Source organism: Massilistercora timonensis (genome assembly GCF_048354975.1).
Taxonomy (GTDB): Bacteria; Bacillota; Clostridia; order Lachnospirales; family Lachnospiraceae; genus Massilistercora; species Massilistercora timonensis.
In genome coordinates, this window is record NZ_DBGCJQ010000019.1 from 1 (window position 1) to 41,135 (window position 41,135).

At 51.8% G+C, this 41,135-nt stretch carries 45 protein-coding genes, 1 tRNA gene and 1 pseudogene; 36 read left to right on the forward strand and 11 right to left on the reverse strand.

The features are described from left to right. The 6 genes and pseudogenes from ACML7B_RS01320 to ACML7B_RS01345 all read left to right on the forward strand — a co-directional run. Positions 1 to 540 (forward strand): endonuclease III domain-containing protein (locus ACML7B_RS01320; protein WP_418539011.1); only part of this gene is annotated, 540 nt, incomplete at its 5' end. 19 nt (positions 541 to 559) lie between these two features. Then, the gene (locus tag ACML7B_RS01325; protein WP_418539012.1) at positions 560 to 1,147 is read left to right on the forward strand and encodes a TlpA disulfide reductase family protein; all 588 of its coding nucleotides are present in this window, start codon (positions 560 to 562) and stop codon (positions 1,145 to 1,147) included. After that, positions 1,144 to 1,290: a CD1871A family CXXC motif-containing protein gene (locus tag ACML7B_RS01330; protein WP_418539013.1), complete on the forward strand. Its 147-nt coding sequence runs from the start codon at positions 1,144 to 1,146 to the stop codon at positions 1,288 to 1,290. The genes ACML7B_RS01325 and ACML7B_RS01330 overlap by 4 nt, the downstream gene beginning before the upstream one ends. Then, entirely contained in the window at positions 1,283 to 2,155 is an 873-nt protein-coding gene (locus ACML7B_RS01335) for a 4Fe-4S binding protein (protein WP_418539014.1), read from the forward strand. Before ACML7B_RS01330 ends, ACML7B_RS01335 begins: the two co-directional genes overlap by 8 nt. A gap of 11 nt (positions 2,156 to 2,166) precedes the next feature. Beyond that, a pseudogene (locus ACML7B_RS01340) lies at positions 2,167 to 3,384 on the forward strand (endonuclease Q family protein); the annotation flags it as partial. 110 nt (positions 3,385 to 3,494) lie between these two features. Continuing rightward, on the forward strand, positions 3,495 to 5,933 hold the full coding sequence (locus tag ACML7B_RS01345) for an HAD-IC family P-type ATPase (RefSeq protein ID WP_418539015.1): 2,439 nt from the start codon (positions 3,495 to 3,497) through the stop codon (positions 5,931 to 5,933). Between the two features lie 29 nt (positions 5,934 to 5,962). Here the strand turns inward: ACML7B_RS01345 and yfcE are convergent, their stop codons facing one another. Then, entirely contained in the window at positions 5,963 to 6,496 is a 534-nt protein-coding gene (gene yfcE / locus ACML7B_RS01350) for a phosphodiesterase (protein ID WP_418539016.1), read from the reverse strand. 87 nt (positions 6,497 to 6,583) lie between these two features. Here yfcE and ACML7B_RS01355 point away from each other — a divergent pair, with 87 nt between their 5' ends. Both ACML7B_RS01355 and ACML7B_RS01360 read left to right on the forward strand, forming a co-directional pair. Next, positions 6,584 to 7,111, forward strand: coding sequence for an N-acetyltransferase family protein (locus ACML7B_RS01355; protein ID WP_418539017.1), 528 nt, complete (start codon positions 6,584 to 6,586; stop codon positions 7,109 to 7,111). Continuing rightward, positions 7,108 to 7,770 carry an HAD family hydrolase gene (locus tag ACML7B_RS01360; RefSeq protein WP_418539018.1) on the forward strand — a complete coding sequence of 221 codons (663 nt, stop codon included), beginning with the start codon at positions 7,108 to 7,110 and terminating at the stop codon, positions 7,768 to 7,770. Before ACML7B_RS01355 ends, ACML7B_RS01360 begins: the two co-directional genes overlap by 4 nt. A 92-nt stretch (positions 7,771 to 7,862) precedes the next feature. On the opposite strand, the gene ACML7B_RS01365 is transcribed toward ACML7B_RS01360, so the two are convergent. Next, complete coding sequence (locus ACML7B_RS01365; RefSeq protein WP_418539020.1) at positions 7,863 to 8,948, reverse strand: hypothetical protein; 1,086 nt, start codon at positions 8,946 to 8,948, stop codon at positions 7,863 to 7,865. A 15-nt stretch (positions 8,949 to 8,963) separates the two neighbouring features. Further along, positions 8,964 to 10,016 carry a 1-aminocyclopropane-1-carboxylate deaminase/D-cysteine desulfhydrase gene (locus ACML7B_RS01370; protein ID WP_418539021.1) on the reverse strand — a complete coding sequence of 351 codons (1,053 nt, stop codon included), beginning with the start codon at positions 10,014 to 10,016 and terminating at the stop codon, positions 8,964 to 8,966. 140 nt (positions 10,017 to 10,156) lie between these two features. Here ACML7B_RS01370 and ACML7B_RS01375 point away from each other — a divergent pair, with 140 nt between their 5' ends. Further along, the gene (locus tag ACML7B_RS01375) at positions 10,157 to 11,062 is read left to right on the forward strand and encodes a LysR family transcriptional regulator (RefSeq protein ID WP_418539022.1); all 906 of its coding nucleotides are present in this window, start codon (positions 10,157 to 10,159) and stop codon (positions 11,060 to 11,062) included. 157 nt (positions 11,063 to 11,219) lie between these two features. On the opposite strand, the gene rd is transcribed toward ACML7B_RS01375, so the two are convergent. Beyond that, positions 11,220 to 11,381 (reverse strand): rubredoxin, encoded by a 162-nt coding sequence (rd, locus tag ACML7B_RS01380; protein WP_106789765.1) that lies wholly within the window; start codon positions 11,379 to 11,381, stop codon positions 11,220 to 11,222. Positions 11,382 to 11,409: 28 nt separating this feature from the next. Continuing rightward, positions 11,410 to 12,270, reverse strand: coding sequence for a class I SAM-dependent methyltransferase (locus ACML7B_RS01385; RefSeq protein ID WP_418539023.1), 861 nt, complete (start codon positions 12,268 to 12,270; stop codon positions 11,410 to 11,412). Positions 12,271 to 12,482: 212 nt separating this feature from the next. Here ACML7B_RS01385 and ACML7B_RS01390 point away from each other — a divergent pair, with 212 nt between their 5' ends. The 10 genes from ACML7B_RS01390 to ACML7B_RS01435 all read left to right on the forward strand — a co-directional run bounded on the left by ACML7B_RS01390 (position 12,483) and on the right by ACML7B_RS01435 (position 22,150). Continuing rightward, positions 12,483 to 13,148: a PHP domain-containing protein gene (locus tag ACML7B_RS01390; protein ID WP_418539024.1), complete on the forward strand. Its 666-nt coding sequence runs from the start codon at positions 12,483 to 12,485 to the stop codon at positions 13,146 to 13,148. A gap of 44 nt (positions 13,149 to 13,192) precedes the next feature. Beyond that, on the forward strand, positions 13,193 to 13,798 hold the full coding sequence (gene yedF / locus ACML7B_RS01395; RefSeq protein WP_418539025.1) for a sulfurtransferase-like selenium metabolism protein YedF: 606 nt from the start codon (positions 13,193 to 13,195) through the stop codon (positions 13,796 to 13,798). A gap of 67 nt (positions 13,799 to 13,865) precedes the next feature. Continuing rightward, positions 13,866 to 14,906: a selenide, water dikinase SelD gene (gene selD / locus ACML7B_RS01400; protein ID WP_346707120.1), complete on the forward strand. Its 1,041-nt coding sequence runs from the start codon at positions 13,866 to 13,868 to the stop codon at positions 14,904 to 14,906. Positions 14,907 to 14,926: 20 nt separating this feature from the next. Continuing rightward, a complete protein-coding gene (gene selA, locus ACML7B_RS01405; RefSeq protein ID WP_418539026.1) occupies positions 14,927 to 16,354 on the forward strand; it encodes an L-seryl-tRNA(Sec) selenium transferase in 1,428 nt (475 codons plus the stop codon). A gap of 13 nt (positions 16,355 to 16,367) precedes the next feature. Then, positions 16,368 to 18,281 carry a selenocysteine-specific translation elongation factor gene (selB, locus tag ACML7B_RS01410; RefSeq protein ID WP_418539027.1) on the forward strand — a complete coding sequence of 638 codons (1,914 nt, stop codon included), beginning with the start codon at positions 16,368 to 16,370 and terminating at the stop codon, positions 18,279 to 18,281. Then, positions 18,281 to 19,198, forward strand: a complete 918-nt coding sequence (locus ACML7B_RS01415; protein WP_418539028.1) for a selenium metabolism-associated LysR family transcriptional regulator — start codon at positions 18,281 to 18,283, stop codon at positions 19,196 to 19,198. Before selB ends, ACML7B_RS01415 begins: the two co-directional genes overlap by 1 nt. 164 nt (positions 19,199 to 19,362) lie before the next feature. Then, the gene (locus ACML7B_RS01420) at positions 19,363 to 20,502 is read left to right on the forward strand and encodes an aminotransferase class V-fold PLP-dependent enzyme (RefSeq protein WP_418539029.1); all 1,140 of its coding nucleotides are present in this window, start codon (positions 19,363 to 19,365) and stop codon (positions 20,500 to 20,502) included. Between the two features lie 58 nt (positions 20,503 to 20,560). Further along, positions 20,561 to 21,658 carry a YedE family putative selenium transporter gene (yedE, locus tag ACML7B_RS01425; RefSeq protein ID WP_346707115.1) on the forward strand — a complete coding sequence of 366 codons (1,098 nt, stop codon included), beginning with the start codon at positions 20,561 to 20,563 and terminating at the stop codon, positions 21,656 to 21,658. Between the two features lie 49 nt (positions 21,659 to 21,707). Further along, the gene (locus ACML7B_RS01430) at positions 21,708 to 21,911 is read left to right on the forward strand and encodes a sulfurtransferase TusA family protein (protein WP_106789775.1); all 204 of its coding nucleotides are present in this window, start codon (positions 21,708 to 21,710) and stop codon (positions 21,909 to 21,911) included. Between the two features lie 2 nt (positions 21,912 to 21,913). Beyond that, entirely contained in the window at positions 21,914 to 22,150 is a 237-nt protein-coding gene (locus tag ACML7B_RS01435; protein WP_418539031.1) for a DUF3343 domain-containing protein, read from the forward strand. 70 nt (positions 22,151 to 22,220) lie between these two features. Here ACML7B_RS01435 and ACML7B_RS01440 read toward each other — a convergent pair whose 3' ends face one another. Further along, positions 22,221 to 22,808: a TetR/AcrR family transcriptional regulator gene (locus tag ACML7B_RS01440; protein WP_346707113.1), complete on the reverse strand. Its 588-nt coding sequence runs from the start codon at positions 22,806 to 22,808 to the stop codon at positions 22,221 to 22,223. Between the two features lie 115 nt (positions 22,809 to 22,923). Next, on the reverse strand, positions 22,924 to 23,958 hold the full coding sequence (locus tag ACML7B_RS01445) for a proline racemase family protein (protein ID WP_346707112.1): 1,035 nt from the start codon (positions 23,956 to 23,958) through the stop codon (positions 22,924 to 22,926). 288 nt (positions 23,959 to 24,246) lie between these two features. On the opposite strand from ACML7B_RS01445, the gene ACML7B_RS01450 reads away from it, so the two are divergent. From ACML7B_RS01450 to ACML7B_RS01485, 8 genes are all read left to right on the forward strand, one after another. Next, positions 24,247 to 24,344: transfer RNA gene (locus tag ACML7B_RS01450), tRNA-Sec, on the forward strand. A 125-nt stretch (positions 24,345 to 24,469) separates the two neighbouring features. Then, positions 24,470 to 25,870: a proline reductase-associated electron transfer protein PrdC gene (locus ACML7B_RS01455; protein ID WP_346707111.1), complete on the forward strand. Its 1,401-nt coding sequence runs from the start codon at positions 24,470 to 24,472 to the stop codon at positions 25,868 to 25,870. A 171-nt stretch (positions 25,871 to 26,041) separates the two neighbouring features. Next, a complete protein-coding gene (gene prdA, locus ACML7B_RS01460; RefSeq protein ID WP_418539033.1) occupies positions 26,042 to 27,898 on the forward strand; it encodes a D-proline reductase (dithiol) proprotein PrdA in 1,857 nt (618 codons plus the stop codon). Positions 27,899 to 27,913: 15 nt separating this feature from the next. Further along, positions 27,914 to 28,210: a CBO2463/CBO2479 domain-containing protein gene (locus ACML7B_RS01465; protein WP_106789780.1), complete on the forward strand. Its 297-nt coding sequence runs from the start codon at positions 27,914 to 27,916 to the stop codon at positions 28,208 to 28,210. A 2-nt stretch (positions 28,211 to 28,212) separates the two neighbouring features. Next, on the forward strand, positions 28,213 to 28,938 hold the full coding sequence (gene prdB, locus ACML7B_RS01470) for a D-proline reductase (dithiol) protein PrdB (protein WP_418539034.1): 726 nt from the start codon (positions 28,213 to 28,215) through the stop codon (positions 28,936 to 28,938). Positions 28,939 to 29,005: 67 nt separating this feature from the next. Continuing rightward, positions 29,006 to 29,773 carry a proline reductase cluster protein PrdD gene (gene prdD, locus ACML7B_RS01475; RefSeq protein WP_418539035.1) on the forward strand — a complete coding sequence of 256 codons (768 nt, stop codon included), beginning with the start codon at positions 29,006 to 29,008 and terminating at the stop codon, positions 29,771 to 29,773. A gap of 12 nt (positions 29,774 to 29,785) precedes the next feature. Further along, positions 29,786 to 30,262 carry a glycine/sarcosine/betaine reductase component B subunit gene (locus ACML7B_RS01480; RefSeq protein WP_106789783.1) on the forward strand — a complete coding sequence of 159 codons (477 nt, stop codon included), beginning with the start codon at positions 29,786 to 29,788 and terminating at the stop codon, positions 30,260 to 30,262. A 527-nt stretch (positions 30,263 to 30,789) separates the two neighbouring features. Next, a complete protein-coding gene (locus ACML7B_RS01485; protein WP_418539036.1) occupies positions 30,790 to 31,464 on the forward strand; it encodes a YcxB family protein in 675 nt (224 codons plus the stop codon). An 88-nt stretch (positions 31,465 to 31,552) separates the two neighbouring features. On the opposite strand, the gene ACML7B_RS01490 is transcribed toward ACML7B_RS01485, so the two are convergent. The 4 genes from ACML7B_RS01490 to ACML7B_RS01505 all read right to left on the reverse strand — a co-directional run bounded on the left by ACML7B_RS01490 (position 31,553) and on the right by ACML7B_RS01505 (position 36,070). Continuing rightward, positions 31,553 to 32,485: a permease gene (locus ACML7B_RS01490; protein WP_346707105.1), complete on the reverse strand. Its 933-nt coding sequence runs from the start codon at positions 32,483 to 32,485 to the stop codon at positions 31,553 to 31,555. Between the two features lie 239 nt (positions 32,486 to 32,724). Beyond that, the gene (locus tag ACML7B_RS01495) at positions 32,725 to 33,597 is read right to left on the reverse strand and encodes a permease (protein WP_418539037.1); all 873 of its coding nucleotides are present in this window, start codon (positions 33,595 to 33,597) and stop codon (positions 32,725 to 32,727) included. 59 nt (positions 33,598 to 33,656) lie between these two features. Further along, a complete protein-coding gene (locus tag ACML7B_RS01500) occupies positions 33,657 to 35,030 on the reverse strand; it encodes a sodium-dependent transporter (protein WP_106789786.1) in 1,374 nt (457 codons plus the stop codon). Positions 35,031 to 35,197: 167 nt separating this feature from the next. After that, complete coding sequence (locus ACML7B_RS01505; RefSeq protein WP_418539038.1) at positions 35,198 to 36,070, reverse strand: LysR family transcriptional regulator; 873 nt, start codon at positions 36,068 to 36,070, stop codon at positions 35,198 to 35,200. A gap of 379 nt (positions 36,071 to 36,449) precedes the next feature. Here ACML7B_RS01505 and rpsJ point away from each other — a divergent pair, with 379 nt between their 5' ends. From rpsJ to rplP, 9 genes are all read left to right on the forward strand, one after another. Continuing rightward, positions 36,450 to 36,767, forward strand: coding sequence for a 30S ribosomal protein S10 (rpsJ, locus tag ACML7B_RS01510; protein ID WP_087163498.1), 318 nt, complete (start codon positions 36,450 to 36,452; stop codon positions 36,765 to 36,767). A 75-nt stretch (positions 36,768 to 36,842) separates the two neighbouring features. Further along, the gene (rplC, locus tag ACML7B_RS01515; protein WP_106789789.1) at positions 36,843 to 37,523 is read left to right on the forward strand and encodes a 50S ribosomal protein L3; all 681 of its coding nucleotides are present in this window, start codon (positions 36,843 to 36,845) and stop codon (positions 37,521 to 37,523) included. A gap of 29 nt (positions 37,524 to 37,552) precedes the next feature. Then, positions 37,553 to 38,173: a 50S ribosomal protein L4 gene (gene rplD / locus ACML7B_RS01520; protein WP_106789790.1), complete on the forward strand. Its 621-nt coding sequence runs from the start codon at positions 37,553 to 37,555 to the stop codon at positions 38,171 to 38,173. Beyond that, positions 38,173 to 38,478 (forward strand): 50S ribosomal protein L23, encoded by a 306-nt coding sequence (gene rplW, locus ACML7B_RS01525; protein ID WP_418539039.1) that lies wholly within the window; start codon positions 38,173 to 38,175, stop codon positions 38,476 to 38,478. The genes rplD and rplW overlap by 1 nt, the downstream gene beginning before the upstream one ends. A gap of 57 nt (positions 38,479 to 38,535) precedes the next feature. Beyond that, positions 38,536 to 39,378 (forward strand): 50S ribosomal protein L2, encoded by an 843-nt coding sequence (gene rplB, locus ACML7B_RS01530; protein ID WP_106789792.1) that lies wholly within the window; start codon positions 38,536 to 38,538, stop codon positions 39,376 to 39,378. 24 nt (positions 39,379 to 39,402) lie between these two features. Next, entirely contained in the window at positions 39,403 to 39,684 is a 282-nt protein-coding gene (rpsS, locus tag ACML7B_RS01535; protein ID WP_022318972.1) for a 30S ribosomal protein S19, read from the forward strand. Positions 39,685 to 39,710: 26 nt separating this feature from the next. Beyond that, entirely contained in the window at positions 39,711 to 40,097 is a 387-nt protein-coding gene (gene rplV, locus ACML7B_RS01540; RefSeq protein ID WP_106789793.1) for a 50S ribosomal protein L22, read from the forward strand. Positions 40,098 to 40,108: 11 nt separating this feature from the next. Next, the gene (gene rpsC, locus ACML7B_RS01545; protein WP_106789794.1) at positions 40,109 to 40,765 is read left to right on the forward strand and encodes a 30S ribosomal protein S3; all 657 of its coding nucleotides are present in this window, start codon (positions 40,109 to 40,111) and stop codon (positions 40,763 to 40,765) included. Next, a partial coding sequence (gene rplP / locus ACML7B_RS01550; protein WP_418539040.1) for a 50S ribosomal protein L16 occupies positions 40,765 to 41,135 on the forward strand: 371 nt, incomplete at its 3' end. The genes rpsC and rplP, both read left to right, overlap by 1 nt.

Consider the following 41,135-nt stretch of genomic DNA (forward strand, 5'->3'; position numbering starts at 1 on the left):
GTCAGCGTGCGGCTGGCGGCTCAGTGCACCGACGCCAGGGTCAATGTAGTAGTGGAGGATCTCTATAAGAAGTATCCGGATGTGGACGCCCTGGCGGCGGCCAAGCCGGAGGAGATCGAGGAGATCGTAAGGCCCTGCGGCCTGGGTAAAAGCAAAGCAAGAGATATCAGCGCCTGTATGCGGATCCTGCGGGATGAATATGGCGGGAAGGTGCCCGATGATTTTGACGCCCTTCTGGAACTGCCGGGAGTAGGCAGAAAGAGCGCCAACCTGATCATGGGAGATGTGTTCGGGAAGCCGGCCATTGTGACAGACACCCACTGTATCCGCCTGAGCAACCGCATCGGCCTGGTGGACGGGATCAAGGATCCCAGGAAGGTGGAGATGGCTCTGTGGAAGATCATTCCCCCGGAGGAGGGAAGCGATCTCTGCCACCGGCTGGTATACCATGGCCGGGATGTGTGTACGGCCAGGACCAAACCCCATTGTGATCAATGCTGTCTTGCGGATATCTGTAAGAAGGCAGGGGTAGAGAAATAGGACAGATGGAGGATCGGGCATGAAGAAATGGAGTCTGGGCCTTGCCCTGGCATGTGTGCTGCTTCTTTTTGCCGGCGCCTGCGGGACCGGGCAGGATGAGACGGCAGGCGCCATCGGCGAAGGAAGCAGTCAGGGATCAGAAAGCGAAAGTGAAGGCAGCAGCCAGGAGAAGATCTTCGGAGAGTTTGAGACCGTCACCCTTACCGGGGAGCCGGTGACTCAGGAGATCTTTGGAGAGGCGAAGCTTACCATGGTGAATATCTGGGCTACTTACTGCACTCCCTGTATCCAGGAGATGCCGGAGCTGGCGGAGCTTGCCCGGGAATATGAAGACCGGGGCGTACAGATCGTAGGCCTTCTAAGCGACGTCAGTGAACCGGAAGACGCCACGGCAATGGAGATCGTGGAAGAGACCGGCGCGGATTATATGCATATCCTGCCATCCGCGGAACTGCAGATGAATCTTTTAAGCCGGATCAGCGCGGTGCCTACCACCGTTTTCCTGGATCAGGAGGGGAATATGACAGGAAGCGCCTATGCCGGGGCCAGGAGCAAGGAAGACTGGTCCGGGATCCTGGAAGAGATCCTGGGAGAGGTGGGAGCATGAAAGAGAAGAATATCCGCCTGCTGCGGGGAATACTCCTGGCAGCAGGCATTTTCTGTATAGGGATCGGGATTTTCCGCGGGGAGACGCAGGAAGTGCTGATCAAGGGGATCAATATCTGTCTGGAGTGTATTGGAATTGGATAAGAGGAAAAAAGGACTGCGGCAGTGGGTCCAGATAGGATTTACGGCTCTGACAAATGGATACTGGCTGGGATTTCTGACCGGAAGGATCTACCGGGGACCGGGGAAGGCCGCCTGCGTGCCGGGACTTAACTGTTATTCCTGTCCGGGGGCCCTTGGGTCCTGCCCCATCGGTGCGCTGCAGGCGGTGCTGGGAAGCCGGGATTATAAGGTTTCTTTCTATGTGACAGGATTTCTTCTTCTGGTGGGATCGGTGTTTGGGCGGTTTGTCTGCGGATGGCTCTGCCCCTTTGGACTGATCCAGGATCTTCTGTACCGGATTCCCTTCTTCCGGAAGCGGAAGAACCTTCCGGGGCATAAGGGGCTGGTGTGGCTGAAATACGGGATCCTGGTGCTTTTTGTGATCCTTCTGCCTTCGGTGGTGGTGGATCTTGTGGGACAGGGGAGCCCCTGGTTCTGTAAATACATCTGTCCCTCCGGGACACTGATGGCAGGGCTTCCTCTTCTTGCTTCCAACGAGTATCTGCGGGCTGCCGCAGGGGCCCTGTTCGCCTGGAAAGTGGGACTTCTGGTCCTGGTGATCCTGCTTGCCCTCTGGGTGTACCGCCCTTTCTGCAAGTATATCTGCCCTCTGGGAGCAGTCTACAGCCTGTTCAACCCGGTGGCGCTGTACCGTTATGAGATCCGGGAGGACAAGTGTACCAAATGCGGCAGGTGTGCATCTGCCTGTAAGATGGATATCAAGACCTGGCAGCAGCCCAACAGCAGAGAGTGTATCCGGTGCGGGGATTGCGTGGCCGCCTGCCCGGAAGGCGCCATCCTTCGCCGGCCTTTTGGCCGGGGGCGGCAGAACGAGGATAAGAAATAGGAGGGAGCAGCTTGTATATTGCGGATCTGCATATTCATTCCCGGTATTCCAGGGCTACCAGCAGGGACTGTACCCCGGAGTATCTGGACCTCTGGGCAAGGAGGAAGGGGATCGGCCTTATCGGGACCGGAGATTTCACCCATCCGGCCTGGAGAGAGGAACTGGAAGAAAAACTGGAGCCCACCGGGGACGGGTTCTACCGTCTGAAGGAGGAATACCGGATCCGGGATAGTAGTGTGGCCGGCGGGCAGGAGCCCCGGTTTGTAGTCACCGGGGAGATCAGTTCTATTTATAAGAAGAAGGAGAAGACGCGCAAGGTCCACAGCCTGATCCTGCTTCCCGGGCTGGAGGCGGCCAGGACTGTCTCCCGGAAGCTTGATACCATTGGCAACATCCATTCTGACGGGAGGCCCATCCTGGGGCTTGATTGCCGCGACCTGCTGGAGATCCTGCTGGAACTGTGCCCGGAGGCTGTCTATGTGCCGGCTCATATCTGGACGCCTCATTTCTCTATGTTCGGGGCGTTCTCCGGTTTTGACAGCGTGGAGGAGTGCTTTGAGGATCTGGCGGATCATATTCATGCGGTGGAGACCGGTCTTTCCTCGGATCCGCCTATGAACTGGAGGGTCTCTGCTTTGGACAAGTATCAGCTGATCTCCAATTCCGACGCCCATTCCCCGGCGAAGCTGGGGAGGGAGGCCAACCTTCTGGAGGGGGAATTCTCCTACGGGGGCCTGAAGCGGGCCGTGGAGACAGGAGAAGGGCTTTCCGGGACCATTGAGTTCTACCCGGAGGAGGGGAAATATCATTTCGACGGCCATCGGAAATGCGGGATATGCTTAAGTCCTTTGGAGGCGGAGGCGTACCAGGGGATCTGCCCGGTGTGCCACAAGAAGCTGACCATCGGCGTGGATCACCGGATTCGCCAGCTGGCCGACCGGCCGGAGGGGTATGTCCGGGAGAACGCCAAACCCTTTGAGAGCCTGATGCCCCTGCCGGAACTGGTTGGGGCGGCGGTGGGCCATGCTCCTTCCAGCAAGGGTGTTCAGAGAGAATACGCGCGTATGCTGGCGGAGCTGGGACCGGAATTCCAGATCTTAAGAGAGATTCCGGAGGAAGAGATCTGCCGGTGCGCAGGAGAGCGGATCGCAGAGGGCATCCGCCGGCTGAGAGCCGGAGAGGTGGAACGGATCCCCGGCTATGACGGAGAGTACGGGACCATCCGGGTTTTTTGATTTTTTCTAATAGAAGCTTAAGAAAGAATTTATAGAATCTGTCAGGATTTGGGAGTATAATGATTGGCATGTGAAGACAAAACATCCCCGAAGGAGGAACAGACATGGGGCGAGGCTTTGGAAGAGCAAAGGAGCAGGAACCAGAAAGTTATGAGATCGAGAGAAGACCGGTGGCCCGGTACCAGCCGGATCATCGGGAGGGGCTGACCAGGGCCCAGGCGGCGGAGCGTATGGCGGCCGGGTGGTCCAATATCCCGGTGGATCCGCCGGCCCAGACGGTGAAGGAGATCATCCATGAAAATGTATTTACCTACTTCAACCTGGTCTTTACCGTGCTGGCAGTGCTGCTGTGTCTGGTGGGCTCCTTCCGGAACCTGACGTTCATGCCGGTGATCATCATCAATACGCTTATTGGTATCGTCCAGGAGATCCGGGCGAAACATGTGCTGGAGAAGCTGAATATGCTGAATGCCCCTCATGCCCTGGTGGTGCGGGAAGGGCAGGTCACATCCGTTGACTCGGAAGATCTGGTGCTGGATGACATTGTGATCTTCAAGGCAGGTAACCAGATCTGCGCGGACGCCCAGGTGGTATTTGGCGAGGTGCGGGTCAACGAGTCTCTGCTCACCGGTGAATCCGACGAGATCGTGAAGAAGCCCGGCGACCATCTGATGTCGGGAAGCTTTGTGGTGGCCGGAGAATGCCGGGCCCGGCTGGAGCAGGTGGGCGCGGATTCCTATATCTCCAAGCTGACACTGGAGGCTAAGGCCATCCAGAAGGGAGAGAAGTCGGAGATGATCCGCTCCCTGGACAAGCTGGTGAAATTCGTGGGTATTGCGCTGATCCCCATCGGAAGCATCCTGTTTGCCCAGAGCTTTTTCTTTAACGACGAGACCTTCCGGGACAGTGTCACTTCCATGGTCGCGGCGGTGATCGGCATGATCCCGGAGGGGCTTTACCTGTTGGCCAGCGTGGCCCTGGCGGTAAGTTCCATCCGGCTTGCCCAGAAGAAGGTGCTGCTCCATGACATGAAGAGCATCGAGACTCTGGCCCGGGTCAATGTGCTGTGTGTGGATAAGACCGGGACCATTACGGAGAACACCATGAGTGTGAAGAAGCTGGTGCCCACGGAGCATTATGACGGGGAGGCCATGCCGGAACTGGCCCGGATGGTGGGAGACCTGGTGCGGCCCATGAGCAGCGACAACGCCACCATGGAAGCCATGAAAGAATTTTTCAAAGAGGGAACGGGGAAGGCACCGCAGAAGGTGATCCCCTTTACCTCAGTGACCAAATACAGCGGCGTGACTTTTGAGGATCAGGCTTATGTGCTGGGGGCGCCGGAGTTTGTGCTCCGGGAGGATTATCCGTCCTATGAGTCCCAGATCCTCAACTATGCCAGGAGAGGGTACCGGGTTCTGGTATTCGGTACCTGCGGGGAGATCACGGAGGGGCAGAAGCTCTCGGAGAAGGTGACGCCTCTTGCCTACATCCTTCTGGCGAATCCGGTGCGGAAAGAAGCGCCGGAGACCTTTGCTTATTTCGCGGAGCAGGGAGTGGAGGTAAAGGTGATCTCGGGAGACAATCCCATGACTGTATCAGAGGTGGCCAAGGAAGCAGGGATCGCCAATGCGGATGAGTATGTGGACGCCACCACCCTGCGGACGGAAGAAGACGTGTGGAACGCAGTCGCAAGATACACCGTATTTGGCCGGGTGACGCCAGCCCAGAAGCGCCAGTTTGTTCAGGCCCTGAAAGGACAGGGGAGAACGGTGGCCATGACCGGCGACGGCGTCAACGATGTGCTGGCCTTAAAGGACGCGGACTGCAGCGTGGCCATGGCCTCCGGAAGCGATGCGGCGGTACAGGCCTCTCAGGTGGTGCTCCTGGAGTCCAATTTTGCCTGCATGCCTTCGGTGGTACTGGAAGGAAGAAGAGTGGTCAACAACATCCAGCGTTCGGCCAGCCTGTTCCTGGTGAAGAACATTTTCTCCTTCCTGCTGTCCCTGTTCTCAGTGGTGTTTATGATCACCTATCCTTTGGAGCCTTCCCAGGTGTCGCTGATCAGTATGTTCACCATTGGCGTGCCGGCCTTCTTCCTGGCGCTCCAGCCCAACAAAGAGGTGATCCAGGGACATTTCCTGACCAACGTGTTTTTGAAGGCGCTGCCTGCCGGACTGACCGACGTGCTGGCGGTAGGGGCGCTGGTGGTGTTTGGCCGGACTTTTGGCGTGGCGTCCGAGGATATTTCCACGGCGGCCACCATGCTGCTGGCTATTGTAGGCTTCCTGATCCTGTTTAAGATCTGTCAGCCCATGAATGTGATCCGGGGCGGAGTCTGGGTGATCTCCATTGTGGGCCTGATCGGCTGCAGCATTTTCCTGCCGGATCTTTTTGCCATCACAGGAATGTCCACCGAGTGTATTATGTTGTTTGTGGTATTTTCCATTGCCACCGAGCCGGTGCTGCGCTATCTCACCATGCTGGTGGGCGGCCTGCGCAGCCTGTTCCAGAAGATTTTCCACAGAAAAAAGACGGCGTAAGCAAAGCTTACACCGTCCTGTGAGAAGGTTCAGATCGTAAGGATCCGGCCGGAGAGATCTTTCCACAGAAAGCCCTCCTGGTCGCAGATCATATACCCCCGGGCGGAGCCTTCCTTGGGAAGGGATACGGAGCCCGGGTTCATATAGTGAAAGGAGCCCATATCCTGGTTGGCGGGCACGTGGGTGTGTCCGTTCAGAAGGATATCCCCTTCTTTCAGAGGGGGAAGGTTCCCGGGATGGAAGACATGGCCGTGGGTGGCGAAGATGGTACGCCCGTTTACCTCCAGGAGGCAGTAGTCTGCCAGGATGGGAAATGGAAGGACCATCTGGTCTACTTCACAGTCACAGTTTCCCCGGACACAGAGGAGTTCCTGCTTCAGGGGAGCAAGAAGGGCGATCACCTCTTTGGGGGCATATTCTTCCGGCAGGTCATTGCGGGGACCGTGGTACAGAAGATCCCCAAGAAGGAGCAGACGGTCCGCGCCTTCCCGGTGGTAGGCCTCCAGCATCTGGCGGCAGTAGAGGGCGGAGCCGTGGATATCGGATGCGATCATCAGTTTCATGAGAAATACCTCGCTTTTCATAAGTATTTATGGATAAAGTCTGGTGTTATTTTATCACAGATCAGAGTCAATGCAAAGGAGAGAAGGATGGAGAAATCGTGGAAGATTGTCAGGGCCTCTTATGAAGACCTCCCGGAGATCATGGAGATCCTCAAGGGCGCCTGCGGCATGGTGAAAGACCCGGCCTGGTTCTATGTGGAGGATGTGGAAGAGGACGCAGAACTTCTGCGCCAGCATGTGGAAGAGAAAGGATTTATCCTGAAGGCGGAAGCAAAAGACGGGATCGCCGGGTTCCTGATGGTGCGCTTCCCGGGAGAGGAGCCGGATAATCTGGGGCTCCACCTGGGGCTGTCCAGAGAGGCGATGGAGCAGGTGGCCCACATGGAAACGGCGGCGGTGCGGCCAGAGTATTGCGGGCAGGGGATCCAGAAGAGTCTTATGCGCCAGGGAGAGGAACTGTTAAAAGGCACTTCCTTCCGTTATCTTATGGGAACTGCCCATCCGGACAATACTTACAGTGTGAATAACTTTCTGAAGCTGGAGTATGAGATCATTGATGAGGCGCGCAAGTACGGCGGGCTTCCCCGCTACGTGTTCTGTAAGGAGATAAGATGATCCGGGGAATTGTATTTGATATGGACGGCCTTCTCTTTGATTCTGAGCGGCTGGTGAAGAGAACCTGGAATGAAGTGGGAGAGATCCTGGGGCTTCCGGGCCTGGGGGAGCATATCCGTCATACGCTGGGGAAGAACCGGAGAGGGAGAAATGAATATTTTATCCGGGCTTTCGGGGAGGACTTCCCCTTTGAAGCCTTCGACCGGGAGAACAAGCGGATCTTTGCCGGGATTATGGAGCGGGAAGGGATGCCGGTGAAGCCGGGAGCCCGGGAGCTTCTTGCCTACGGAAGAAAGCAGGGATACAAGATCGGGATCGCCACCTCCTCCAGCCGGAATTACGCGGTGGAACACCTGAAGGGGACCGGGCTCTATGAGTATTTTGACGGCGGCGTCTTCGGGGACATGGTGACCCGGGGGAAGCCGGATCCGGAGATCTACCTGGCGGCCTGCGAAAGTCTTGGTCTGGAGCCGGGAGTGTGCATGGCGCTGGAAGATTCTCCTGCGGGGATCCGTTCCGCCAGCAGTGCGGGGATGGTCCCGGTGATGGTGCCGGACCTTGTAGAGCCCACAGAGGAGATCCGGGAGCTGGCGTACGCAGTGTGTAAAGATTTGTGGGAAGTGCGGGAAATCATAGGAACTATTAACGTTGTTTCCTGACAAAATGAAAAAAGAAAAGTGGAGACAAAGTTCAAATGCAGGAACTTTGTCTCCGCTTTTCTAAAACGTATAGGAGTTTTATGTCTTATATGTTACTTTTTCTCTATAGTTCTCTTTCTGTTTTTTATAACATAATAAGTAGAGCCCAACATTACAATAAGTCCTACGTATCCTAAAAGGGGGTATAATGTGTTGACCAATCTTTCAAAGGGAACCATACCAGACAACACGGCAACAATTCCTAGGATACATGCTAATACTTTTGAGTGTCTTGTTCCATATTCGGTAAACCTTGTAACGGTTCCAAATAAGAAAGATACCGCAGAGGATAATATACCGAGAAGCAGAATCACCGCAAAAAAGATTCCAAGTGGCCGGTATATTTGGACAGCCAGTTCCACAAGGGGAATAGAACTTTCATATATATTTTCGTAATTTTTCAAAAGTGTATAGTTGATAAATAAAATACACAGTCCTAAAGCAAGGCCGCCAGCCCAACCAGAATATTTTCGGACACTGGCATCTTCTTCTCTGTTTCCTATTCCTGCCAAGGTTGCCATATTTCCTGTTACGCAAAACGCGACATATAAAAAGAGAGAGATTATAATGTTAGGAGCAGATCGATACACATCCGCCGTTTCTAATATTCCGGCTACATTTCCGATTCCATCTGTACTTCTAAAAATCGCGATGAGCGAAACGACAAGAACACTAACAATAATAACCGGACCAATTATCCCATTAAAGAAGGAAATGATTTGAAAACCAAGTATTACAACCAGAACAGTAATTGCCGCGGTTAATATCCTTCCGACAATAGGATTCATTCCAAAATAATCTGCTAATGTTGTTCCTCCTCCAGAAACCATAAGTGCAAAACAACCAAACATGAAAAATGTGATTACCCAATCAATAATCTTTCCGAGCCATTTCCCGCAGGTTGCCTGAATAATGGGACTATGGGAATCAGTATGCATTCTGTGGCCTAATTCAATGCAAAGCCATCCTAACGCACCAAAAAAAATTGTGACTGGGATTACGGCCCAAAGGCTGCTTACTCCAAAATTGGTAAAAAATTGCATGATTTCCTGGCCGGATGCAAATCCCGCACCTACCACTGCGCTAAAATATACCCCCATGTTTATTATAATGCGGAGTGTTTTTCTGCTTTTTTTCATGATACACCCCTTTCATCAATAAATTCTACCCAGAATTTCTTTTTCAGCAAATAGTCCTGTTGCGCCTCCTGTATGAAGGAATACTACATTGCTGCCTTGTTTGATCTTTCCTGTACGTATATCGCTTAACAGTCCTGAAAATGCTTTTCCGGTATAAACAGGGTCGACTAAAAGGCCTTCATTTCTTGCTAAAAATTGGATTGCTTCTGTTCCTGCCGCGGTAGGAACTTCATAAGCTTCTCCATAAAATCCTTTATCGATGATAAAATCTTCCTTTTTAACCAGTGCCGTTGCTCCGATATATTCTAAAGCACCATTTGCCAGATTTTCGGAATGTGCCGCATAGTTTTCACCCATATCCAATGCAGCTATGGAATGAATTTCTATATCGGAACCGATAAGCATCTTGCCGGCGGTTAAACCAGCCATCGTACCGCCAGAAGCTGTTGCATGATATAAATAATCAAATTTAATATTTTCTTTTTCTGCCTGTTCACACAGTTCTACGAGTCCGTTAATATATGCGACGCACCCTTCTTTACTTGCTCCTCCCAACGGAATTTCCATGCATTTGTGATTTTGTTCATTTAATTTTTTTACATGTGCTTCACCAAGTAAGAAAGAACGTCTTTCTGCATCCATAAAAGTTTCATTGTCCTCCATACTGACAATATGTATTTCTGCTCCGTAAATTTTATCCAGTAACATATTCGCTTTTATATCGTTTTCGTCCGGTTCTACTACTGCTACCAGATATAAGATAGGTTTCAACCCACTGCTTAATGCTGTCCAGGTTGTCTGCATCGCATGATTCGATTGTGTAGCGCCGTAAGTTAAAACATATTCGCAGCCATCCTGAATTGCTTTTCCCATCAGAAATTCCAGTTTTCGAGTCTTATTTCCTCCAAATTGATTTTTCCCTGTAAGGTCATCTCGTTTTAGATATAAATTTACGCCCAATATTTCTGACAATTTTTGGAGTTTATGCAGTGGAGTGGGGAAAAACCCTAAATTTACACGTGGAACAGACTGTATCATTTGCTTTGCTTCATGAATTGTAACTGCCATTTTCATTTCCTCCATTTCGTCTTTATAGCACCGGTGCATTCCTTGTTTATACTCATCTTAGCAACAAACATTAACCTTGTAAAATGATTAAAAAAGCTATAAAATATTCCTGGATGGAATATTTGAAAGAGGAGATTCTTATGCTTTCACATGATGACATAACACTCATATTATCTGTTGCCGAACAACGTAACATTTCTCATGCTGCCAAAGCGTTGTATATGGGGCAGTCCAGCCTGAGTAAACGAATACAGGATATAGAAAATTATCTGGGATATAAAGTATTTGTGCGAAATCGTGGACAAAAGTATCTAAAGCTTACTAAAAAGGGGACAGAATTATTGCCGATTATTTCTCAAATTAGTCAGCTTAACGCAGATGCCCGGAATCTTCGGTATTCTTCTGAAAAGAAAAGATTAAATATTGCTTCCTCAGATGGCCCGTATCTTTTTGTTATAGAAGATGTGGTTAAAGATTTATATACTCTTTCTCCGCAGTGGTTGTTCAAATTAAAAGTTATGTCATATGACGAATGTATTAATGCTATTTCAAAGAATGTAGTTGATGTCGCTTTTATTGGGGAGCATATATATAAAAAAGAAATAGATATCATTCCTCTTTATCAGGAAAAAATGCTGTTTGTTTCTATGAATACGGATTTCCTTCATGAAAACGTAGTTTGTGTTGATTCTTTGGATATTAATAAAGGAATTTACTCGCCTTATTCATCTGAATTTTCATCTTGGTTTTACGCAACATTTAATGAAAAATGTCCTATTCAGTGCGATTTGATTTCGACATTGCAAAAATACATATCTGAATTAGATTCTTGGTCCATTGTCCCTGTTTCTATTGCGAGATATTTAGCCTTAAATCTTCCTGTTATCATACGGCCTTTGGATGTTGATGCTCCGCCAAGAGTGGTTTATTATGCGGTTAAACGTGGAAATGCATCTGAAATTATCAGTGAACTTTTGCATCTAATACGGGGAAAATTGGCAGATAAAGAAGAAATTTATTTGTATTCAGAAGAAATTGCACATTAATAATATGGACAAGAAGTGCAGATTGGAAACAGATAAACAAAAGAGAGAGACCGCCCAATAAAATCCAAGGCATTTTGCCTCCTCGATTTATGGGGGTCTCTCTTAAGCATCAGAAAATAACAGCGATATTTGCCAAAATCCTCTGATTCATCATATCTTATTCCTCTGGCGCGAACATATCCTTTCCTACGCCGCAGATGGGGCATACCCAGTCTTCCGGGATGTCCTCGAAAGCGGTTCCGGGAGCGATCCCGTTATCCGGATCGCCGATTTCCGGATCATAAACATATCCACATGGTTCGCATACGTATTTCTTCATTGTCAGTTACCTCCTTGTTGAAATGTGGTTAATCAGCTTCCCATCTGCCGGAAGCGCCGCAGGGAAGCATAAGGCCGGAGTCTCGGACAGGAAGGCCGATCTCCTGGGAATCCACATGCCCCCGGAAGCTTTTAAGCTCCGTTCCCAGCATGTAGGTCAGCACCGCCGGAGCCAGGCCGGTGGTGTAAGAGTTGATCAGGAAAAACAGGGGTTGATCGGACAGAAGCTGAACGCACAGTTTCACCAGAGGGTGAATGGCGTCCTCGATCTTCCAGATCTCGCCCTTGGGTCCCCGCCCGTAGGAGGGAGGGTCCATGATGATGGCGTCATAGTGATTGCCCCGCCGGATCTCCCGCTCTACGAATTTGACACAGTCATCCACCAGCCAGCGGATGGGCCGGTCAGAGAGACCGGAGGAAGCGGCGTTCTCCTTTGCCCAGGTCACCATTCCCCTGGAGGCGTCCACATGGGTGACGCTGGCGCCTGCCGCCGCGGCTGCCAGGGTGGCGCCGCCGGTGTAGGCGAACAGGTTCAGCACTTTGACTGGCCTGCCTGCCTTGCGGATCTTATCGGAACACCAGTCCCAGTTTACCGCCTGCTCCGGGAAAAGCCCGGTGTGCTTGAAGCTGAAGGGCTTCAGATTAAAGGTGAGTTCCCGGTAATGGATCTGCCACTGCTGGGGCAGATGGAAGAATTCCCACTCGCCGCCGCCTTTTTTACTGCGGTGGTAGTGGCCGTCCATATGCTTCCAGCCGGGGTCCTTCCTGGGGGTGTCCCAGATCACCTGAGGATCGGGACGGACCAGGAGATACTTTCCCCATCGCTCCAGTTTCTCTCCTCTGCTGCAGTCCAGCACTTCATAGTCTTTCCAGTTGTCCGCAATCCACATTGATCCTGACCTCTTTCTTTTGTCTTTTCCTGTTCCTGCATTATAGCATGCCGGCGGCGAAAAGGGAAGACTATAGATGAACGCTTATAGAAGTTATCTATATATAGTCTTACTTATAAAAAAACTCTATTTGAAGGAAAAGGGCAGTATTTATATAATGAAAGGAGGATAACCGAAGTGTAGGCAGATGAAGGAGAGAAAGGAGATCCGCCATGTTCATCGATATGCATATGCATGAAATGACTTATTCCATGGACAGCTTCCTTAAGCTGGATCAGATCGTGTCCATTGCCAGGGAAAAGGGCCTGGGAGCAGTCTGCATCACCGATCATGACAGCATGGGCCTGCGGGACTATGCGGCGGAGTATTCCCGGAAAGTGGATTTTCCCATCTTTGTGGGGATCGAATTTTTCTCTTTGCAGGGAGACATTGTGGCCTTTGGGATCGAGGATTATCCCAGGGAGCGGGTGAGCGCCCAGGAGTTCATCGACCTGGTGAAGGCCCAGAACGGCGTCTGCTTTGCCGCCCATCCCTTCCGGAATAACAACCGGGGGCTGGAAGACAATCTTCGCCGGGTGCGGGGCCTGGACGGGCTTGAGGTCTTAAACGGGAGCACTTCCTTTGAGGCCTGCAGAAAAGCGGCCGAATATGCCAGGGAACTGGGGCTTTTTACTCTGGGGGCCAGCGACTGCCATGTGCCGGAGAAGGTGGGCGTGTACGCCACCTGGTTTCCCCGGGAAGTCCGCACCATGGAAGAGTTCCTGGAGGCGTTCCGGACAGGGGAGATGGAACCTGCCTATTTTGCCGATGGAAAATATCACCGATTATCTGAAAATCCATTTACCTTTTCCGCAGTTAGTGATAGAATGTTTCTATAAGTGCGGAAGGCGGATGGGACAAGCAAAAGAAAGGTGGAATTATCATGATCACAGTCAATGCAATGGGTGACAATTGTCCGATCCCGGTCATCAAGACCAAGAAAGCGATGGACGCGCTTACCGGACCAGAGACCATCGAGGTCCTGGTGGACAACGAGATCGCCGTACAGAACGTAACCAAGATGGCCAAAGGAGCCGGCGGAGAAGTTTCCTCTGAGAGACTGGGGGAGGCAAGCTTTAAAGTAACTGTTAAAATGCAGGGAGCGCCAAAGAACGATTCCCAGGAGGATCCGGCCTGCACTCCGGACGCAAGGAGCAATACCATCGTGGTGGTGGCTTCCGACCGGATGGGCGAAGGCAACGACGAACTGGGCAAGGTGCTGATCAAGTCCTTTATTTTCGCCGTGACTCAGCTGGAGCAGCTCCCCAAGGCTATGTTGTTCTACAACGGAGGGGCGACCCTGACAACGGAAGGCTCGGATTCCCTGGAGGATCTGAAGTCTCTGGAAGCCCAGGGAGTGGAGATCTTAACCTGCGGGACCTGCCTGGATTACTATGGACTGAAAGACAAGCTTGCGGTTGGCGGCGTGACCAATATGTACAGCATTGTAGAAACTATGGCGGGAGCCGGAAGGATCATAAGACCATAGGATACAACTATAAAGGCGGGCCTCTGTGTCAGCAGAGGGCCGCTTTTTCTTAAGAGGAGGAAGGAAGATGAAGACGGATGTAAGACTGACACAGCTTGCCAAGACGTCAGGGTGAGCTGCGAAGATCGGTCCTGAGACCCTTGCCCAGGTTCTGGGCAAGCTGCCTAAATTTCATGATGACAACCTGCTTGTGGGGATCGAGACCTCCGACGACGCGGCAATTTATAAGATCACCGATGAGATCGCCATGATCCAGACGGTGGATTTCTTTACGCCCATCGTGGATGATCCCTATATGTTCGGCCAGATCGCGGCGGCCAATTCCCTGAGCGATGTGTGGGCCATGGGCGGAGAGCCGGCGGTGGCGCTCAACATTGTAGGATTCCCCAACTGTCTGGACCCGGCGATCCTGGGAGACATCCTGGCAGGCGGCGCGGACAAGGTCAAGGAGGCGGGAGCGGTTCTGGTTGGCGGCCATTCCGTGCAGAACGACGAGCCCCAGTACGGCCTGTGCGTGTCCGGGTTCGTGCATCCGGATAAGATCTTCAAGAACTATGGGGCAAGACCGGGAGATATCCTGATCCTGACCAAGCAGATCGGAAGCGGTGTGATTAACACGGCGGTGAAGGCCCAGATGGCGCCTGAGTCCGCGCGCCGGGAGACGGAGCTTGTGATGGCCTCCCTGAACAAGAAGGCCAAGCAGGTGGTGGAGAAATATGATGTATCCGCCTGCACGGACGTTACCGGATTCGGCCTTCTGGGGCACAGTGTGGAGATGGCATCTGCCAGTGATGTGACTTTTGACATCCGGGTGAAGGACGTGGCCTATATGGAGGACGCCATTGCCTGCGCTAAGATGGGGCTGGTTCCCGCGGGAGCTTACAAGAACCGGGGATATTCCATTGATAAAGTAGATACTGGCTCTGTGGAAGAGCATTATCTGGATCTCCTTTATGATCCCCAGACTTCCGGCGGACTTCTGATCGCCGTGGCGCCGGGGGAGGCGTCCCGGATGATGAAGGATTTCGCGGAGGCGGGGATGGAGACGCGGGTTTCCGTGATCGGAGAAGTGGCGGAGAAAAGCGACAAGCTGATCCGTCTGAGATAGTCAGGAAAGGAAAGAAAGACATGGATAAGAACAAACTGTACCGGAAGATCCCCAAGGTAGATCTTCTGCTGGAAGAAGAAGAGATCCGGGAGCTGATCGGGCGCTACAGCCGGGACACGGTTCTGGAGGCGATCCACACAGAGATGGATGGCCTGCGCAGGTGGATCGGTCAGTGCGAGGATGAAGAGAAAGCCCTGGAACGGATTGAAGGGCTGAAGGACCGGATCGCCCGCACGGTGGAGGCGATGCACACCCCCAATATGCGGATGGTCATCAACGGGACCGGAACGGTGCTCCACACCAACCTGGGCCGGGCGCCCATCTGCAGGGAGCATATGGAGCGGGCCGCCAAACTGGTCAGCGGTTATTCCAACCTGGAGTACAACCTGGAAGAAGGAAGACGGGGAGAGCGGTATTCTCATTTCGAGAAGCTTCTGTGCCGGCTGACCGGGGCGGAGGCCGCCATGGCGGTGAACAACAACGCGGCGGCGGTAATGCTGATCTTAAGTTCTCTGGCCAAAGGCGGGGAGGCGGTGGTATCCCGGGGCGAGCTGGTAGAGATCGGCGGAAAGTTCCGGATCCCGGACGTGATGGAGCAAAGCGGCGCCACCCTGGTGGAGGTGGGGACTACCAACAAAACTCACTATCAGGATTACGTGGACGCCATCACAGAGGAGACGAAAGTCCTTCTGAAGGTGCATACCAGCAATTACCGGATCGTGGGATTCACGGAGACGGTGGGGATCGACGAGCTGATCCCTCTGGCCAGGGAGCGTGAGATCCCGGTAGTGGAAGACCTGGGAAGCGGAGTGCTCATTGATCTTAGTAAATACGGGATCACCTATGAGCCTACGGTGCAGGCGTCCATCGAGAAAGGGGCGGACGTGGTCTGCTTCAGCGGCGACAAGCTGCTGGGAGGCCCTCAGGCAGGGATCATCATTGGAAAGAAGAAATACATCGATCAGATGAAGAAAAACCAGCTGACCCGGGCCCTGCGGATCGATAAGTTCACGGCGGCAGCACTGGAACTGGTGCTCCAGGAGTACCTTTCCGAGGAAAAAGCGGTGCAGAATATCCCGGTCCTTCAGATGATCACCAAAGATCATGAAGAGATCCGGCGGGAGGCCAGAAGCCTGTGCCAGATGCTGAGAAGAGCTTCTCTTCCGGCCAGGTTTGAAACGGTTGCCTGCCAGTCCCAGATCGGCGGCGGTTCGCTGCCCCTGGAGCGGCTTGCCAGCGTGGCGGTAGGGATCCGGCCGGAGAAGGTCAGCGTGGCCCAGGTGGAGGAGCGGATGCGTCATCTCCCGGTGCCCATTATCCCCAGGACGGCCAACGACACCATCCTTCTGGATGTAAGGACCATCGGAAGAGAGAATTTTAAACGGATTGTGGAGCAGCTTTCCAAATACCGGATTCTGGAGGAAGACTGCCAGATCCTGACAGAGTAGGAGCGAAGAGGAAATGAAGAATATCATCATCGGAACAGCAGGCCATATCGATCACGGCAAGACCACGCTGATCAAGGCGCTGACCGGAAGAAATACAGACCGCTGGGAGGAAGAGCAGAGAAGAGGGATCACCATTGATCTTGGATTTACGTATTTTGACCTTCCGGGCGGAGATCGTGCCGGGATCATTGACGTGCCGGGACATGAGAAATTTATCAACAATATGGTGGCCGGCGTGGTGGGCATGGATCTGGTGCTCCTGGTGATCGCGGCGGATGAAGGGATCATGCCCCAGACCCGGGAACACGTGGATATTCTTCATCTTCTGGGCATTGAGAAAAGTATCATTGTTTTGAATAAATGTGACCTGGTGGACGAAGAGTGGCTGGAACTGGTGGAAGAGGAGGTCCGGGAAGAGCTTGCGGGCACATTCCTGGAGCACGCCCCGGTAGCGAAGGTATCCGCTGCCACCGGCCAGGGGCTGGAGGAACTGATCCAGATCATCGAGAAGATGACGGAAGACGATCTTACGCCCAAAGACATCCACACCATCCCCAGACTGCCGGTGGACCGGGTGTTCACCCTGTCCGGGTTTGGGACCATCATCACCGGGACGCTGGTGTCCGGAACCATCCATAAGGAGGACACCCTGGAAATGTACCCGGTGGGCAAGGAGTGCAAGATCCGCAGCATCCAGGTGCACGGGACAGACCGGGATGTGTGCTATGCGGGACAGCGGGTGGCCATCAATCTCTCCAACGTGAAGAAGAAAGAGATCGCCCGGGGCTGTGTGCTGGCGCCTAAGAACAGTATGAAGAATACGGATCTTTTGGATGTGAAGCTTAACGTACTGGATTCTTCCATGCGGGTGCTGACCAATCACAGCCGGCTTCATTTCTTCACCGGGACCAGCGAGATCCTCTGCCGGGCGGTGCTCCTTGACAAGGAGGAGATCGGGCCGGGGGAGAGCGGCTATGTGCAGCTGCGGCTTGAGGAAGAGATCGCGGTGCGCCGGGGAGACAAGTTCGTGGTCCGGTTCTATTCCCCTATGGAGACCATTGGGGGCGGCGTGATCCTGGAGCCCAATCCGGGAGTGAAGAAGCGGTTCCATCAGGATGTGATCGATGAGCTGAAGCGCAAGGAGTCCGGATCGGTGGCGGATGTGATCGAACTTCATATCCGGGAGCACGGGAAGACCCTGATCACCCTGGCGGAACTGGCCAAGATGACGGCCCTTTCGGAGCAGGAGATCAAGGAGGCGGCGGCGGAGCTGAAGAGCCAGGGGCAGATCCAGGAATTCCAGCTGAAGAAGGATACCTGGTTCTGGCACGCGGATTCCAGGCGGGCGGCCACAGAGGAGATCCTGGCGGCGCTGACGGCCTATGAGAGGAAGTATCCCTATCGCTACGGCATGAAGAAGGCGGAGGTGCAGGGGATTTATTTCCAGAAGATCAGGCTCAATCTGTTTGACCGGATCATTGAATTTCTGGAAGAAGAAGGGTGTGTGAAACGAGAGGGAGAATTCCTTTGCACACCGGATTATCAGGTCAGAAAGGATGGTGTGTTCGATCAGGTTTCCTCCGTCCTTCTGGATACATTTAAGAAAGCACGGTTTGATTTCGTCCGGTATTCGGAGATCTCCCTGCCCAAAGTGGAGCGGGAGACGGGGGACGATATCCTGAACATTCTCCTGGTGGAGGGGAGCGTGGTCAAGGTGACGGAAGACATGTACACGCTGAAGGATTACATGGAAGAGGCCAGGCAGGCTATCAGCGCCCATCTGGCTGATGATCCGGTCATCACCATCGCTCAGGTGCGGGATATGTTCCAGACCAGCAGGAAGAGCGCCAAGCCCATCCTGGAGTATATGGACAGCATCAAAGTGACGAAGAAGACCGGTGCGGAAAGTGAGAGGGTGGCATACTAATGAATCTGAAACAGTTGGAAGCATTCGTGCAGGTGGCGGAGGGGAAGAGCTTCTCCAAAGCGGCGAAAGAGCTGTTCCTGACCCAGCCTACCATCAGCGCCCATATCGCTTCGCTGGAGCGGGAGCTGAACGCGCGGCTGTTTGTCAGGAATACCAAGGAGGTAAGCCTTTCCGAGGACGGGAAGGATCTCTACCGGTACGCGAAGCAGATCATTGATCTGCAGAAGCAGATCGAGGAGCGTTTTGAGACGGAAGAGGAGGGCAGCAGGCACTGTATCACCATCGCGGCGTCTACCATCCCGGCTCAGTATCTGCTCCCCAGGGTGCTGAAGCGGTTCAATGAAAAATACCCGGACGAGCAGATCAAGATTATGGAGTCGGACAGCAGCAAGGTAGTGTCCCAGATCGTAGATCATATTGTGGATGTGGGATTTACCGGAACGGTGCTGGAGAAGAAGCACTGCAGATACCTTCCCTTCTACAAGGACAAGCTTGCGGTGATCACCCCCAATACGGAGCGGTACCGCCGGCTGAAGGAAGAGTCCCCGGATGGGATCGACTGGATCCTGGAAGAGCATCTTATTATGCGTGAAGAAGGTTCCGGTACCCGCAAGGAGGCGGAAGAGCAGCTGAAGGCGGCGGGGATCCCGGCGGAGAAGCTGGATGTGATCGCCAGCATCGGCAATCAGGAGACCATCAAGAAATCGGTCCGCCAGGGAATGGGCATCACCATCCTGTCAGAGCTGGCGGCAGTGGACGAGGAGGCGGACGGAGAGCTTCTCACCTTCCCGATCCCGGGAGCAGACGCAGGGCGGGATATCAACCTGGTTTACAACAAGAATTACCAGTTGTCCCGGTCGGCGGAGCGGTTTATCAAGGTGGTCAAAGAGGTTTATCTGCGGGAAAGCGTTAACTGAAAACAAGGATGGACCCGGGCACGGTTCAAGTGGGCTGTATTTATAGAAAAAATCTATAAATACAGCCTTTTATTTATCATTTCAATTAGACGAACCAGCGGGAAAGTCCTATACTAAAGAGGTGGAAAATAAGTTTTTCTGTGTCGAAAGGAAAGGAAACTGTCATGATATATCTGGATAACGCGGCAACGACCATGCATAAGCCAAAAGAAGTGATCGACGCGGTGGTGGAGGCTATGACCTCTCTGGGGAACGCAGGCCGGGGGGCCAATGAAGCCTCCCTTAGCGCTGCCAGGATCATCTATGACGCCCGGGAGAAGCTCTGCCGTTTCTTTAATGGAGAAGATCCCCGTCAGATCGTATTTACCAGCAACTCCACAGAGAGCCTGAACATTGCTATCAAGGGGCTTCTGGAGCCTGGGGATCACGTGATCACTACCATGCTGGAGCACAACTCGGTGCTGCGCCCCTTGTATGAGATGGAGAAAAAGGGTGTGGCCCTTACCATTATAAAAGCAGACAAAAGGGGAAGATTTTCCCTGGAAGAGATGGAGGCGGCGATCCGTCCGGAGACGAAGATGATCGTGTGCACCAACGGATCCAACCTTACCGGGAATTATGTGGACATCGGCAAGGTGGGCGAGATGGCTCACCGGCACGATGTATTGTTTGTGGTGGATGCCTCCCAGACGGCAGGCGTCTTCCCCATCGACGTCCGGAACATGCAGGTGGACGTGCTGTGCTTTACCGGGCATAAAGGGCTTCTTGGTCCCCAGGGGACCGGCGGCATGTACGTCCGGGAAGGACTTGCCATCCGTCCGCTGAAAAGCGGAGGCAGCGGCGTCCAGACATACAGTAAGACCCATCCCAGGGAAATGCCTACCGCGCTGGAGGCAGGAACCCTGAACGGACACGGCATCGCAGGATTGCGAGCAGGGGTGGAGTATATTGAAAATACAGGCCTTGATACTATCCGGGCCAGGGAACAGGAACTGATGTGGCGGTTCTACGAAGGGGTGAAAGAGATCCCGGGAGTGACCGTGTACGGGGGTTTTGACAGCCGGGAACGCTGCGCTATCGTATCTCTGAACATTGGTGATTATGATTCTTCTGAAGTGAGTGATGCGCTTCTTACTGAATATGGCATTTCTACCAGACCGGGAGGGCATTGTGCCCCCCTCATGCACGAAGCTCTCGGGACGGTGGAACAGGGGGCAGTCCGATTCAGTTTTGCCCATTCCAACACGGAGGAAGAAGTGGATATCGCGATAAACGCGGTCCGGGAACTGGCCACAGAGGAATAGGCCGGTTCCAGAAAAATCCTGAAGAAAAGACAGGAATGAGAGTTAGGAGGAACAAGAGATGAATTTATCTGATTCAAAGAAAAAACTGGCTCTGGCCGGCGTGGTCTGCGGTCTGATCGCAGCCTGCCTTGCCTGGTTTGGCAACCCGGCCAACATGGCGTTCTGTATCGCCTGCTTTATCCGTGATACCGCAGGCGCCCTGGGCATGCACCAGGCGGAAGTGGTACAGTACGCAAGACCGGAGATCATCGGCCTGGTACTGGGCGCGTTCATTATCTCCGTAGCGACGAAGGAATATCGTTCTACCGCGGGATCATCCCCCATGATCCGTTTTGTGCTTGGTATGATCATCATGATCGGCTCCCTGGTATTCTTAGGCTGTCCGCTCCGTATGATCATCCGTATGTCCGCAGGCGATCTGAACGCCTGGGTAGCGCTGATCGGTTTCGTGCTTGGCGTAGGAACCGGTGTATTCGCCCTGAAGAAGGGCTTCAGCCTGGGACGTGCCCACACCACCCACAGAGAGAGCGGCGCGGTGCTTCCGGTACTGATGCTGGGCATCCTGGTACTGGCTCTTTGCACTTCTCTTCTGAAGGCAAGCCAGAGCGGCCCGGGAAGCATGCATGCACCGATCATCATGTCCCTGGTGGGCGGCCTCCTCTTCGGCGCTTTTGCCCAGAAGTCCAGAATGTGCTTCGCAGGAAGCATCCGGGACATCATCCTGATGAAGAACTTCGATCTGTTTACCGTGATCGGAAGCCTGTTTGTAGTTATGCTGATCTTCAACGTGGCAACCGGACGTTTTGTCCTTGCCTTTGACACGCCGGGGATCATCGCTCACTCTGAGCATCTGTGGAACATCCTTGGCATGTATGCCGTAGGCTTTGCCGCAGTACTGGCAGGCGGCTGCCCGCTGCGTCAGCTGATCCTGGCAGGTCAGGGATCTTCTGATTCCGCGGTTACAGTGCTTGGTATGTTTGTAGGCGCGGCTCTGTGCCACAACTTTGGTCTTGCTGCCAGCGGAACCGCTCTGGACGCTGAGACTCAGGAAGTGGTTGCCGGGGCGGTGCCCATGAACGGCAAGGTGGCCTGCATCATCTGCATCATCGTATGCTTTGTGATCGCGTTCACCAACAATCGCAAAGAAGAGAAATAAGATTGCAAATCTGGAAAAATCATAGTATGCTAAGAAAGGAAGTATCGAGATGAAAGAAGTAGATGCAAGAGGTCTTTCCTGTCCGGAGCCTTTGATGCTCACGGCAGAAGCTCTCAAGGGAGCAACAGAGCCGGTGAAGGTGCTGGTGACAGAGCCCCATCAGAAGATGAATGTGGAGAAGTTTGCGAAAGACCACGGGAAAACCCCGACTTCCGAGGAAAAAGACGGATATTTTGAAGTGGTGATCGAGTAAACATGAGAAAAAAAGAATTAAAACTGGTTGTGACTTTTCATACGACGGCAGATGCTATGGCCATGGAGAAGGCCTGTAAGGAAAGCGGGACTCCGGGCCGGGTGATCCCGGTGCCAAGAGCCATCTCGGCGGGCTGCGGCCTGGCTTGGTGCGCGGATCTGTCCGCCCGGGAGGAGATCACGGCCATGATGCAGGAGGCTGGCATTGAGCCCGAAGACCTGCATGAATGTATGGTGTAAACCATTGCAGACAAAGAAAGCGGACGCACAGGGAAGAGATCCCGGGGCGTCCGCTTTTTGTCGTCGTTTTTTATATCCCGTCTACAAAAGTGTCCAGCACATGGGGGAGCAGCCGGTCGCTGTATTCAGAGAGAGAATATTTTCCCTTGAACAACGCCCAGTCATAGAGCACGGCCCGTTCGTACATGGCGTAAATGTCCATCAACTCTTCTGCGGTGCTGGTATTCTTGAATTCTCCGTTTTTGAGCCCTTCGGCCAGGATCTCGGTGACCCACTTGAAGTAGAAGCGCTTCTGGTCGGAGAGGGATTTCTTATCTTTGGTAATGAGCTGGGAAGAATAGAGATAGGCCAGCAGCTTGATGTCGATGCTGGTCTCGATCATATAGAACAGCTCATGGTTTAAAAACAATAGTTTGTCGTAGGCAGACAGATGTGGGTCGATCACAGCCGCCAGCTCCTCGTACTTCTCGTCAAAGAGATAGGACAGAGAATTAAGGAGCGCCTCTTTCCCTTTGAAATAGTGGTAGAACGTTCCCTTGGACGTCTTGGAGGCGGCGATGATATCGTCTACCGTGGTGCGGTCATAGCCGTTTTTGAAGAACAGGTTCCAGGCCGCCTTGACAATGCGGCTCTTGGTGGATCTTCGTTTGCGCGGCATGGGCATCATTCCCTTCAGATGCTGCGCGGCGCAGGTGCGCCATGCAGGATGATACAAATAGAAGCGGATCGTGAAGATCCGCTTCTATCTTCTTTCAAGTGATCACAAGTGTTGATTAGCCAACCTGGAAACCATATTTCAATGGATCGGTAGGATCGATCAGGTATGTAGCCACACCTGTCAGGTAAGCGCTTCCGGTGATCATCGGGATAACTGCGTCGTAGTCAGCAACCTTGGTGGTCTCTTTGATCACGCCCTTGAACAGGCTGCCCATGAAGCTCTCGTAACGGAACTCTTCACCGACTTTGATCTCTCCCCAGTGATGCAGGGTAGCAAGCTTCGCGCTGGTACCAGTTCCGCACGGAGAACGGTCAGCCATTGCGTCGCCGAAGATAACAACGTTTCTAAGATCAGCCTTGTCCGGATTCGGGGTCGGTCCGTAGAACTCAACCAGGTCAACGCTGTCGATGTCAAGCAGCGGGTGCTTAACCGGGATCTCTTTGTTGATGACATCCAGCATCTTCATTCCAAGAGCGGTGTAAGCCGGAACGGTCTTGGCGTTGATCTCGCCGATGTCAAGCTGTGTGGTATCTACCAGAGCGAAGAAGCTTCCGCCGAAGGAGATGGTGAACTTGATCTCTTTGCCGTCGATGGTTACGGTCTGGTTCTCTTTGTAAACGAATGCCGGAACGTTGGTCAGAGTTACGCTCTCAACCTTGCCGTCTTTTACCATAGCCTTGGTGCGGATCAGTCCTGCAGGAGCGTCAAGAACAACTTCGTTCTCGCCCTCGTGGGACTCAACAAGACCAGCCTCAACAGCAACGGTAACAGCGCCGATGGTGCAGTGTCCGCACATGTTCAGGTATCCGCCTGTATCCATGAACATTACGCCGAAATCAGCTTCTTTGTTCACTGGCTCGCACAGGAAAGCACCAAACATGTCGTGGTGTCCTCTGGGCTCGAACATCAGAGCGGTACGAACATTGTCGTAGTTCTCTTCCATCCATTTCTTCTTCTCGATCATGGTGTTGCCCTGCGGCTCCGGGAATCCGCCGATGACCATACGGCAGAACTCGCCTTCGGTATGAGCGTCTACAACCTGAAGAGCGGCCTCAAACCGATTGAAGTTAACATTCGCTTTTAACTCCATAACAAATACCTCCTTGAAATTGAATACTTATAGATAGAATCTATAAATTTTGTGTCGGAACACTGAAAACCCCCATGTTTTCAGTGCGCCATTTCCCTGACAGATATACCAGAACGACAGAAATTTAACAAATAGACTGTATTCTAGTACCTCGTTCAGTTCGTTATCTCTATTATGGACGAAAAGCCTTGAAAAGTCAACGCCTTTTTGTTATTATAAAAATAGTCAAAAACGGTTGAAATCACTGGGAAGATGTGCTATTGTAATTAGGCGTGGGAGAAACCATATGGGGGTAGATGGGTGACTGGTGTGCCTCCTAGTCTTCAAAACTAGTGTGGGGCGTTAAGAGCGTCCTGGGTGGGTTCGATTCCCACATGCCCTCGCCAGAGAATACTCACAGCATGTTAAAAAAATGGCATGCGTGATTTATAGAAAAATATTATAAGAAAATAAGTAAGGGGGCCGCAGGGTTCCGGCTTACTTATATAATAAAGAAAAGGAGATATGTGTCATGGGAAATGTACAGTTATTATTGCGTCAGCATGTGGGCGCTCCGTGCGCACCATGTGTAAAGGTTGGGGATGACGTAAAAAAAGGTACGCTCATCGCAACACCTACAGGACTGGGAGCAAATATCTTCTCCAGTGTCTATGGTAAGGTTGTGGACATCACAGACGACAGGATCATCATCGAGCCTGCGGCTGAGCAGCCGGATGAGTTTGTACCGATCGACGTACCTGCAGATGCCACCAAGCTGGATATGATCAAGGCGGCAGGAATCGTTGGAATGGGCGGAGCCGGATTCCCCACAGGCGTAAAGCTGAATATCAATCTGGCGGAGACACCGCTGGCAGAGCTGGATCCGGAGATCAACCCGGAGCTTCCGGCAGACTTTAAGCTGGATCACAGCTATATCCTGATCAATGCTGCAGAGTGTGAGCCGGGACTGGAGCACAATATCAAGCAGCTGGTAGAGCAGACGGATAAAGTGATCCGCGGCGTGAAATACTGTATGGAGATCACTCATGCAGACAAGGCGATCTTCGCGATCAAGAAGAAACATCACGACGCCATCAAGCATCTGGATGCGGCGCTCAAAGACGAGGCGGACATCTCCATGCACTTCCTGGCGGACATCTACCCGATGGGCGAGGAGCGTGCAGTAGTAAGAGAGTGTCTGGGGATCAACCTTCTTCCCACCCAGCTTCCTTCTGCAGCAAGATCTGTAGTTGTGAACCTGGAGACTGTAGCCAAGATCGCAGAAGCGATCGAGGAGAAGAAGCCCTGCATCACCAAGAACCTGACCGTGCGCGGCAAGCTTAACGGCGGCAATCAGGCCCATGTATTCATGGATGTTCCGGTTGGCGTAAGCGTTGGCGAGCTGATCGAGAAGGCCGGCGGCATCGATGGCGCTTACGGCGAGATCGTAATGGGCGGAGCCTTCACAGGCAAGTCCACAACAGTAGACGAGCCTATCACCAAGACCACAGGAGGAATCCTGGTGAGCGTAGAGTTCCCGGATCTTCACGGCGCTAACGTAGGTCTTCTGGTCTGTGCCTGCGGCGGAAGCGAAGACCGCATGCGCGAACTGGCCGAGAAGATGAACGGCAAGGTGGTATCTGTATGCAGATGTAAACAGGCCATCGAGAGCAAACCAGGCGCACCGCTTAAGTGTCTGCGTCCCGGCAACTGTCCTGGACAGGTTAAGAACAACCTGCAGTTTAAGAAGGACAAGTGTGAGTACATCATCATCGGAAACTGTTCCGACTGCTCCAACACGGTAATGGCTTCCGGACCTAAGATGGGACTGAAAGTATTCCATCAGACAGACCATGTAATGAGGGCGGTTGGTCATCCTCTTTACAGAACCCTGAAGATCTCCAAAGAGGTCAGCCAGGATATTGATTTTTAATGAAATCATAAGACCATAGGTATTACTACTGTCTGCGGCAGGGCGGGGGACCCCCGATTCCTCTGCTGGGGAGGATCGAGAGGTGACTCCCCCGCCGCAAACAGTCGTATATATACTACCCAAATCCCGGTTGCGGGAAGGTAACCAAACAAAACAAGGAGGGAAAACAATATGTCAATCACAGCTGAAACAGCGAAAGAACATGCTCATGATCCTGCGGTATTGTGTTGCAGAGCCGAAGCTGGAATTACAATTGAGCCGGCGAACCTGGAGGATCCGGCAATCTTTGACGATCTGGTAGATTCCGGATTGTTAAGCCTGGATGGCTGCCTGACCATCGAAGAAGTTTTGGGAGCAAAGCTTACCAAGACTTGTGATTCTCTTTGCCCGCTGACCCCAGACGTTCTGGATGGCGTTAAGGCTCCAAGCGCACCGGCAGCAGAGGAAGCAGAGGAAGAGGCACCTGCAGCAGAGGCAGCGGCTCCTGTAGCGGCAGCTCCTGTAGCAGCAGGCGGAACACTGAAGATCCACATCGGCGAGGGCAAGGACATTGACCTTGAGATCCCGGTTGGAGCTCTTGGAGCAGGTGGCGCAGCAGCAGTTCCTGTAGCAGCAGGAGCAGCAACGGCAGTAGCAGGCGACGCAGCGGCAGCAGAAGCTGGCGAGGAGAAAGTCGTTAGAAGCCTGACCAGAAAGCACTTCAACATCACAGAGGTTAAGAGAGGACCGGAGACCAAGATCGAGGGAACCACTCTTTACATCCGTGAAGGCATTGAGCAGGAAGTTATCGACAATCAGGAACTGGTTAAAGATTTCCACCTGGAGATCATCACTCCTGACAAATATCACACCTATTCTGAGACCATCATGGACGTTCAGCCTATCGCTACAAAGGAAGGCGACGCTGACCTTGGTACAGGCGTAACAAGAGTTCTGGACGGCGTTGTAATGATGCTGACCGGTACCGATGAAGGCGGAGTTCAGATCGGTGAGTTCGGTTCTTCCGAAGGATACCTGGATGAGAACATTATGTGGAACCGTCCGAGCTGCCCGGATAAAGGCGAGATCTTTATCAAGGGTAACATCGTGATCCAGGAGAAGACCAACATGGAGCGTCGTGGACCTATGGCTGCCCACACCGCTTTCGATGTGATCACTCAGGAGATCCGTGAAGTTATGAAAGAGCTGGATGAGAGCCTGGTAGTTGATACTGAGGAACTGAAACAGGTTCGTCGTCCTGGCAAGAAGAAAGTTGTTATCGTTAAGGAGATCATGGGACAGGGAGCTATGCATGATAACTTCATCCTTCCTGTAGAGCCTGTTGGAATCCTTGGCGCAAGAGCAAACGTAGACTTAGGAAACGTTCCGGTATGCGTATCTCCGCTGGAGGTTCTGGATGGATGTATCCACGCTCTTACCTGTATCGGACCTGCTTCCAAGGAAATGTCCAGACATTACTGGAGAGAGCCACTGGTTCTGGAAGCCCTGCATGATCCGGAAGTTGACCTTTGCGGCGTTGTATTCGTAGGAAGCCCGCAGATCAACGCTGAGAAATTCTATGTATCCAAACGTGTTGGACACACCGTAGAGATGATGGACGTAGACGGAGCTTTCGTTACAACAGAAGGTTTCGGAAACAACCACATCGACTTCGCAAGCCACATCGAGCAGATCGGTATGAGAGGCGTTCCGGTAGTAGGTATGTCCTACTGTGCAGTACAGGGCGCGCTGGTTGTTGGTAACAAGCACATGCAGTACATGGTTGACAACAACAAGTCCGAGTCCGGTATCGAGAACGAGGTTCTTGGCTGCAACACCCTTTGCAAAGAGGATGCGATCCGTGCTCTGGCTATGCTGAAGACAGCTATGGCCGGCGAGGAAGTAAAGGCTGCTGAGAAGAAGTGGAATCCGAACGTTAAATCTACCAACGTAGAGCTGATCGAAGCTGCATACGGCAAGAAGGTTGATCTCGTTGAGAACGAGCAGTCTCTGCCGATGAGCCAGAAACGTAAGGAAAAATACGACTAATCCAGGTGTTTCTGAATGAATAATGAACGCTTGAATTACGGTGACAAGATCATTTACATGGAAGGCGTGATCGTGGATGTTGACGACTGCAGCATCAGCGTGGACCTGAAAGGGCGCCTGGGGTTCTTCAAAGCTCCCAAGAGAATGTTTATCTGCGACACCGAACCTAAAATAGGCCAGGAAGTGGGATGGAACATGAGCTTTCCGGAGCAGCTGGGACCGGAAGTAAATGATAAATATGTCAGCAACATTGAGAAAGAACGGCGCAAACAAGAAGAGATGCGTACGCGTTTGGATAATAAGGAGGTCTAAAAATGAGTTTAACGGTTGTTAAAGGTTTACAATCTGAAATCTTCGTTCCTATTACTCCACCGGCAGTATGGACTCCTGTAACAAAAGAGCTGAAAGATATGTCTATCGCTCTTGCGACAGCAGCAGGTGTTCATAAGAAATCCCAGGAAAGATTCAATCTTGCTGGTGACTGGACATGGAGAAAAATCGAGAACACCACACCATCCAGTGATCTGATGGTATCCCATGGTGGATATGACAACAGTGATGTTAACAAAGACATCAACTGCATGTTCCCCATCGACAGAATCCATGAGCTGGCAGCAGAAGGCTTCATCAGAGCCTGCGCTCCGGTACACGCCGGATTCATGGGCGGCGGCGGAAACCAGGAGAAATTCAAACACGAGACTGGTCCGGCCATCGCGCAGATGTTCAAAGAAGAGGATGTTGACGCAGTAATCCTCACCGCTGGCTGAGGTACCTGCCACCGCTCTGCAGTATTGGTGCAGAGAGCGATTGAAGAAGCTGGAATTCCTACAATCATTATTGCAGCTCTTCCGCCGGTTGTTCGTCAGACCGGTACTCCTCGTGCAGTTGCTCCGTTGGTTCCTATGGGAGCTAACGCTGGTGGACCGCACAATGTTGAACAGCAGACACAGATCGTTAAGGCTACTCTTGAGCAGTTAGTAAAGATCCAGACACCTGGAACTATCGTACCGCTGCCGTTTGAGTACGTTGCTAAGATCTAAGGATTGTTAATGGAAAGGGCAGATGTAAGTTGCATCTGCCCTTTTGTTGGATTAGGAGGTGAAAGACTTGGCAGACGAAATAAGAGACTTAAGACGTCTGGTGATCAAGGCCTTCCACATGACAGATGTAGAATGGGGCGATCACAACGACATCACTGTTGACGGACATATGACGGTCAGCAAAGAGATGATCGATCAGCTGGTGGCTGAGGAAGAGCATCTGGAGAAGATCGACATCCAGATCATCAAGCCTGGCGACCACGACCGCTGGACCAACACCATCATGGACATCATTCCGATCTCCACCAAGGTTCTGGGCAAGATCGGGGAGGGGATCACCCACACGGTTACCGGTGTCTATGTGATCCTTACCGGAGTGGATGTAAACGGCAAGCAGTGCCATGAATTTGGTTCTTCTGAGGGAAATCTGAAGGATCAGCTGTATCTGAACCGCGCAGGCACGCCGGGAGACAACGATTATATTATCTCCTTTGACGTGACGCTGGCGGCGGGCATGGGCCAGGAGAGGCCGGGCCCCACAGCGGCTCACAGAGCCTGCGACAAGTTTATCCAGAGCTATCGGGATAAGCTTAAGAAATTCAAAGGCGAGAAGTGTACAGAACGCCACGAGTATCATGATATTGTAAGACCTGGGAAGAAACGGGTGCTGATCGTAAAACAGGTGGCAGGCCAAGGGGCAATGTATGATACTCACCTGTTTGCGAAAGAGCCTTCCGGCGTAGAAGGCGGACGCTCGATCATCGATATGGGCAACATGCCGGTTCTGGTTACGCCCAACGAATATAGAGACGGAATCATCCGTTCTATGCAGTAAGGAGGTGTAAGCATGGGAATCGGACCATCAACCAAGGAAACGTCACTTCATCATTTCCGGGATCCGCTGCTTGACGTGGTTTCCCAGGACACGGATGTGGACCTGATGGGGATCGTTATTGTAGGAACCCCGGACGACAACGTGGATAAGATGCTGGTAGGTACCAGGACCGCTGTATGGGCGGAAGCCATGCGCGCGGACGGTGTGATCATCTCCTCTGACGGCTGGGGCAACAGCGATGTTGACTTTACCAATACCTGTGAGCAGCTGGGAACCAGAGGGATCGCAGTGACCGGCCTGAACTTCAGCGGTACGGTGGCTCAGTTCGTTGTTGTCAACGACTATCTGGACGGTATCATCGACATCAACAAGAGCGCGGACGGAACAGAGACCGACGTGGTAGGCGAGAACAATGTTGTGGAGCTGGACTGCAAGAAGGCTCTGGCGCTTTTGAAGCTGAAGATGCGCAAGAACGAGCAGAAGAGATAATGTTACATAAGAGAGAAAAAGCACGGCATCTGTTATGCCGTGCTTTTCCTTTTTGGTATGTCATTGAGAGGTTTTTGTTGCATCGCAGTCTTGTTTATCTATATACAAAAGCTGGGGAATGCTTTTTCCTGTGATAAGGGCGTATATATATAAATTGAGCCGGCAGCCGCAGGGGCGATCTTGGGGGGATGCCCGGCGACGGCCTAACTGCAATAACAACCGCAGGTTGTTTTAAAAAAGGCAGTCCCCCAAAGCTATGGAGACCGCCGTTGGTCTTGATAGTTATAATATAGCACCGGGGTATGAAGGAGTCAATCTTATCGGTAAAAAAAGAGAGATTTCGGATGTTTTCACAATAATTGGAAGATATATGGAAATTATTTGTTTAATTTAACGAAGTATCATGATGAAACTGCACCATGATAAAGTGAAAATGTGAGGAAGAGTCAAGAAAACACTGGGAAAAGTAGTAGAAATATGGTATGATAAATGCGTTCAGCAATTAGAAAAACGGAGGATATCATAAGATGGAGATAGAAGAAAGACAGGAGCAGGAGAGCGTGGTGAGCGCAGATCCCCGGAGAAACCATTACACGGTTAAGATCCGGCGTGACACGAAGATGATGATGACCTTCATCAAGTTCCAGAACCGGGTCAGCCACCCCAGAGTTACCTTTAATCTGTTTGCCACAGGTGTGCTTCTGGCGGCAGTGCCGGTGATCGTAAAGGGCCTGGCCCTTCCGGGAGTGATCGTGAGCTACGGTGTGGGCGGACTTCTGATCCTGACCGCGTTGTTCCGCCAGTATCTGACCCTTTCCATGATGAAGAGCAACCCGGAAGTGAAGGAGAATGAGGAGATCACCTACTACTTTGGCAATACCGGCGTCCGGGCTGTGCATGACGACGGCACGGAAGAGAATATGGGCCATTACAAGAACATCTACCGGTTGTGGGAAGATGAGAAAACCTTCTACGTGGGGATGAATGAGGACGATCTTCTGATCCTGCCAAAGGAGAATGTGGAAGGTGGAGATGTGGGAAGCTTCAAGGATTTTATCCTGGAAAAAAGCGGAGCGGAATACCGGTGGAAACCGGTTGGGATCGTGAACAAATGGAAGGATTTCCTTGTGAAGACCAAGAACCGGATCCTGTATCTGCGGATGGAAGCGGAGCAGAGGGAAAAGGAGAAGAAGGGCAGATAAAATAGAGACATGAAAAAGAGCGTTGGGATGAAACCAACGCTCTTTCATTTTCAATATTCAGTTTGTGCAGATCCTCTTGCTTAACGGATTAAGCAGCAGAACCTTTCTTGATCGCGTCATGCAGGTACAGGAACGCTGTGATGTAAACGATAACAGCGATAACCTTGGTAAGTACGTCAAGCGGCAGACTGGATACGAAAGCGTATGCACAGTAAACACCGATGGCACCAAAGATAGCCTGTGTCCAGCAAGCAACCATGTCGTATCTTCCCTGAGCGATGAACTTCGGGCCATTACCAAATGCCATCAGGTATGCGCAGGATCCCATCATAGCCGGGAACGCACATCCGGCATCCATACCAAGAGCCAGAACCATAGCCATACAAGGAGCATACAGACCAACGCCGATACTCATCAGAGCGCCGAAGATGAAGTTACCAACAACAGCGATCACAAGCTTCACGCCACGAAGACCAAGCTCTGTACCGATGGTACCGAATGGTCCGATGGCCATAACCTTCATCAGGATTACAGTAGCCAAGATGAAGAGACCGATGAACAGTGCGTAACGAACTTTCTTCCGGTCGAACTTGGTTACGATGTCGGCCATTACGAAAGAACCAACTACGGAAGCAACCAGCATCAGGATCAGTGTCAGGATATCCATGTCTACGAAACCGAAGAACAGGAAAGCCTCAACACATACAGGAACGGTATCACCTACGTTCAGGGTACCAGGAACCAGGATATCGTCTACAGACTTCGTCAGCTTAAAGGAAGCAGATGACGGAGCGAAAGAACCGATTCCCAGGGTATCCAGGAAGTTCGCTACAAATCCGGTGATAATGGTTGCAACAAGGTTCTTTGGCTGTTTACCTCTCTGCCACAGTTCCTCGCCGGTCAAACCGATTTCAGGGTCTTTCTCTGGATTTGCGCGGAGCTCTTTGTTCTTGCGGATCATCAGAACAACGTTCAGGATGATACCGATCACGCACAATCCCTTCATGATGTACATTGCCATAAAAACATCCCTCCAGATCATTGAAATATGAAATTGTAAAAGTTCCGGGCATGTGCATATTACACAATCTTCCATCCACAACCCCCCGATTTGTCGTGGATATGAATAAAACAAACGCCCTATGTGTATTCTACCAGCAGAATTGTTAAAAGTCAATCAAACTGTGAAAAAAAGATAAAGAAACCAAGAAAAAAGACATGCCGTGGCATGCCTTTTTTCTGATACATATTTCAAGGATCCTATTTGGACTGTTTTTTCGCATCGTGGAAGAACAGGATCGCGCAGATCACCATGACTACGCACACCAGGTAAGTGAGCAGTGTCAGCGGCAGGGATGTTACAATGAATCCGGCGATCAGGACACCGATGGAACCGGTGATGAGCATGGGGATGGTCATTGCCCGCTGATATTTTCCTTCCTTAATAAATGTGATGCCGCAGGCGGGACACAGGAACGCGCAGGAGCCCATCATGATGGGGAATGCCACGTCGGCGCTCATGCCCAGCAGCAGGACCAGAGCCATACAGGGTGCGTAAAGACCGATACCGGCAGTCATCAGAACACCCAGGATGAAGTTGGCAATAACACCGATCACCAGCAGCGCGCCGGTCAGGCCTCTTGCGGTACCGATAAGGCCGAATGGTCCTACGCCATTGATCTTGCACAGGGTGATGGCAGCCACGATGAGAAGGGCTACACCCATAACCATCCGGATCTTCATAATGTCCATCTTGGAAATGATCTTGGCTCCAATGATGGATCCGACAATGGCGGAAGCGATCATCAGGACCAGAGTCAGGGGATCCACATCGATCCGGGTCATGGTGATGGTGGCCTCCACACAGATCGGGATACCGAAAGCCACATTCAGGGTTCCGGGGATCAGATCATCGGAGATGGACTTGTTGAACTTCCAGGCGGAAGTAGCAATGGCGTAACTTCCGATACCCAGGGTGTCAAAGAAGTTGGCGATGGCACTGATCAGGGAGTTGTACCCCATCTTGCTCTTGTCGAGTTCATCCTTGTGTGCCATAACGTCCTTGACTAATACCACGAAGAATACCGCGGCAAAAAGCCACATGATGATAAGTAAGATTGTTGCAGCGCTCATAAGTAATACCTCTCCTTCCTTTTGCTGAACGCATGATAAAATATATATCTAAGGATCCATTACTGGATGAATCCGAAGACAGTCAAGAGAATGACGATCATGAAGAAGGGAACCAGCACCACGGTGCGGATCTTGTCAAATGCGGTGACGCGGCCGAATTTGCCGTCGTTGGTAACTTCCTTCTCATAATTCTTAAAGCCCCAGACCTTGGCGATAAAGACGCAGACCAGGATACAGCCGATGGGCATCAGAAGGTATGCGGTAAACATATCCAGCCAGTCGTAGAGGCCATAGGAGGTAAGTCCCTTGGCGTCGAGCCAGGGAAGCTTCAGCCCGCTTAACATGCCAAAGCCAAGAGATACGATGATATTCCCGGCGCCGATGATCACTGCGGTCAGGATGGTGGCGTTCCGCCGTCCCATATGACAGTGGTCCTCGAAGGTGCGGATGGCGATCTCGAAGAAACTGAACAGGGAAGAGATCACCGCGAACAGGATGGCCAGGAAGAAGCAGGCGCCGATGATCCGGCCTCCTGCCAGCCGGTCGAAGATGTCGGTCATAACATTGAAGACCAGGCTGGGGCCGGCAGACTGAATGTCCACGCCGCCGGAGAAGGCGGAAGGAACAACCACGAAACCGGCCAGGATCGCAGCCGCCGTATCAAATACGGAAACCATGACAGCGTCGCTCTTTAAGTTGTTTTCTTTTGATATATTGGCGCCCAGAGTCTCGTAGAGTCCCCAGCCGATACCGATGGAGAACAGAACCTGGGTGGCCGCCTGGGCGAAGGTGGTGAAGCTGAATTTGCTGAAATCAGGAAGCAGGTAATACTTCACGCCCTCGATGGCATTTTCATTTACAAATAAAGCCCAGATCCCGCAGATGATCAGCAGCGCGAACAGCAAGGGCAGCATGACCTTGGAGATCTTCTCCACCGTGTTGGTGATGCCAAAATACAGAAGCACAGAGACCAGCACCAGAAGGAGCATGGTCCAGACGATAGGTTCAACAGCAGAGGATGTGAATTTGTCGTAGTAAGCCTGTTTGTCAGAACCGAAATCGCCGCTGACGATATACTGGAAGGCGTACTTGGCAACCCATCCGCCGACTACTACGTAATACATACACAGGAGGGTGGTACAGATTACAGCCATCCAGCCGGCGAATCCCCATTTCTTGTTGATCCGCTGGAACGCGGTGACCGTGTCCTTGCCGGAATAGCGTCCAAGAGCGGTCTCCATCTCCACCATGGGGTGCCCCATCAGCACAACCACGATGATGTAGACCACCAGGAAGACGCCGCCTCCGCCTTCGTAGGCAAGATACGGGAATCTCCAGATGTTTCCCAGACCAATGGCGGCTCCTGCGGCCACCATGAGATAGCCGAAGCGGGATCCCCACTGACGAGTTTCCGGATTTGTCTGATTGCTCATGTACTCATCCCCTTTCTGGATAAAAAAAGACGCCCTCCGCTGTTGCGGGAGAGCGTCCGGGTAATTCAACCTCTTTTTTAGTATAGTCTTTTGTGAAGGAAATGTCAATAAATATATTAGAAAATGTAATGCGGACATTAGAAATATTTATACGGCAAGTCCAGGGATCAGTCGTCCAGAAGAAAGTCCTTGGCGTATTCCAGGAAGATCCGGGCGGCCGGGGATAAATCCTGGGAGGAGGCGTAAGCCAGGCCCAATTGGCGGTAAAGCCGGGGCTTCAGGCTGCGGCAGACAAAATCACCGGTCTGTCCCCGCAGAAGCAGGCCCGGCAGCAGGGTGATGCCAAGACCGTGCTCCACCATGGAGAGCACAGAGAACTCATTGATGGAGACGTACCGGATATCCGGTTTCAGATTGTATTGCTTCAGAACCCGGTGAATGTCGCTGCCGGGAGCATAGGCGGTGGTGACAAAGGGAATGTCTTCAAAAAGTTCCAGCGGGATCTCGTCGCGGACTGCGAGGGGGTGTTCCGCCGGCAGCACGGCGAACAGCTCATCTTCCATGACGGGAAGGAACTGATAGCGCTGTCCTTCCTGACGGCTGATGAACCCGATGTCTACCCGGCGTTCCTGGATCCAGTCCGCCAGTTCGCCTTCATCTCCCTCGATCACCTTGAAGTGGATATCCGGATGATCCCGGTGGAACGCCCGGAGGATCTTGGGGATCCAGTGAATGGAACAGCTTAAGTAAGTGCCGATGCAGATGGTTCCCACCTGGGCGCCCTTGAGAGAGGCGATCTCCTGGCGCACCACCTCATCCGCGGCGAGAAGAGAGCGGACGTGAGGCAGGAGAGCCTGGGCTTCCCGGGTCAGCCGCATGCCGTGGCTGTCCTTGACAAAAAGAGGGAATCCAACTTCCCGCTCCAGGGACTTCATCATCTGTGTGATCCCGGACTGGGTGTAGCCCAGGACCTCGCCGGCTCTGGTGAAGCTTCCATAGTCGTCCACCGCCAGCATTACCTTCCATCTTTTCGTATCCATAAGCCTGCCAGCTCCTTTCTCCTGAGAATATATAATATAGTAGCGAAAATAAATCCGGATTACAAGAGAAAAAAATTGGATTGTACGAAAAAAAATACAAGAAATGGAAGAAAAGTCTTGAAAAAACCAGTTTCATCAGATATACTAAAAAAGCTGTGACATTGATAGCTGTGAAGCGTGAGGTTGCTGCCCGCAAGTGGCAGGTTTTCCGTGGAGCGAATGTCAAGTTAGGAAACTGGCGACAAGTCACTGTACGAACAAAAAGAGCCACTAAGAAGAGTGGCGTTCCGTGTGAGGTGCTCACGACACACACGGGAGAGTGTACAGTCACCGCTTGTCGTACTGAAGTGAAAAGTACGAAAAGGAGGCGACTTTTTTTATGGCAAGTCAAGTAATGAGAATCACACTGAAAGCGTATGATCACCAGCTGGTAGATGCATCCGCGAAGAAAATCATCGAAACTGTTAAGAAAAACGGATCACAGGTGAGCGGACCGGTACCGCTTCCCACCAAGAAGGAAGTAGTTACCATCCTGAGAGCTGTTCACAAGTACAAAGATTCCAGAGAGCAGTTCGAGCAGAGAACTCATAAAAGACTGATCGATATCATCACACCGACCCAGAAGACGGTTGACGCGCTTTCCAGACTGGAGATGCCCGCAGGTGTGTACATTGATATCAAAATGAAAACCAAATAAGAACACAGTAATTCCTAACATTTAGGATGAACGTCCAAAAGGGCGTTCCGCTGTAAATCACAGGAGGTATTTATAATGAAGAAAGCGATTTTAGCTACCAAAGTGGGTATGACCCAGATCTTCAATGAAGACGGCACACTGACACCGGTTACCGTACTTCAGGCCGGTCCCTGTGTGGTAACACAGATCAAGACCGAAGAGAATGATGGTTACAATGCGGTCCAGGTAGGATTTGCAGACAAAAAAGACAAGATCATCAACAAAGACAAGAGCGGTAAGAAAGAGATCGTACACCGCCACGGACTGACCAAGGCTGAGCAGGGACATTTCGCGAAGGCCGGCGTGTCAGGCAAGAGATTTGTCAGAGAGTTCAAATTAGAGAACGCAGGCGAGTATGAGCTTGCGCAGGAGATCAAAGCGGATATTTTCGAAGTAGGCGACAAGGTTGACGCAACTGCAATCTCCAAAGGTAAGGGATTCCAGGGCGCTATCAAGAGACACGGACAGCACAGAGGACCTATGACTCACGGTTCCAAGTTCCATCGTCACGCTGGTTCCAACGGAGCTGCTTCTGATCCGAGTAAAGTATTCAAGGGCAAGAAGATGCCTGGCCAGATGGGTAACAAGAAGATCACCATCCAGAACCTGGAAGTTGTACGGGTAGACGCAGAGAACAATCTGCTGCTGATCAAGGGTTCTGTACCGGGACCGAAGAAATCTCTGGTAACGATCAAAGAAGCAGTGAAATCGATCTAGGTTTTGACGAGGAAGGAGGAAGACTTAAGATGGCAAACGTATCTGTTTATAATATCGAAGGTAAAGAAGTTGGTACGATCGATTTAAGCGATGCGGTATTTGGTGTTGAGGTAAACGAGCACCTGCTGCACATGGCGGTCGTAAACCATCTTGCAAATAATCGTCAGGGAACACAGAAGGCCAAGACCCGTTCTGAAGTTTCCGGCGGAGGAAGAAAACCATGGAGACAGAAAGGAACAGGCCACGCAAGACAGGGCTCCACAAGAGCGCCTCAGTGGACAGGCGGCGGAATCGTATTCGCTCCGGTGCCGAGAGACTATTCCTTTAAGATGAACAAGAAAGAAAGAAGAGCGGCTCTTAAATCCGCCCTGACCTCCAGAGTAGAGGAGAAGAAGTTCATCGTAGTTGACAAGATGGCATTTGACGAGATCAAGACAAAGAACTTCGCTAACATGCTGAAAAATCTGGATGTGGCAAAAGCGCTGGTAGTGCTGGAAGACGGCAACACAAACGCTGAGCTCTCCGCAAGAAATATCGAGGGCGTTAAGACAGCCAAGACCAACACTGTAAGCGCGTACGACGTTATGAAGTACGGTACAGTGATCGCTACAGAGGCTGCAGTCCGCAATATCGAGGAGGTGTACGCATAATGGCTAACATTCAATATTATGATGTAATCCTGAAGCCGGTTGTTACAGAGAAGAGCATGGAGCTCATGGGAGAAAAGAAATACACCTTCCTGATACATCCGGAAGCCACCAAGTCTCAGGTAAAAGAGGCTGTGGAGAAGATGTTTGACGGCGCGAAAGTAAAGAGCGTCAACACCATGAATTATGATGGTAAGAAGAGAAGAGTGCGCGGAACCATGCAGTTTGGAAAGACTGCCAAGAGCAAGAAGGCTGTTGTACAGCTGACCGCGGACAGCGCTGATATCGAGATCTTCCAGGGTCTCTAGGAAGCGCAGATAAACGGACAGAAACCGTGATAATAAACAGTTGAAAGGAGAACAATCATGGGAATCAAAACATACCGCCCATATACACCGTCCAGAAGACAGATGACCGGTTCTGATTTCTCTGAGATCACTAAGACAACACCGGAGAAGTCATTGCTGGCACCGAAGAGCAGACAGGCAGGACGTAATAATCAAGGTAAGATCACAGTAAGACACCGCGGAGGCGGCGCAAAGAAGAAATACAGGATCGTTGATTTCAAGAGAAGAAAAGACGGAATCAGCGCAAACGTTATCGGAATCGAGTACGATCCCAACAGAACAGCCAATATCGCGCTGATCTGCTATGAAGATGGAGAGAAGGCATACATCCTGGCTCCTGAGGGACTGAAAGTCGGCATGAAGGTCATGAACGGACCGGAGGCCGAGGTAAGAGTAGGAAACTGCCTGCCCCTTTCTGAGATTCCGGTAGGTACACAGATCCACAACATTGAGCTCTATCCGGGAAGAGGCGGCCAGATGGTACGTTCCGCCGGAAACAGCGCGCAGCTCATGGCGAAAGAAGGAAAGTACGCAACCCTTCGTCTTCCTTCCGGAGAGATGAGAATGGTTCCGCTGGTATGCAGAGCTTCTGTGGGAGTTGTAGGAAATTCTGATCATAATCTGATTAATCTTGGTAAAGCAGGACGTAAACGTCACATGGGTATCAGACCGACCGTTCGTGGTTCTGTTATGAACCCGAATGACCATCCGCACGGTGGTGGTGAAGGCAAGACCGGTATCGGACGTCCGGGTCCGTGCACTCCATGGGGTAAACCGGCGCTTGGCCTTAAGACCAGAAAGAGAAACAAATCTTCTAACAAGCTGATTGTAAGAAGAAGAGACGGTAAAGCGATCAAATAGTTATCATTAAGGAGGTTAGAACCTATGGCACGTTCTATTAAAAAAGGACCATTTGCAGACGCAAGCCTGCTGAAAAAGATCGACGCTATGAACGCTGCGGGCGAGAAATCCGTTATCAAGACCTGGTCCCGCCGTTCTACGATCTTCCCGAGCATGGTTGGACATACAATCGCCGTTCATGACGGAAGAAAGCACGTTCCGGTGTATGTAACAGAGGATATGGTTGGACACAAGCTTGGTGAGTTTGTAGCCACCAGAACATACAGAGGACACGGCAAAGACGAGAAGAAATCAAAAGTTAGATAATCAGATTATGAAAGGAGGGTTCATCCATGGCGAAAGGACATAGATCCCAGATCAAGAGAGAGAGAAATGCGAATAAGGACACAAGACCGTCAGCGAAGCTGTCTTACGCACGGGTTTCTGTTCAGAAAGCATGTTTCGTATTGGATGCCATCAGAGGTAAGGATGTAACGACAGCACTTGGTATTTTAACTTACAATCCAAGATATGCTTCCAGTTTAATAAAGAAATTATTAGAGTCAGCGGTTGCGAACGCTGAGAACAATAATGGTATGAACGCTGAGAATCTTTATATTGCAGAGGCTTACGCGAACAAAGGACCAACAATGAAGAGAATCAGACCGAGAGCACAGGGCAGAGCTTACAGGATCGAGAAGAGAATGAGCCACATCACACTTGTGCTGGATGAAAGATAAGGAGGGCAATCATGGGACAGAAAGTTAATCCTCATGGCTTGAGAGTCGGAATCATCAAAGACTGGGATTCCAGATGGTATGCGGAGAAAGAGTTCGCTGACTACCTGGTGGAAGACCATGAGATCAGAACGTATCTTAAGAAGAGATTATATAACGCGGGCGTCTCCAGAATGGAGATCGAGAGAGCCTCTGACCGTGTAAAGATCGTGATCTACACCGCAAAACCGGGCGTTGTCATCGGTAAGGGCGGATCCGAGATCGAGAAGGTAAAAGGCGAACTTGCCCGTTTCACAGACAAGAAGCTTATCATCGACATCAAAGAGATCAAAAGACCAGACAAGGATGCGCAGCTTGTGGCGGAGAACATTGCTCAGCAGCTTGAGAACCGTATCTCCTTCCGCCGCGCAATGAAGTCCTGCATGTCCAGGACCATGAAGTCCGGAGCTCTTGGAGTTAAGACCGCTGTAGCCGGCCGCCTTGGCGGAGCCGACATGGCTCGTACCGAGTTCTACAGCGAGGGAACCATTCCGCTTCAGACATTGAGAGCAGACATTGACTACGGATTCGCTGAGGCAGATACCACCTACGGCAAGATCGGCGTTAAGGTATGGATCTACAAGGGCGAAATTCTTCCGGAAAAAGCGGCAAAGGAAGGGAGCGATAAATAATGTTAATGCCAAAAAGAGTAAAACGTCGTAAACAGTTCCGCGGCTCCATGAAAGGAAAAGCGCTCCGTGGAAATAAGATTACAAACGGTGAATATGGTATTGTTGCAATGGAACCCTGCTGGATCCGTTCCAACCAGATCGAGGCTGCCCGTATCGCGATGACACGTTACATCAAGCGTGGCGGTAAAGTATGGATCAAAATATTCCCGGATAAACCTGTAACCACGAAACCAGCTGAGACACGTATGGGTTCCGGTAAGGGAACTCTGGAGTACTGGGTAGCAGTTGTTAAGCCAGGACGCGTAATGTTCGAGATCGCGGGCGTATCAGAGGAAGTTGCGAAGGAAGCGCTCCGTCTGGCAACCCACAA

Bases quoted from the DNA above. Each gene is read 5' to 3' on its own strand.
- ACML7B_RS01325 (WP_418539012.1), top strand. From the start codon at position 560: ATGAAGAAATGGAGTCTGGGCCTTGCCCTGGCATGTGTGCTGCTTCTT.
- ACML7B_RS01330 (WP_418539013.1), top strand. From the start codon at position 1,144: ATGAAAGAGAAGAATATCCGCCTGCTGCGGGGAATACTCCTGGCAGCA.
- ACML7B_RS01345 (WP_418539015.1), top strand. From the start codon at position 3,495: ATGGGGCGAGGCTTTGGAAGAGCAAAGGAGCAGGAACCAGAAAGTTAT.
- yfcE (WP_418539016.1), bottom strand. From the start codon at position 6,496: ATGAAACTGATGATCGCATCCGATATCCACGGCTCCGCCCTCTACTGC.
- ACML7B_RS01355 (WP_418539017.1), top strand. From the start codon at position 6,584: ATGGAGAAATCGTGGAAGATTGTCAGGGCCTCTTATGAAGACCTCCCG.
- ACML7B_RS01360 (WP_418539018.1), top strand. From the start codon at position 7,108: ATGATCCGGGGAATTGTATTTGATATGGACGGCCTTCTCTTTGATTCT.
- ACML7B_RS01365 (WP_418539020.1), bottom strand. From the start codon at position 8,948: ATGAAAAAAAGCAGAAAAACACTCCGCATTATAATAAACATGGGGGTA.
- ACML7B_RS01370 (WP_418539021.1), bottom strand. From the start codon at position 10,016: ATGGCAGTTACAATTCATGAAGCAAAGCAAATGATACAGTCTGTTCCA.
- ACML7B_RS01375 (WP_418539022.1), top strand. From the start codon at position 10,157: ATGCTTTCACATGATGACATAACACTCATATTATCTGTTGCCGAACAA.
- rd (WP_106789765.1), bottom strand. From the start codon at position 11,381: ATGAAGAAATACGTATGCGAACCATGTGGATATGTTTATGATCCGGAA.
- ACML7B_RS01385 (WP_418539023.1), bottom strand. From the start codon at position 12,270: ATGTGGATTGCGGACAACTGGAAAGACTATGAAGTGCTGGACTGCAGC.
- ACML7B_RS01390 (WP_418539024.1), top strand. From the start codon at position 12,483: ATGTTCATCGATATGCATATGCATGAAATGACTTATTCCATGGACAGC.
- yedF (WP_418539025.1), top strand. From the start codon at position 13,193: ATGATCACAGTCAATGCAATGGGTGACAATTGTCCGATCCCGGTCATC.
- selA (WP_418539026.1), top strand. From the start codon at position 14,927: ATGGATAAGAACAAACTGTACCGGAAGATCCCCAAGGTAGATCTTCTG.
- selB (WP_418539027.1), top strand. From the start codon at position 16,368: ATGAAGAATATCATCATCGGAACAGCAGGCCATATCGATCACGGCAAG.
- ACML7B_RS01415 (WP_418539028.1), top strand. From the start codon at position 18,281: ATGAATCTGAAACAGTTGGAAGCATTCGTGCAGGTGGCGGAGGGGAAG.
- ACML7B_RS01420 (WP_418539029.1), top strand. From the start codon at position 19,363: ATGATATATCTGGATAACGCGGCAACGACCATGCATAAGCCAAAAGAA.
- yedE (WP_346707115.1), top strand. From the start codon at position 20,561: ATGAATTTATCTGATTCAAAGAAAAAACTGGCTCTGGCCGGCGTGGTC.
- ACML7B_RS01430 (WP_106789775.1), top strand. From the start codon at position 21,708: ATGAAAGAAGTAGATGCAAGAGGTCTTTCCTGTCCGGAGCCTTTGATG.
- ACML7B_RS01435 (WP_418539031.1), top strand. From the start codon at position 21,914: ATGAGAAAAAAAGAATTAAAACTGGTTGTGACTTTTCATACGACGGCA.
- ACML7B_RS01440 (WP_346707113.1), bottom strand. From the start codon at position 22,808: ATGCCGCGCAAACGAAGATCCACCAAGAGCCGCATTGTCAAGGCGGCC.
- ACML7B_RS01445 (WP_346707112.1), bottom strand. From the start codon at position 23,958: ATGGAGTTAAAAGCGAATGTTAACTTCAATCGGTTTGAGGCCGCTCTT.
- ACML7B_RS01455 (WP_346707111.1), top strand. From the start codon at position 24,470: ATGGGAAATGTACAGTTATTATTGCGTCAGCATGTGGGCGCTCCGTGC.
- prdA (WP_418539033.1), top strand. From the start codon at position 26,042: ATGTCAATCACAGCTGAAACAGCGAAAGAACATGCTCATGATCCTGCG.
- ACML7B_RS01465 (WP_106789780.1), top strand. From the start codon at position 27,914: ATGAATAATGAACGCTTGAATTACGGTGACAAGATCATTTACATGGAA.
- ACML7B_RS01480 (WP_106789783.1), top strand. From the start codon at position 29,786: ATGGGAATCGGACCATCAACCAAGGAAACGTCACTTCATCATTTCCGG.
- ACML7B_RS01485 (WP_418539036.1), top strand. From the start codon at position 30,790: ATGGAGATAGAAGAAAGACAGGAGCAGGAGAGCGTGGTGAGCGCAGAT.
- ACML7B_RS01490 (WP_346707105.1), bottom strand. From the start codon at position 32,485: ATGGCAATGTACATCATGAAGGGATTGTGCGTGATCGGTATCATCCTG.
- ACML7B_RS01495 (WP_418539037.1), bottom strand. From the start codon at position 33,597: ATGAGCGCTGCAACAATCTTACTTATCATCATGTGGCTTTTTGCCGCG.
- ACML7B_RS01500 (WP_106789786.1), bottom strand. From the start codon at position 35,030: ATGAGCAATCAGACAAATCCGGAAACTCGTCAGTGGGGATCCCGCTTC.
- ACML7B_RS01505 (WP_418539038.1), bottom strand. From the start codon at position 36,070: ATGGATACGAAAAGATGGAAGGTAATGCTGGCGGTGGACGACTATGGA.
- rpsJ (WP_087163498.1), top strand. From the start codon at position 36,450: ATGGCAAGTCAAGTAATGAGAATCACACTGAAAGCGTATGATCACCAG.
- rplC (WP_106789789.1), top strand. From the start codon at position 36,843: ATGAAGAAAGCGATTTTAGCTACCAAAGTGGGTATGACCCAGATCTTC.
- rplD (WP_106789790.1), top strand. From the start codon at position 37,553: ATGGCAAACGTATCTGTTTATAATATCGAAGGTAAAGAAGTTGGTACG.
- rplW (WP_418539039.1), top strand. From the start codon at position 38,173: ATGGCTAACATTCAATATTATGATGTAATCCTGAAGCCGGTTGTTACA.
- rplB (WP_106789792.1), top strand. From the start codon at position 38,536: ATGGGAATCAAAACATACCGCCCATATACACCGTCCAGAAGACAGATG.
- rpsS (WP_022318972.1), top strand. From the start codon at position 39,403: ATGGCACGTTCTATTAAAAAAGGACCATTTGCAGACGCAAGCCTGCTG.
- rplV (WP_106789793.1), top strand. From the start codon at position 39,711: ATGGCGAAAGGACATAGATCCCAGATCAAGAGAGAGAGAAATGCGAAT.
- rpsC (WP_106789794.1), top strand. From the start codon at position 40,109: ATGGGACAGAAAGTTAATCCTCATGGCTTGAGAGTCGGAATCATCAAA.